Source organism: Sporosarcina sp. Y1004, from assembly GCF_057669665.1.
This window is the reverse complement of the sequence record NZ_JBYHFQ010000012.1, coordinates 57,672-104,163: the sequence shown is the minus strand read 5'-3', so window position 1 is coordinate 104,163 and position 46,492 is coordinate 57,672. Positions and strand designations below refer to the sequence as shown.

Annotated in this window: 46 protein-coding genes and 2 pseudogenes (1 of these 48 running past the window's edge); 5 read left to right on the top strand and 43 right to left on the bottom strand. The window is 36.5% G+C overall.

Annotation, left to right across the window (positions count from 1 at the left end):
- The first annotated feature begins 297 nt into the window (after window positions 1-297).
- Both arcC and AC25Y6_RS10355 read left to right on the top strand, forming a co-directional pair.
- On the top strand, window positions 298-1,248 hold the full coding sequence (arcC, locus tag AC25Y6_RS10360; RefSeq protein ID WP_488142970.1) for a carbamate kinase: 951 nt from the start codon (window positions 298-300) through the stop codon (window positions 1,246-1,248).
- A 64-nt stretch (window positions 1,249-1,312) separates the two neighbouring features.
- On the top strand, window positions 1,313-2,548 hold the full coding sequence (locus tag AC25Y6_RS10355) for an allantoate amidohydrolase (RefSeq protein WP_488142969.1): 1,236 nt from the start codon (window positions 1,313-1,315) through the stop codon (window positions 2,546-2,548).
- 190 nt (window positions 2,549-2,738) lie between these two features.
- Here AC25Y6_RS10355 and AC25Y6_RS10350 read toward each other — a convergent pair whose 3' ends face one another.
- The 7 genes from AC25Y6_RS10350 to AC25Y6_RS10320 form a co-directional block, all read right to left on the bottom strand.
- Entirely contained in the window at window positions 2,739-6,221 is a 3,483-nt protein-coding gene (locus AC25Y6_RS10350) for a right-handed parallel beta-helix repeat-containing protein (RefSeq protein ID WP_488142968.1), read from the bottom strand.
- Window positions 6,222-7,313: 1,092 nt separating this feature from the next.
- Complete coding sequence (locus AC25Y6_RS10345) at window positions 7,314-7,643, bottom strand: YolD-like family protein (protein WP_488142967.1); 330 nt, start codon at window positions 7,641-7,643, stop codon at window positions 7,314-7,316.
- Window positions 7,644-7,656: 13 nt separating this feature from the next.
- Window positions 7,657-8,913, bottom strand: coding sequence for a Y-family DNA polymerase (locus AC25Y6_RS10340; RefSeq protein WP_488142975.1), 1,257 nt, complete (start codon window positions 8,911-8,913; stop codon window positions 7,657-7,659).
- Window positions 8,913-9,098: a LexA family protein gene (locus AC25Y6_RS10335; RefSeq protein WP_488142966.1), complete on the bottom strand. Its 186-nt coding sequence runs from the start codon at window positions 9,096-9,098 to the stop codon at window positions 8,913-8,915. Before AC25Y6_RS10335 ends, AC25Y6_RS10340 begins: the two co-directional genes overlap by 1 nt.
- Entirely contained in the window at window positions 9,098-9,319 is a 222-nt protein-coding gene (locus AC25Y6_RS10330; protein ID WP_488142965.1) for a transcriptional regulator, read from the bottom strand. Before AC25Y6_RS10330 ends, AC25Y6_RS10335 begins: the two co-directional genes overlap by 1 nt.
- A 332-nt stretch (window positions 9,320-9,651) precedes the next feature.
- Window positions 9,652-10,914: a PIN-like domain-containing protein gene (locus tag AC25Y6_RS10325; protein WP_488142974.1), complete on the bottom strand. Its 1,263-nt coding sequence runs from the start codon at window positions 10,912-10,914 to the stop codon at window positions 9,652-9,654.
- Window positions 10,860-11,069, bottom strand: a complete 210-nt coding sequence (locus AC25Y6_RS10320) for a hypothetical protein (RefSeq protein WP_488142964.1) — start codon at window positions 11,067-11,069, stop codon at window positions 10,860-10,862. The genes AC25Y6_RS10325 and AC25Y6_RS10320 overlap by 55 nt, the downstream gene beginning before the upstream one ends.
- Before the next feature lie 404 nt (window positions 11,070-11,473).
- On the opposite strand from AC25Y6_RS10320, the gene AC25Y6_RS10315 reads away from it, so the two are divergent.
- Both AC25Y6_RS10315 and AC25Y6_RS10310 read left to right on the top strand, forming a co-directional pair.
- Window positions 11,474-11,698 (top strand): hypothetical protein, encoded by a 225-nt coding sequence (locus tag AC25Y6_RS10315; RefSeq protein WP_488142963.1) that lies wholly within the window; start codon window positions 11,474-11,476, stop codon window positions 11,696-11,698.
- Window positions 11,688-12,305, top strand: coding sequence for a hypothetical protein (locus AC25Y6_RS10310; protein WP_488142962.1), 618 nt, complete (start codon window positions 11,688-11,690; stop codon window positions 12,303-12,305). Before AC25Y6_RS10315 ends, AC25Y6_RS10310 begins: the two co-directional genes overlap by 11 nt.
- A 463-nt stretch (window positions 12,306-12,768) precedes the next feature.
- Here AC25Y6_RS10310 and AC25Y6_RS10305 read toward each other — a convergent pair whose 3' ends face one another.
- The 36 genes and pseudogenes from AC25Y6_RS10305 to AC25Y6_RS10130 all read right to left on the bottom strand — a co-directional run bounded on the left by AC25Y6_RS10305 (window position 12,769) and on the right by AC25Y6_RS10130 (window position 45,831).
- On the bottom strand, window positions 12,769-14,496 hold the full coding sequence (locus AC25Y6_RS10305) for a phospho-sugar mutase (RefSeq protein WP_488142973.1): 1,728 nt from the start codon (window positions 14,494-14,496) through the stop codon (window positions 12,769-12,771).
- A 166-nt stretch (window positions 14,497-14,662) separates the two neighbouring features.
- Window positions 14,663-15,658 carry a UDP-glucose 4-epimerase GalE gene (gene galE / locus AC25Y6_RS10300; protein WP_488142961.1) on the bottom strand — a complete coding sequence of 332 codons (996 nt, stop codon included), beginning with the start codon at window positions 15,656-15,658 and terminating at the stop codon, window positions 14,663-14,665.
- A gap of 39 nt (window positions 15,659-15,697) precedes the next feature.
- On the bottom strand, window positions 15,698-16,714 hold the full coding sequence (gene rfbB / locus AC25Y6_RS10295) for a dTDP-glucose 4,6-dehydratase (RefSeq protein WP_488142960.1): 1,017 nt from the start codon (window positions 16,712-16,714) through the stop codon (window positions 15,698-15,700).
- Window positions 16,711-17,607: a glucose-1-phosphate thymidylyltransferase RfbA gene (rfbA, locus tag AC25Y6_RS10290; RefSeq protein ID WP_488142959.1), complete on the bottom strand. Its 897-nt coding sequence runs from the start codon at window positions 17,605-17,607 to the stop codon at window positions 16,711-16,713. The genes rfbB and rfbA overlap by 4 nt, the downstream gene beginning before the upstream one ends.
- Before the next feature lie 109 nt (window positions 17,608-17,716).
- Window positions 17,717-19,009, bottom strand: coding sequence for an oligosaccharide flippase family protein (locus tag AC25Y6_RS10285; protein WP_488142958.1), 1,293 nt, complete (start codon window positions 19,007-19,009; stop codon window positions 17,717-17,719).
- Between the two features lie 44 nt (window positions 19,010-19,053).
- On the bottom strand, window positions 19,054-20,196 hold the full coding sequence (rffA, locus tag AC25Y6_RS10280) for a dTDP-4-amino-4,6-dideoxygalactose transaminase (RefSeq protein WP_488142957.1): 1,143 nt from the start codon (window positions 20,194-20,196) through the stop codon (window positions 19,054-19,056).
- The gene (locus AC25Y6_RS10275) at window positions 20,183-21,082 is read right to left on the bottom strand and encodes a formyltransferase family protein (RefSeq protein WP_488142956.1); all 900 of its coding nucleotides are present in this window, start codon (window positions 21,080-21,082) and stop codon (window positions 20,183-20,185) included. Before AC25Y6_RS10275 ends, rffA begins: the two co-directional genes overlap by 14 nt.
- 545 nt (window positions 21,083-21,627) lie before the next feature.
- The gene (locus tag AC25Y6_RS10270; RefSeq protein WP_488142955.1) at window positions 21,628-21,750 is read right to left on the bottom strand and encodes a hypothetical protein; all 123 of its coding nucleotides are present in this window, start codon (window positions 21,748-21,750) and stop codon (window positions 21,628-21,630) included.
- Between the two features lie 368 nt (window positions 21,751-22,118).
- Complete coding sequence (locus AC25Y6_RS10265) at window positions 22,119-23,438, bottom strand: glycosyltransferase family protein (protein ID WP_488142954.1); 1,320 nt, start codon at window positions 23,436-23,438, stop codon at window positions 22,119-22,121.
- A 357-nt stretch (window positions 23,439-23,795) separates the two neighbouring features.
- Complete coding sequence (locus AC25Y6_RS10260) at window positions 23,796-23,966, bottom strand: integrase core domain-containing protein (RefSeq protein ID WP_488142972.1); 171 nt, start codon at window positions 23,964-23,966, stop codon at window positions 23,796-23,798.
- 153 nt (window positions 23,967-24,119) lie between these two features.
- Window positions 24,120-24,392, bottom strand: coding sequence for a hypothetical protein (locus AC25Y6_RS10255; RefSeq protein WP_488142953.1), 273 nt, complete (start codon window positions 24,390-24,392; stop codon window positions 24,120-24,122).
- 203 nt (window positions 24,393-24,595) lie between these two features.
- The gene (locus AC25Y6_RS10250; protein WP_488142952.1) at window positions 24,596-24,823 is read right to left on the bottom strand and encodes a transposase; all 228 of its coding nucleotides are present in this window, start codon (window positions 24,821-24,823) and stop codon (window positions 24,596-24,598) included.
- A gap of 107 nt (window positions 24,824-24,930) precedes the next feature.
- Window positions 24,931-25,065, bottom strand: a pseudogene (locus AC25Y6_RS10245) (hypothetical protein); the annotation flags it as partial.
- A 124-nt stretch (window positions 25,066-25,189) separates the two neighbouring features.
- Window positions 25,190-26,131 carry a glycosyltransferase family 2 protein gene (locus tag AC25Y6_RS10240; protein WP_488142951.1) on the bottom strand — a complete coding sequence of 314 codons (942 nt, stop codon included), beginning with the start codon at window positions 26,129-26,131 and terminating at the stop codon, window positions 25,190-25,192.
- A 354-nt stretch (window positions 26,132-26,485) separates the two neighbouring features.
- Window positions 26,486-26,650 (bottom strand): hypothetical protein, encoded by a 165-nt coding sequence (locus AC25Y6_RS10235; RefSeq protein ID WP_488142950.1) that lies wholly within the window; start codon window positions 26,648-26,650, stop codon window positions 26,486-26,488.
- A gap of 169 nt (window positions 26,651-26,819) precedes the next feature.
- Window positions 26,820-27,110 carry a hypothetical protein gene (locus AC25Y6_RS10230; RefSeq protein ID WP_488142949.1) on the bottom strand — a complete coding sequence of 97 codons (291 nt, stop codon included), beginning with the start codon at window positions 27,108-27,110 and terminating at the stop codon, window positions 26,820-26,822.
- Between the two features lie 37 nt (window positions 27,111-27,147).
- Window positions 27,148-28,251, bottom strand: a complete 1,104-nt coding sequence (locus AC25Y6_RS10225) for a glycosyltransferase family 4 protein (protein ID WP_488142948.1) — start codon at window positions 28,249-28,251, stop codon at window positions 27,148-27,150.
- A gap of 4 nt (window positions 28,252-28,255) precedes the next feature.
- A complete protein-coding gene (gene wecB / locus AC25Y6_RS10220) occupies window positions 28,256-29,383 on the bottom strand; it encodes a non-hydrolyzing UDP-N-acetylglucosamine 2-epimerase (RefSeq protein ID WP_488142947.1) in 1,128 nt (375 codons plus the stop codon).
- A complete protein-coding gene (locus AC25Y6_RS10215) occupies window positions 29,384-30,496 on the bottom strand; it encodes a capsular polysaccharide biosynthesis protein CapF (protein WP_488142946.1) in 1,113 nt (370 codons plus the stop codon).
- Window positions 30,496-31,515: a polysaccharide biosynthesis protein gene (locus AC25Y6_RS10210; protein WP_488142945.1), complete on the bottom strand. Its 1,020-nt coding sequence runs from the start codon at window positions 31,513-31,515 to the stop codon at window positions 30,496-30,498. Before AC25Y6_RS10210 ends, AC25Y6_RS10215 begins: the two co-directional genes overlap by 1 nt.
- Before the next feature lie 18 nt (window positions 31,516-31,533).
- The gene (locus tag AC25Y6_RS10205; RefSeq protein ID WP_488142944.1) at window positions 31,534-32,769 is read right to left on the bottom strand and encodes an O-antigen ligase family protein; all 1,236 of its coding nucleotides are present in this window, start codon (window positions 32,767-32,769) and stop codon (window positions 31,534-31,536) included.
- 7 nt (window positions 32,770-32,776) lie between these two features.
- Window positions 32,777-32,959, bottom strand: a pseudogene (locus tag AC25Y6_RS10200) (polysaccharide biosynthesis protein); the annotation flags it as partial.
- Window positions 32,960-32,978: 19 nt separating this feature from the next.
- Window positions 32,979-34,190 (bottom strand): glycosyltransferase family 4 protein, encoded by a 1,212-nt coding sequence (locus AC25Y6_RS10195; protein WP_488142943.1) that lies wholly within the window; start codon window positions 34,188-34,190, stop codon window positions 32,979-32,981.
- Window positions 34,191-34,192: 2 nt separating this feature from the next.
- On the bottom strand, window positions 34,193-35,251 hold the full coding sequence (locus tag AC25Y6_RS10190; RefSeq protein WP_488142942.1) for a lipid II:glycine glycyltransferase FemX: 1,059 nt from the start codon (window positions 35,249-35,251) through the stop codon (window positions 34,193-34,195).
- A 38-nt stretch (window positions 35,252-35,289) separates the two neighbouring features.
- The gene (locus AC25Y6_RS10185; RefSeq protein WP_488142941.1) at window positions 35,290-36,348 is read right to left on the bottom strand and encodes a DegT/DnrJ/EryC1/StrS family aminotransferase; all 1,059 of its coding nucleotides are present in this window, start codon (window positions 36,346-36,348) and stop codon (window positions 35,290-35,292) included.
- A gap of 1 nt (window position 36,349) precedes the next feature.
- A complete protein-coding gene (locus AC25Y6_RS10180) occupies window positions 36,350-36,868 on the bottom strand; it encodes a GNAT family N-acetyltransferase (protein ID WP_488142940.1) in 519 nt (172 codons plus the stop codon).
- Window positions 36,852-37,523 (bottom strand): sugar transferase, encoded by a 672-nt coding sequence (locus AC25Y6_RS10175; RefSeq protein ID WP_488142939.1) that lies wholly within the window; start codon window positions 37,521-37,523, stop codon window positions 36,852-36,854. Before AC25Y6_RS10175 ends, AC25Y6_RS10180 begins: the two co-directional genes overlap by 17 nt.
- 6 nt (window positions 37,524-37,529) lie before the next feature.
- Window positions 37,530-38,639: a DegT/DnrJ/EryC1/StrS family aminotransferase gene (locus tag AC25Y6_RS10170; RefSeq protein WP_488142938.1), complete on the bottom strand. Its 1,110-nt coding sequence runs from the start codon at window positions 38,637-38,639 to the stop codon at window positions 37,530-37,532.
- Window positions 38,640-38,840: 201 nt separating this feature from the next.
- Complete coding sequence (gene galU / locus AC25Y6_RS10165) at window positions 38,841-39,719, bottom strand: UTP--glucose-1-phosphate uridylyltransferase GalU (protein ID WP_488142937.1); 879 nt, start codon at window positions 39,717-39,719, stop codon at window positions 38,841-38,843.
- 103 nt (window positions 39,720-39,822) lie between these two features.
- Window positions 39,823-39,942 (bottom strand): hypothetical protein, encoded by a 120-nt coding sequence (locus tag AC25Y6_RS10160; protein WP_488142936.1) that lies wholly within the window; start codon window positions 39,940-39,942, stop codon window positions 39,823-39,825.
- 3 nt (window positions 39,943-39,945) lie between these two features.
- Window positions 39,946-40,197, bottom strand: a complete 252-nt coding sequence (locus AC25Y6_RS10155) for a hypothetical protein (RefSeq protein ID WP_488142935.1) — start codon at window positions 40,195-40,197, stop codon at window positions 39,946-39,948.
- Window positions 40,194-41,561 (bottom strand): glucose-6-phosphate isomerase, encoded by a 1,368-nt coding sequence (locus AC25Y6_RS10150; RefSeq protein WP_488142934.1) that lies wholly within the window; start codon window positions 41,559-41,561, stop codon window positions 40,194-40,196. The genes AC25Y6_RS10155 and AC25Y6_RS10150 overlap by 4 nt, the downstream gene beginning before the upstream one ends.
- A gap of 60 nt (window positions 41,562-41,621) precedes the next feature.
- Window positions 41,622-43,451 carry a polysaccharide biosynthesis protein gene (locus AC25Y6_RS10145; protein ID WP_488142933.1) on the bottom strand — a complete coding sequence of 610 codons (1,830 nt, stop codon included), beginning with the start codon at window positions 43,449-43,451 and terminating at the stop codon, window positions 41,622-41,624.
- Window positions 43,452-43,560: 109 nt separating this feature from the next.
- On the bottom strand, window positions 43,561-44,328 hold the full coding sequence (locus AC25Y6_RS10140; RefSeq protein ID WP_488142932.1) for a tyrosine-protein phosphatase: 768 nt from the start codon (window positions 44,326-44,328) through the stop codon (window positions 43,561-43,563).
- A gap of 63 nt (window positions 44,329-44,391) precedes the next feature.
- Window positions 44,392-45,102, bottom strand: a complete 711-nt coding sequence (locus AC25Y6_RS10135) for a CpsD/CapB family tyrosine-protein kinase (protein ID WP_488142931.1) — start codon at window positions 45,100-45,102, stop codon at window positions 44,392-44,394.
- Window positions 45,103-45,831: a YveK family protein gene (locus AC25Y6_RS10130; RefSeq protein ID WP_488142930.1), complete on the bottom strand. Its 729-nt coding sequence runs from the start codon at window positions 45,829-45,831 to the stop codon at window positions 45,103-45,105. It lies immediately after the preceding gene.
- A 151-nt stretch (window positions 45,832-45,982) separates the two neighbouring features.
- Between AC25Y6_RS10130 and AC25Y6_RS10125 the strand changes: the two genes are divergently transcribed.
- Window positions 45,983-46,492: the 5' portion of an SGNH/GDSL hydrolase family protein gene (locus AC25Y6_RS10125; RefSeq protein ID WP_488142929.1), read on the top strand. 303 nt of this gene lie beyond the right edge of the window; only the first 510 of its 813 coding nucleotides appear in the window; the start codon lies at window positions 45,983-45,985; the stop codon falls past the right edge of the window.

The following is a 46,492-nucleotide window of genomic DNA, read 5'->3' as shown; positions in this document are numbered from 1 at the left end:
TAAGAGGGACTTTTTCAAAGTGTCCATCTTACAGGGTACAGTTTAGTTCGGCCAGAGAACTCTTTTCATTCAACTCTGTAATTGTTTGAATAGTGTCTGAATAGCGTGGTGCACAGGCATCGATTTGATATATGAGCGGTGGCAGCGATTTTGGGTTTTTGTATGTAATTATTGAAATCCCGTATATAATCATGACTATGAAGGATCCATTTCCTATGAGCTTAAATTTGAGCTACTGGGCAGACGGGCACACAAACGCAGCTAGAACAATACATACGTATTATAGGGGGAACACGGGTGAGTGGAGTAATAATTGTTGCCATCGGCGGAAACGCGTTGGTTAAAGGGAATGGCTTTGATTCAATTCAGGATCAATATGAAGTAGTGCAAAAAACGGTTATTAATATTGCCGATATGGTGGAAGAAGGCTATAAAGTTGTCGTTACACACGGAAATGGCCCACAGGTAGGTTTCGGTCTTCGAAGGTCTGAAATTGCACTCGAACAAGAAGGAATGCCTTTAATCCCGCTCGTTAATTGTGTAGCGGATACACAAGGCGGGATTGGCTATCAAATTCAACAGGCATTAACAAATGAATTTGCAAGAAGGGGTATTGATAAAAAAGTTGCTACTCTTCTAACTCGGGTTGAAGTAAGTTCAGATGATCCTAACTTTAAAAATCCAACAAAACCTGTGGGATCATTTTATACCTTTGAACAATCTGAGCTTATGAAGGCAACACATCCGGAATGGAAATTTATTGAGGACTCCGGAAGAGGATACCGGCGTGTGGTACCATCCCCTAAACCAATTAATATACTTGAAAAGGATGCCATTAAGTCCCTCATTGACTCAAATTTTGTTGTTATTGCAGTGGGTGGTGGTGGAATCCCTGTTGTACAGCGGGAAGATCATACATACGAAGGCATAGATGCAGTTATCGATAAAGACTTTGCGACAAGTCTGTTAGCGGAACAAATTAACGCAGATACGTTAATTATTACAACGGGTGTATCAAGGGTCTGTATTAACTTTGGTAAACCCAACCAAAGAGAACTGGAGATCATTACAATTTCACAGACAAAACAATATGTACTTGAAAACCATTTTCCTGAAGGGAGTATGCTGCCTAAAATTGAAGCAAGCTTAAGCTTTTTGGAGGAGAGCGGGATGAGAGTTATCATTACGAATACCGAAAGTTTAAAAGACGCAATCAATGAAAAAGCAGGGACACATATCATTAAATGAGTGCTTTAAATCGTATACTCTTTCTTCAAGCTAAGACGAAAATAGATAATCGGAGGTTACGGGCATGGATAGAAGAAAAAGATTTGAAGCATTATTTGCAAATATAAATCAATACAATGCAGGTGATAAGGGAATTACAAGAATTGCTTACTCCAACGAGGAGCAAACATGTACCCATGCTTTTATGCGGATGTGCAAGGCTGAAAATCTTGATATACGCATGGATTCTTGTGGAAATGTTATTGCCAGACGGGAAGGAAAGATTGAAGGGCTCCCTCCTGTTGCCATGGGCTCTCATTTAGACACCGTTTACCAGGGCGGGAAATACGATGGTGTGCTGGGCGTCACAGCTGCATTAGAAGTGATCAAACGCCTAAATGAAAAAAAGATTGAAACGAACCATCCGATTGAAGTGATTTCATTTGCGTGCGAAGAATCATCCCGTTTTGGCGTATCAACAGTTGGAAGCAAAGCGATGACAGGGCAATTTGAAAAAGATAAATATCGACATTTGAAAGACAAAGATGGCATTACATTAGAAAATGCACTATCTTATTGTGCTCTTGATATCAATGGTATCGATCAGGCAAGTCGAGTGAATGAGGAATTTAAAGCTTTTTTTGAATTGCATATCGAGCAAGGTCCAGTATTAGTCAATAATCATAAAAAAATCGGTATTGTTACAGGAATTGCTGCTCCGGTTAGGCTAATTGTTAGAATAACAGGTAAAGCATCGCATTCAGGTACGACTCCGATGAATATGAGAAAAGATGCGCTTCTTGGGGCAGCAGAAATTGCCTTGGAACTTGAAAAAGTCGCGAAGGCTGAGGAAGACTTTGGTACTGTCGCTACATTAGGCGTTATGGAGGTGTTCAATGGGGCTATGAACGTCGTGCCAGGAGATGTGGAATTGAAAATTGATATGAGATCCACTTCGTTAACATCAAGGCAACGCGTGCAAGATCATTTAGTGCAAACGATAGCTTCCATTAAAGAGATTAGAAAACTCGAGATAGAAAGTATTGAAATTAGTTCTGAGGAGCCTGTACTTCTATCCCCGGAAATTAACAATGCGTTAGAAATGGTTTGTAAGGACAAGAATATTCCCTATCAACTCATGCAGAGTGGGGCTGGCCATGATGCCATGAACATGACCCGGTTATGTCCTGTAGGGCTTCTTTTTGTTCCATCCGTAGACGGAATCAGTCACCATCCAAATGAATACACAGCGATTGAAGATATCTTAATCGGAATTGACGTATTGGAAGAGGCAGTTCTTCGTTTTGCAGTAGTCGAGTAACCGACCTAGTACCTGCAACAAAAACAACAAACAATTCAACCAATTGTATAAAAACCCAATAAAGATTAGATAGTTAGGTGCCTATCTAATCCCCTGTTCATAAATATGTAATCGTAGTGAATTATCAAAATAGTTTCTTGCACAGGTACCTGAAATTTTGCAGTACCTGTGTATTAAAACAACAAATCATTCAACTCTCCAACAAAACTAAATCATCCTTCGTAATTTCTTTTTCGAGCGCAAGCCTATTTTGTTTATTGCTCGCCACAGCCATTCGATAATCGACTTTACGCGTCATTTCTCTCGCTATTTTTTTTGCAAGACCGGCATTTCCGAAATGACTATCTCTACGCGCATAAATCTCTTCATAGTGACGAACTAATGCACTCTTTGCTTCATCTGTTATGCCGTACCCTTTACTATAGAGGTCGGTAATCTCCATTAATTCCTTTGGTGTATAATCTTCAAAATGGAACGTTAGTCCGAAACGTCGACGGAGTCCGGGGTTGCTGTCTAAGAAACGATTCATTTCTTTTTCGTACCCTGCGGCAATTAATAGGAACTCGCCTTGTCGATCGGACATTTTTTTCAGCAATACTTCCACTACTTTTTTCCCGAAGTCATTCTCTCCACCACTCGCAAGTGTGTACGCTTCATCAATAAATAACGCACTACCCATCGCTCGTTCAATCAGCCCGGCTGTCAGCTTCTCCGTTTCACCAATATGACTACCGACTAAATCGCTGCGATCTACTTCAATCAGATCGCCTCGTTCTAATAATCCAAGCGCTTGATAAATACCAGCGAGCACACGACCGACCTCGGTTTTACCTGTCCCTGGTTTACCAATCAACAGCGTGTGGTTCATCAATTTCTCCGTAGAATGATTTTCTCGTTTGTAGTATCTCATTAATTCAATCATTTTATCTATTTCAGCCTTCACAGAACCAAGGCCGATAAACTGATGGAGTTCTGCACGTTTATGGGCGAGTAGTACTTCATCGATTGGAACTTCGTACGTCTTCACTCCACGCTCTTGTACCGCTTGTACAACGTCTTGTTCTTCAAACATCGTCAATACCTTTTCCGTCCACTCTTCACGTAAAAGTTTCGCAATTCTCATCGACTGAGCAAGCCCGATTTGATCGTATAGTATACGTGCCATTCGAGCGTTACTAAATGTTTCATCGCGCATACGATAACGTTCCACGAACTCCTCATAAACTGCTTGTTTGGCAGCAGGAGTAAGCACATAGCTTCCTTCACACTGGCTTAAGAAGATTTGAAGCAACTCATCTGGTGTATAGTCTTGAAAGTGAATCTTTTCAGTAAAACGATCTTTCAATCCCGGATTAGACGCTAGGAAACGGTTCATTTCTTCGGTATAGCCTGCCGCGATGACAATGAATTCACCGCGAGAATTTTCCATTGCAGGAAGCAACGTTTCAATTACTTTTTTTCCGAAATCATTACTAGAATTGCCCCCTGCTGCAAGCGTATACGCTTCGTCTATAAAGAGGACGCCACCCATAGCTTCCTTAATAATTACTTTCGTTCGTTCTTCTGATTCACCAACATGCGTTCCAACGAGATCTTCTCGCTTCACTTCAGTTACGTGGCCTGTCTTTAATAAACCTAGTTCCTTAAAAATCTTTCCTATAAGCCGAGCGACTGTCGTTTTACCAGTACCCGGATTACCTTGAAAGACCATATGAGGCGCTACCATCGGATTAACTTTCATTCCACGCTCTAATTTGAATTGATTAATGTCGCTTACGTTTTTAAACTCCTGGATTTTGTTTTTCACATCTTCCAGTCCAATAAACCCATTCAAACCATTCATGAAAACATCCATCTGATCAGTAGGTGATGAATCTACAGTAGAGGAATGTCCAGCACTGCCGCCTAATTTACTAGTGATTGGTGGAACCTGCAAGTCCGTATCGGTGAGCACAGGAACACTGTCATCCCAACGAACTAAATCTCCTGCTTGGTTGTTCTCAAAAGAACAGTCGTTAAGAACCGGAACCGAACGCTCGAGTCTCAGTCCAGCCTTCTTTCCATTCATCACTTGCACCCCAGTGAATACAGCATCCGAACAATCTTGCAAGATGATTTGATCATCACGATGACCATGTACTCGAGTTACCGTCACTTCAGTACGCTCCACCTGACTCAAGACGATTCCTGACGATTTACCGTCATAGATTTCACACTCCGTTATAAAGACTTCTGCAGATTCCGTTGCTCTTATTTGTGGCCTTTTATGATTGAACAAAATTGACCGTTCTAATGAAATAACTACTTCAGGACCTGCAAGTATGCCGTTCTTATCGCCACTCGATATTCTACAATCGGTAATTTCTGCTTTAGCCGCAGCACTGAGTAAAACGTTGGATCCCTTATGACCGAAGATGATGCAATTGGCTGCCGTCAACTCGGATTCTTTCACAAATATCCCTGCACTATCCCCACTCTTTACTTCGGTCGCCGACAGAATTACTTCCGATTGTTCAGAAGCAAAAATCTGTACACCACTATGATGGCTAATAAGAGAATCCGAAATAGTCACTTTGCTACTTGTCACGTAAACTCCTTTATTGTTTCCACTCTCAATTTCACAACCCAGAATCGTGAACACGCTTTGAGTAAACGCAGAGAGTTGCGTCATCTGATTGTACTTCACTTCAGATTCGATGAGTGTACACGTGGAATTTCCGGACACAATTCCTCTAGACTCACCCGAAAGGATCTGTGTTTTTGTAATCGAGAGTTTGCTTTGTTCGTTACAGGAAATTTGGTCTCCTTTTTGGTTTTTAAACTGTGAGTCGGATAGCTCAACTGATGAACCACTGACGTTCATTCCTTCAGCCTCACCATTTTCAAACGTACTTGCCTCGACTTCGATATGGGATTCATTCGTAAATGCTACATGCTCCAAACTTTGGTTTTTAAAGACACAATTTTTCAGGACACCCTTAGATTGATCACAATAGATTCCTTGGACATGTCCAAAATAAAAATTCGTACTTTCTACGTCCATAGAACTGTCTTGTTCCAAACGAAGTTGAACCCCGCGATTTCCGATGAATGAACTTTTGGTGATTGTTGCTCGACTCGTTTCATACAAGCAAAGGCCTTCTTCTTGCCCACTTAAAATTCCGGAATTCGTTAACGCGACTTCTCCTCCCGCGCGCACACTAATTTGTGCAGACTTGATCGTGTCTTCTACTATGCATTCGAACAAAGCCAAACGCCCTAATACCTCAATCCCTTGTATGTTTTTTTGAAAGATCGAATGCTCTGCGGATACTTTTGCAGCTGCATCAACTCGCATTGCAACACCTTGAATCTCATAGAAAAGACAGTGGTGAAGCGTTACATCTCCTGATTCGATATGTAAACCATAGTCCACTGGACCAGTGCCTCCTCCAATACTGATCGATTCGATACGCACTTCTTCCGTTGTCGCGATACGAACACTTCCTGTTAGACGAACTGAGCTTGCTTCACCTTCTGAACTTCGAAGAACGAGCAGCTTATCGATTGTTACATGTTCATAATAAACACCTTCATCAACTTCCACTGTATCTCCTTGTAGAGCTGCCTCTACTGCAACCTGAATGGTTTTGTAGTTGGATCCTTCACGCTGAGACACTTGAATAATTGCCACGTATCTTCCCACTTTCTATTAGTAAATTCAATTGATTTCTATACTTTATATTTTTCTAAACACAATTATACGAATGAGTTCTATCATCAGTTAAGTATACTAGTAAGCCTAGGGACAGAGTAAAGAACTGCTTGTGAACAAGAGTAGATAGCAAAATTTTAAGGTACCCTTCAAATCACTATGTTCTTGTACTTATAATTTCATATACAGGTACTTAAAATAGACATTCTTTAAATACTTCAAAACCATCACTTTGAGACTCCAAAGTGATGGTTTTGACTACTCAAACCGCTTGTTTTGAGCTCCATTTCCACTAATTGACGATTGGATTCGGCATTCCCAATATTCTACGATGAAAGCACCCGGGAATAAAAGAATCGTGCACGGTCGAAAGCACCGCAGACGTGAATAATTTTGAAGAGGTTTTGAACCAGTACGAACCGATGATATCAGCATCCATCCGCACTCTCAACATTTACCGTGACCAGGAAAGTTTTAGACAAACAGGAGGAGCTGCATTATGGCAAGCGTGGACTCGTTTTGACATAGAGAAAGGAAATTTCACACCATTCGCCTACAGAATGTTACTCCTATAGCAAAGCAAAAAATCTTTGAAACCATAGAAAGAATTGATATCGGCGTTTCTCCTATTGATATATGCTGGGACGAATTATTGAAGGGTTTAATTAGCCTTTTTAATATAGAATGGATATCTGTATCAAGTGGAGGAGAAATTGCTAGTTACGAAGTACAAAAACAACTTGAAAGGAAGTTATATGAAACACCAGTATTCCTAAGAGATTAATAATTGGTGAAGGTTCTCATCATGACAATATAGCAAGCAAAACTGGAAGATCCGCTTTTCAGAATAATTGTGTGGGTGCAAAAACCAACAACGAACAATTCACCCAATTGTTAAAAACGCAAAGAAGATTAGATATTGAAGTAAATACCTAATCCACGTCTTATAAATATGTAATTGTAGTGAATTTCCAGAGTAGTTTCTTGCACAGGTACCTGAAATTTTGAGCGGTCGGCCGCAGGCTTCGGGCGGTCCTTAACGATATATGAGCGGTCATGGTTCGTTGTTTTTCATTCCATACATTGTGCGCTAACTATGTCTGAAAATGAAATCCTCTCAGTTCCAAAGGGGTTATCGAGCACAATACAGCTAGACTGCACATCAATTACTTCTACTATCGCTCCGCGCGTCATAATCTTTCCGTCCTTCCAAGTCTTAATCAACGTTTGGCATTTGCGCTTATACGCTACTTCAATTTCTTCCTGGATAGATTGTAAATCCCAATCACTGAGCTCCGGGCATTCAACGTAATGCTCCTGATCCATCCAATTTCTCAATTCCACAATATGCTCCGGCAACATCAATGCCGTCCATTTAATATTTCCGCGATCTCGAATCATGCTATACCTCCCACTACTTATGTCCGCCAACCAATTTAGAGCGTCCGATTGCGGTCCCGTCATCCGTTAGAGAAACAGCCCTCAATATAGCTGTGGATCCATACTTAGTCCGAATGCTATCCATAACTGCGCCTAACTCACGGTTTCTCAATTTATCCCCATCGAATAAACTCAACTGCATGGATGTTTCATTCTCTAAATTGGTAATTGAGATACTAATTTTCCGTACGGGACGATCATCATGAAATTTGTCGAAAAGAGCTACACAAGTCCGGTAGATCTTCATCGTATCGTTTGTAGCTTCCTCGATTGATAACGACCGACTAAATCCACCACCCAAAGCATGCTTGCTATATCCTATCCCCAGATGAACGGTCCTCCCCTCTTTCCCAGCTCCCCTTGCGCGACGAGAAACATCCTCACACATTTCTAATATGACGACAAGAACCGATTCACGGGTTACATAATCCCTGTAAAGCGTTTGACCCTTACCATAACTCTTCATTTGACCTTCCAGTAGAGGTGCGCCCAACTCAGACAGGTCAATTCCCCAGGCGTGATGATAGTATTGATTTCCCATTACACCAAACTTTTTCTCGAGTCGTTCAAGCGGTGTGTGCGCAAGATCGCCAACTGAGAAGATACCCATATTATTCATGGTTTTCTCCGTCTGTCGACCAATTCCCCACATTTCACTCAACGGTGCAACTGGCCATAGCTTCGACGGTACATCCTCAAATTCCCACTTCGCAAAACTAGTTTTCTTCGCCTCAAGATCAAGCGCAAGCTTCGCCATCAACATATTCGGACCCATTCCAACTGTGGACGGTAAATTTAACGTTTCAAGTATTTCTGCTTGTATTTCTTTAATCGTTTCTACCGGATCGCCCCATAGCTTCTCAGTGCCCGAAAGATCTACAAAAGATTCGTCCACACTGTAAACATGGATTGCTTCTGCCGGCACGTATTTGTGGAGGATACGAGTAATAGACATAGACATTTCTAGAAAAAAAGCCATCTTCGGTTCGAACAAACGAATATCGGGGTGATCCGGAATTTCAAAAAGCCTCGTTCCCGTTTTCACTCTAAATCGCTTCTTCATTGGGGGTGATGCAGCCAGCACAACACTCCCCTTTTGTTTAAAATTACCGACCACCGCGATAGGAACAGTACGAACATCCAAATTGTGTATCGATGCCATGCAGCTAGCGTAGAAACTCATCATGTCGATACAGGCGATTTGTTTGTTTGGAAACTCGCCGTAGTCCATCATACGACTATTCGCTGTGTGCGTGCTGTATTAACAAGGTCAATATAACCATTACCCCTCATTTTGTCTAAATGACCATGAACGGTAGAAGGAGAATTCAATCCAACAGCTGTTGTGATTTCACTTATTGTGGATTGATTCTGTTTTTTCAATAAATCATAAGTTTCTAGTTGTCGACTACTCATTAAATAACCGCCCTTTCTTTTCGAATGACTGGAACAAGCGCCAAAACGTTATCAATTGTAAAAGTTCTTCTGGATCCGCGAAGATGACAATAGGCTCGGAATGATACCTCACCCACCTGTAGCACCTTGATTCTACGTTTGCTTATTACACCGTCTTTTGATATGTACATCATATCTAAGACACAATTCCGCTCCATCGACTTAATCAATTCATCACGCACATCTGTTCCCTCCTCTTTTAATCAGTATATGGAATGTACGTTCGTATTGCAACGACAAATAAACACTTAACAAGAGTTACCAGAAGTGGGCTCTTTGCTAAGTGTCCGACTTAAAATCGGTATCTGTGCTACAAACAACAACGAACAAATTACACAATTGTATAAAAAACAATAGCTATTAGATAATCAGATACCTATTAATCTCCTGTTCATAAATATGTAATTGTAGTGGATTGTCAGAATACAATCTTGCACAGGTACCTGGAATTGTGTGGTGCACAGGCATGGATTTTAAGGCTATTGGGTATCTAAAATTATCACTGGGCTGAAATTTAATCACCGCAGCCCACGCAAAAGGCACCGCCAAGCGTGCCTGGTTCAAATAACTTTCCACAATTAGGGCATGTTTCATAGTGAACACTACATTTTTCACATATAAGGTCTCCATTATTGGAGTTATATGGAGTGTTCGGATTTCCGCAATCGATGCAACTCTCCCGCTCAAATGTTTTAAACTCGACTACACCGAAGCCTCCAACGGTGATATCCAAAGTATTAGTTTTAATAAAGTCCTCGTCTTTTTCAAAATCCACTTCAAATTCAAAACTGATTGAACCTGTTATTATTAATGAAGCATTAAAGCTAGTTGAATAATTTTTAGAAAATGACTCAGTAACGCTAACATAGGCATTAGTTTCAAAAGAACCTTCAATGATAACTTGGTTCTCCTTAATATCAACTGCATCAATATCGATTACAGGTGAGGATAAATCAGTAACTTCTACATCGCTTAATGGATTATCTACGTAGTCCTGAAGATCGCCGCTATGAATGAGATAATTAGATAGATGTCCTTTACTATTTATTGTTTCGTCCCATCCGGCGTTTTCAATTAACTCCTCACAAACAGACGAAGCGTTCATTTCTAAATGGGTTGTGTGGTCAACCATATTATTCACAATAGAGACATCATGGATGAAATTTGTAAGGTTCATAAATACAAGGGATTTATCGCTAAATTCACTGAACTCAATTAATAACTCTTCCCTCGGCCCAGTGGGGACACCTTTTTTATCCAAAATCCACCAATCTTCTTTTTCATCAAGCGTAATAAAAATAATTGCCTTTTGACATGACTTTGCTTTGTTTAATACTTGTTTCCATAGAATAAGATCTCCAAACTTTTCACTTTTAGTAATGTCTTTTTTGTCTTTTTCTATATCCATGTATCCTGGCGGAATTCGATATTTATATCTCTGCTCACCCTCAGCATAAATATTAAGTAAATCAGTTATGTTGAAATTTTCTCCAACATACCCTCCCTGAATAAGCTCTGTTATAAACAACTGAACTTTATCTTCATTGAGCATTCGTTCGTTTTTCGCTACTTCTTCCTTAATGTCTTCTTTATACGTATTGGAATCCGTGTTTATCATTTCAATTGCATCATTTATTTTTGCACCTAGTTCTTTTACTTGAGGAAATCTAAATTTGTTAAACTTAATAAACTGCTTGTTTATATCATTTTTCGCTATAAGCATTATTCGCTCAACTTCTTTAGTAACTTCTTTATATTTACTATGTTCCCTCGTAATAACGTGCTGCCGGTTTTTGTTGTATTCATGACAATCAATGGATCAGATTCATATAGTTCCTGAAACTCTTCAAATGTGTATGCGTATTTCGAACTCATTTTTTTCACCTCATCATTATTATAAATCTTACCGATGTTAGATACTTTTGCAATCATTAAGTAAAAATCTACTTAGCGTTTATAAGAGGCAGTTGCTACTAATGCCATATTACCGCAAAACTCAGTAATCCAATAGTAATGAATTGTTGAATAATTGCGATTAAAGCACCTAACAAAATGCTGCTAAGGCAATTTAAATAATTGTGTGTGTGCCTGTGCAACAAAAAACAACCAACAATTCATCCAATTGTATAAAAAACCAATAGGGATTAGAAAGTCAGGTACATATCTAATCTCCTGTTAATAAATATATAATTGTAGTTAATAGTCAGAACAGTTTCGTGCAGATACCTGAAATAAATTATTTCATACATCAGGTACCTAAAGTTAATACGACAGAAAAACTATAAAGTCTAAAAACTTAAGTACAAGCATAAAGATGTATTTAAGGGAGGAATTGTATGGTTATCAATGAAGCGGTAAAAAGTTTATCGGAGACACTTAAACTGGTTCGAAATGAGGTTAATAATCTGCAAGATTTAATTGATGAGTGCTTTGTGGAGCACGAGATGAGTCCTAAATTAATAGAGGAGCTTGAAGAACTAAGAACATCGTTTCCATCCTACCCAGCATTTTCTGAAGTGATTGAGTTATATGAAGCGGAGGTTGCTGAGAGTGTCCAATAAAAAAAGATATGAAAAAGATAGCGGTGAAATAATACGAAAAAGATTAATGGTCGACTTATCCACTTTGCTGAGCAGTAAAGTTTCAGAAAAGGTAAGAAGAAATGCAATAAACTACGCTATTTATAATTGGACAGAAGCCAAAGGGAAATATAATGGCAATGAATACTGGTCAGTAGAAGCATACGATAATTGGGCTTATTCAAAAAAACGTGCTTACAAATTAATACATGAACATATTGTCCCTAGAAAAGTCATTAGAGGAAAAATTGATGAGCTTGATAAGCTAGATTCTTTATCCTTATATCTTCTATTTGAAAAATATGTAATTGCAGCAGTGATCACCAAGAGTGAAGATGATTTATTCAGGAAGGAGTATGATGGTCAAAAGTTGCTGTCCGAAATGCCAATGGAATTTGGCACATTTGTCGATGAAAAGAAAGACTGGTTTGACAATCCTTGGGCTCGTTATCTTGCTGTAAACAAATATAATGAAGAATATGAGATAAATATTTTGAAGGTTACTAAGTGGAATGGTCCTATAGGGGCTGATGAAATAAGTTTGTTTTTAGGTTCAGGTAAGGAAGTTGCCGACGCATTAATAAATTAAATAATTAATATAGATATAGCCAATGAAATACCTGTAAATCTCTCATGAAAAGTACATTTAATTCTATTTAGAAATATGTTCTATTTCTGATAATTCTAGTTAATCTTGAAACAACAAAAAATTAGTTTCGGGGAAAGTAGAAATGGTATTGTCTCTCCCAGTCGTTGTGTAACCATGTCTCACGCTACGCAGGAATCAATTATATAAATGTATGGAGTAGTAAAAAACATGTCACGGATGGTAAATTTCACTGGCTGTAATCATATCTGAAATCAGTTTTTATACAGGCACCCAAAGTTCTATCAATAAAGGCACGTGAAGCCTTAGGCTTCACAAATAAGTGATTGAGTATTCCGTTTATTGAATTCAGTCAAATAATCGCCTCAGTTGTATAAGCTACAGCTGAGGCATAATAGTTAAATAATATTAATTGATAAGACCACACAACGAAAGTTATTCTCGCTTAAAATTGCAGACTATCCACACGATCCAATATGTCTTCCACCAAAACTTCTATCGCTGCCACAGCCGCTTCAGCCGTATCCTTCCTTACCCCAAAGTAAAACTTACACTTCGGCTCAGTCCCAGAAGGTCTAACACATACCCAAGAACCATCCTCAAGTAAGAACTTTAAAACATCCGCTTTTGGCAAAGTCAATTTCTCAATCGTTCCATCCCCAAGACGCCTTGTCCCCGCTTTATAATCCTCAATAGCACTAACAGCAACACCAGCAATGGATAGCGGCGGATTCTGACGAAGCTCTTCCATAATCACCGCAATCTTCTCTTGTCCATCTTTCCCTGTAAGCGTTAACGACTCCAGCGCTTCCCTGTAATGACCAAACTCTTCATATAAGTCTATCAGGCCATCATACAGCGATTTACCAATAGACTTATAATACGCAGCCATTTCCGCAGTCAACAACGCAGCCTGGACTGCATCCTTATCCCGTGCGAATGTGCCAATCAAAAAGCCATAGCTTTCCTCGTATCCAAATAAAAATTGATGTTCACCGCTCTTTTCAAATTCCTCAATCTTCTCAGAGATAAACTTGAAGCCAGTCAATGTATCAATTGTAGGAATCTCGAATTTTGCCGCAACGGCACGACCGAATTCCGAAGTTACAATCGTCTTCATAACGACACCGTTTTCCGGTAGCGTAGCTTTTCGTTTTTTCTGCATAAGTAGGTAATTTAATAAAAGTGCGCCAAGCTGGTTTCCGGTGAGCAATTCGTATTCTCCATCTCGGTTTTTGACTGCCACACCAAGACGGTCTGCGTCCGGATCTGTCGCTAGTAATAAGTCCGCGCCTCGTTCTTGTCCAAGCTTAATCGCTAATTCAAATGCATCACGCTCTTCTGGGTTTGGATAAACCACCGTTGGGAATCTAGAGTCCTGTATAGCTTGTTCTGATACAACTTGTACGTTGTTAAACCCAAAGTTATGCAACCCTTCAACAACAGGTACAAGCCCTGATCCATGGAGTGGTGTAAAGACGATGGACATGTCCTTCCCATGCGCTTCAATGATCTCTGTATCTTCCCTCAATGTAAGAAGGCATTCTTGATAAGCATCATCAATCTCTTCCAATATGTAAGTCAACATTCCATTTTGAAGTAGTTCTTCCTCGTTAGCGGTTTGAATAGCAAACAAGTCTTCGATTTCTACCATATGCTGAACAATTCCGTCTGCGGCATCCGGCGGTAGTTGTCCTCCGTCTTCCCCGTACACTTTAAAACCGTTATATTGTGCAGGGTTATGACTTGCTGTAATGACAACGCCAGCAAATGCATTCAAATGCCTCATTGCGAATGATAATTCAGGTGTTGGCCGACTTTCTTTGAACAAGAAAACGCGAATGCCGTGCTTCCCTATTGTTTTTGCGGTTTCTAAAGCGAAGTCAACCGAATAGTGCCGCGTGTCATAGGCAATCACAACACCACGACGCATAGCATCTTCTCCAGACACAATGATTTGCTGAGCTAGTCCTTCCGCGACGCGACGGATTGTATACACGTTCATCCGGTTAGTTCCTGCTCCTAGCAACCCACGCATTCCACCTGTCCCGAACGAAAGATATTGATAAAACCTGTCTTCTATTTCTTCGTTCGTACGCAAAATTAATTCTAATTCATGCTGTAACTCATTTGGCATTGAACTCTCTCGCATCCATTTCTCAAAAACATGCATATATGTTCCCAAGATTACAACCTCCTATTCATTCAATAAAGTTTTCCCGACAATTCAAACGTCTTATACTTATATGCCTCGATTCCTAGAGAGCCGAATGGATTCACAGCTAGACTACAAGACACAAAAATAAAAACCAAGAGGAAAAAAGAAGGAAAATGGACCATTACTCCCCATTCCCCTTCTCAAACCGCCAAGAATCCCGACACATCGAAACAAGATCACGTTTTGCTGTCCAACCGAGTTCTAATTCAGCCTTCGCAGCATCAGCATAACACGAAGCAATATCCCCTGGTCTGCGATCCACTATTTCATAAAGAACTTCCATTCCATTAGCCTCTTCAAATGCTTTCACTAGCTCTAATACACTTGTACCACGACCTGTGCCCAAATTATAAACATTGACACCTTCCGTCAGACGCTCGATTGCTGCTACATGCCCAGCAGCTAAATCCACGACATGAATATAATCACGGACACCTGTGCCATCAACTGTCGGATAATCATTACCAAACACACGCAGCTGCTTTAGTTTCCCTTTTGCCACTTGCGTTACATAAGGCATTAAATTATTTGGAATACCATCCGGTGCCTCGCCAATTAAGCCACTTTCATGCGCGCCCACTGGATTAAAATAACGTAGAAGAGTCACTGCAAAACCAGGATTAACGTTTGCCATATCCGTTAAAATACGCTCACTCATCGCCTTCGTTTCACCATAAGGATTCGTCGTTGGCAATAAGTTCATCGTTTCCACAAACGGCACCTGATTATCCCCATAAACCGTAGCAGAAGAACTAAATACAAATCGTCCGACATTAAACTTCAAACAAGCCTCAGCCAGCACCATCGTACTCACCAAATTATTCATATAATACATTAACGGTTTCCCTACAGATTCACCTACAGCTTTTAAACCAGCAAAGTGAATCACACCATCAATCTTATGATTTTGAAAAATACCATCTACTTTGTCTTCATCCGTTATATCGATCTCATAAAAGATAACTTCCTTACCTGCAAGTTGTTGTATTTTATCAATAGAATCACGCTTACTATTACAAAGATTATCAGCGATAATTACTGAATGACCTGCTTCAAGTAAAGCCACACATGTATGCGAGCCGATATATCCGGCACCACCTGTTACCAATATATTCATATAGGTTTAATCCACCTCTGTTTAATTTGGAATACAAAACTATTCGTTCAAAATATACTGCTTCTCAAAATAACTTTGATATTCACCACTAATAATGTGCTCCCACCATTCTTTGTTATCAAGATACCATTGAATCGTTTGGGCAATACCAGTTTCAAATGTATAAGTCGGTTTCCAACCTAAATGTTCTAGTTTTGTTGGGTCAATCGCGTAACGTTTATCATGACCTAATCGATCTGTGACAAACTCTATTAGCTCTTCTGATTTCCCTAAAGTACTAATAATTGTTTTTACAACTTCTAGATTGGTACGTTCATTATGCCCACCTACATTATATACTTCACCATTAATACCTTCATGCAACACCAAATCAATAGCAGTGCAGTGATCAAATACATGTAACCAATCACGAATATTTTTACCATCACCATATACTGGCACCCTCTGGTCATTTAACACTCGAGAAATCGTTAAAGGAATCAACTTTTCTGGGAAATGATAAGGACCATAATTATTAGAACACCGGGTTATATTAACAGGTAAACCATATGTCTCATGATACGCACGAACTAATAAATCAGATGATGCTTTACTAGCACTGTATGGGCTATTCGGCTGTATAGGAGTTTCTTCCGTGAAGAATATTGTAGGGTCAAAATCAAGTTCCCCATACACTTCATCTGTTGACACATGTACAAATTTTGAAACTCCTATTTGTTTTGATGCATCAAGCAATACCTGTGTTCCTACTACATTCGTCTGAACAAATATTCCAGGGTCTGTAATAGAGCGATCCACATGACTCTCCGCGGCAAAATGAACAACATAATCAAATTTTTCTTCCTCAAACAAAGGCATAATTACTTCACGGTCTGCAATATCTGCTTTAATAAATTGATAATTTTCTACTTTTTCAATATCTCGATGTTTAGTTAAATCTCCTGCATAAGTTAGAAAATCTAAGTTATAAATAATATAATGAGGATATTTATTTACCATGTGTTGAACAAAGTTCCCACCGATAAATCCAGCTCCTCCGGTCACTAAAATTTTCACGAATTAACATTCACCTCACCTTTTTCTGAAGATTCAGCGACTTCTTTTAAGTACTGTCCATATTCAGTTTTCAATAAAGGTTCAGCTAAAACTTTTAATTGTTCTTGATTAATATACCCTTTATGGAAAGCGATTTCTTCAATACATGCGATATATAATCCTTGACGCTTTTGTACAGCTTCAACAAAATTAGATGCTTCAAGGAGCGATTCATGAGTACCTGTATCTAACCATGCTAACCCACGCCCTGCAAGCTGAACATTTAATGTACCTCTTTCAAGATAATGATTAATAACTGAAGTGATTTCTTTCTCTCCTCTAGCAGAGGGTTTCACTTGTTTTGCTACGTTTACTACATTGTTATCAAAGAAATATAAACCAGGAACTGCATAAGAAGACTTTGGCTTCTCTGGCTTTTCTTCTATTGACATTGCTTTAAAATCCCCATCAACTTCAACTACTCCGTATGCTCTTGGATCTTTCACAAAACAACCAAAGATTGTAGCGCCTTCTTCTAATTTAGCAGCATCCATAAGACGATTTCCAAAATTTGAACCATAAAAAATATTATCGCCTAATACCAAAGCTACAGAAGAATCGCCTATAAACTCTTCTCCAAGGATAAACGCTTCTGCTAGCCCATTTGGGTTCTCCTGCACAACATATTCAAAAGACATACCGATATCAATACCATCACCAAGTAATTCTTCAAAAACAACAACATCTCTAGGTGTTGAAATTATCAAAATTTCTTTTATTCCTGCTAACATTAAAACCGATAATGGATAGTAAATCATAGGTTTATCATAAACAGGAAGAATTTGCTTTGATACAGCTTTAGTCAATGGATAAAGACGAGTACCTGAACCTCCAGCTAGTATAATTCCTTTCATCTCTTAACCTCCAAGTAAATATTATAAATATATACAATATGAATGACTCAAACTAAATGCTTTTTTGATAAATCAAGCAGCATCTATTAAAAATAATCGAATTTTTTCATTAATAACGCTTTGAACTAAACTTTTTTTCCGATAATACATTTTGAACAACAATAAATAAGATTAAGTAACTCAAGGTACTAACTATAGCATATAACATTACTGTTTGAAGCGCTGTGAAATTCAACAAATATGCAATAATAAAAGCGATAATAATTACTGCTAATCGAATAGTGTTCATCACTAAACCTATATTTTGCTTCTCTACAATTTCTAAAATACGACCAGCAGGAAAAATAATAAAATGTGCATATGCAACAACTGCTAATATACGAGCATAAGCACCTGCATCGTACCAGTTTGAGCCAAAAATGAAGTTAAAAATCCAAGGACCAAACAATAAAAACATTAATAATGGCGCAAGCCCAATTAGAGCTAGTTTACTAGATAACTTTAATAATAAAGCTTTTATCTTACTCGGATTATCTTTACCAATATTTGCTGCTTCAGAGTAGAAAACTTGAGATACAGAGTTTGCTATTAACCCGATTGGCAAATTGACTATCGAATTTGCTAAACCAAATAATCCAGCTGAAGTAGTTCCAAATAAAGTCGTTAAAATAATAACAGGTGCCTGACTTCCAGCTGTATAGACATAATTACTTGGAGCAGAATATAATGGGAACTTAATATAACGAGTCAATTGTTTTTTTATTTCTTTCCATTTTATCGCTTTTACAAACTCTCTCCTATTTATTATCAAAGGTAATGAAAGGCTATATAACCCTCCACTTTGCCCAATGATTTGACCTAAAATTAATCCTGAAGGACCTAAACCGCTTAAACCTAAACCGATTTTACTTAAGTTAGAAAAAATACTTTGAGTAATAATTGTTTTTGTGATCGTCTTAAAGTCCCTTACACGTAATGACCAATGTAAAATGATATTGTAACTACCCACAAATAAAACACCAAGTGGGATCAAGTACATGTAATCAACTAAAGCTTCACTACTTAATAAGCTAATCACCGTGTCTCCCAAAAAAACAAGTATAAATGATAAAGCTAAAGTAAAGGTTATGAGTATGAAAAATGCTCCTGTAATTAAACTGTAGGCAGCTTGATTATCTTTCGCAATAGGAATTGCATTTTGATAATCTAGTGAAGCCCCAACGCTCAAAAGTGTTAATAATGATACATAGACAGTTAGAATTCCATACTCTTCTGGAGGGTAAATTCTTGTAATAATTGGAGTCATTGCAATAGAAAATATTTGTGCAAAAGCGCTACCGCTAGCAACCATCACAATATTATTCACAAATTTATTTTCTAGAAGCCCATTTAATCTCTTCACTACTCTGCTCCTAATCTTGTAAAACCTTTTATCGTTTTTTCATCTCAGCGCAATTTAGATTCATAAAACTGTTTAATATGTACTGTCACTTCTTGCACATATTCTGGTTTAATACCATAATACATTGGTAATCTTAACAATCTTTCACTGCCACTAGTTGTGTATATGTCCTCACCAATTAGTTCCCCATACTTTAACCCAGCTTCAGCCGTATGTAGAGGGATATAGTGAAATGCCGTTTGAATCTTTTGTTCTTTTAAATATTCAATAAGTATTGATCTCTCTTCAATATCACGGCATTTTATATAAAACATATGCGCATTGTGCTCACAATTTTCTGGAACAACTGGTAGTTCAATATAGCCTTTTTCTCCTAGCTCTTTTAAAGATTTATTATACAATCTCCAACTATTAAGACGGTCATCGTTAATCTTATGAGCTTCTTCTAACTGTGCAAATAAATACGCTGCATTTAGTTCACTTGGCAGATATGAGCTACCTATATCCACCCAAGTATACTTATCAACTTGTTCACGAATAAATCTACTCCGATTTGTTCCTTTTTCACGAATAACCTCAGCTCTCTCCATGAACTTTTCATTTTGGATAAGTAGTGCCCCACCTTCACCCATCGAATAGTTTTTTGTCTCGTGAAAACTGAAGCAACCTAAATCGCCAATTGTTCCTAATGCTTTACCTTTATATGTAGACATTACACCTTGTGCTGCATCTTCAATGACAAATAGATTATGCCGCTTAGCAATATCCATAATTGTATCCATTTCGCATGCAATACCAGCATAATGAACAGGTATAATCGCTTTTGTTTTCTCTGTAATAACAGCTTCGATTAAGTTTTCATCGATGTTCATCGTATCTGGACGAACGTCAACAAAGACAATTCTTGCACCTCGAAGAACGAAAGCATTTACCGTTGAAACAAATGTATATGATGGTGCAATTACCTCGTCACCTGGTTGAATATCAATTAAAATAGCAGCCATTTCTAAAGCATGTGTGCATGATGTAGTCAAAAGAGCCTTCGGTGTATGAAAAGTTGATTCTAACCATTCATGAGATCGTTTAGTAAAAGGTCCATCGCCACTTATTTTCTGATTTTCTGCAATCGCTTCTGTAATATACTGAGTTTCTTTTCCTAAAAAAGGTGGTTTGTTAAATGAAATCATCACTATTTCCTCCTCCTTCAAATCTGCTTCTAAATTTTTTTATTGGTAATACACTATTATTATTAACATCAATGGCTTTAGTAATTTTTAAAAGCCCTTTACCACAAACAACAACTGGCAATCCATTTTGTATGAAAATTATCTTCCCTATATCTCTATTCTCAATTGCTTTATCGCCGCACTCTTCTGCGTCTATAATTGTAATTAACTCACCGTTTAAATATGTCTTTGATCCTTTAAATGGAAATGTTAATGCATCAATCATCCTTTTAATGACTATCGCATTTTCAGACCAATTAATCATATAATCTTTATCATCTCTCCAAAGACTATATGTTGCATCATTGTCATTTTGAGGTATACTTGATAACTTTTCTCCATTAATTAATTGGTTGAAAATTGATAATACAATTTCCGAATATAGTTGAGACACTTTTATAATGGCATCATAAATCTTTATTGGATATTCAATGGTTGTTTTCATTTGTTGAATAATTTCGCCTTCATCATACTCATCTGAAGCAAACAAAGCTGTCACCCCTATTTCTTTTTCCCCATTGATTAACATATTCACAAGTGGTGAAAAACCTCTATATTTAGGAAGTAAAGAATCATGCATGACAATTAAGTTGGAAGTATCTTTAATCAGCCATCTCCAGCCAATAGCGATTTTATAACGTTCAAATTTTGGTAACGTAGTTTTAGAGTTAAATACATTAATTTTATAACACTCACAAAGTTCCCTAATTTCTTCGTAATAATCTTTTTCGACATTTTTATCTTTAGAAATAACCACGTATTCAATACTCGATGATCCATGGACGTTCAATAAATCTCTTAATACTGTGTAACCCTTCTGATTCATGAGGTATAATACTAGTTTCATAATGATTTTAAGTCTCCTTTGAGTATTTTGTACACTCACAAACCCTCTTTTCTTTTAAAAAGTATTAACTAATAGTGGCATTCTCATACAATTACGGATTCAAATCTGAATTTCATTAAACTTCTTTTCCAGGAATAATTTCAAGTATATATATACTTATTAACAGCTCTGAAATATAATTATTCAACTAATAAGAATTCTGCTTTATAGAGGTTTAATCTTTTTTATAAGCACCATACATAAAACGCAATACGATATTTCTTCTGAAAATAGGGTCATCATCTCCGTAGAAAGTGAAGTTCTTTGCAGTATCTAGAATAGCTTAAACCTTTGTTTTCAAAATTGTAGGATTACTCAATAAATTCCATACAATATCCAGAATATTTTTTAACAAATTCAGAATTTTAAAAATTCACTTAAAACATCTGATAATTCTTGTCTATTCTGATTATTTCATTTGCAATTCTATAATAGTACCCATCTCTTGCATCACCCTCTGATGTATCAAAAAGCCAGTTACAATTCTTCACCAGGAAAAGGTGAGTTTACCTTTCATCCTTAACTTCTTTTGTCTCTTCCTCTTTCATCAGGTTTAACGTCACTTTTTCATGTAAAGTCCAATTTCTTGTTTTCCGAGCCCAACGATTTGGATGCTTTTCTCTTGCCAATTCGTTTATTGCTTTTCTTTTTTCTAATACACGTACGAAGGCTAATGTGGAACACCTGTCAAGCCATCGCTAATTGCGCACCGTCTTGATTGGATCTTGAATTAATTCTACAGCTAGTGCGCGATTTGAAGGGTCACTGATTTTTCTTCATAAAAAACCTAACAAAAGATTGCTCTGAATCCAAATGATAAAATGGTAGCAAAAATACCTGTAATTATAACAAATACAGTTATTTTTCCATATTCATCTGAGATAAGAACTCTTATCAAAATTGGAATACTTATAGATCTTAACGCCATCGATACTATACTACCATAAGAAAAAGAAAAGAATTTTATTAAGTTATCATTCATGTATTTTATAATTTTTTATTTTTTCTTCACTACTTTTTTCACAGTCCTGTAAACACTTCTAAGAATATGAAATGACATTCGTTGCATATTTTTTTTTCTGTAAATAGGATATGTAATATCAGTAAACTCAGATTTTTCTATGGCGTTCAAAAAAGCTTTCGTTTGTTTATTTTCCTCATAGTGCTTTAAAACATAATCATAGCTTAACGAAGAGTACTTATTCAACATTTCCGGATAAATAAGAACCTCATGTAAAATTTCCTCTAAACGCTTTCTACCTTCTATATTATTACCTGTTAATTGAAAGTAATAACCATCCCCTGCATCTCCATCTTTAGTATTAAACAACCAATCTGCTTTTAAATATTCGAGATGATCCTTATCTACAGAATCTATCACAATCGCAGGTAATTTTACTTGAGCCATTTTTTTCACTGACAATCCCATACCAATACCTACATCATAATTTCTCATGACTTCAGAAAGTTGATCACTCTCAATAAAACCAAGATACTTCACCTTTACACTTCGTTCGTTAATACGCTCATAAACTTCATCTGGATAGTTTCCGCATCCATATCCTATTATGGAGTATTCAAGTTGATAATCTGGAAATTCAGCAGATAGTCTTTCTAAAGTTTCATGAATTTCTATAATAGCTTCATTTTTCCAATAATCAAACCTTCCACACCATAATACTTTTAAGTTTTTTTTGGAAATATCATATTTATATTGAGTTTCAAACTCAATATTTTTTATTGGCAAAGTTGCAATTCTAGTTAATAATAGGTCTATTTTATAATACCAATTATTATATAGAACTGGTGTTGCAGATCCATAATAATGAGCATTTTTTTTGTCTAGGTAAGTTAACAAGTTTTTCTGATAGATATATTTCTGGTTATTTTTTCTTTTTTGACTCATTGTACTTTTTATAAATAAAGTGTTTTTCCAATCTTCAGGGTGTCCCCATAAGTGAATTAATTTTACATTTTTTTGTTTATAAAATAAAAACATCGCCAATTGTAAATTATCAAAATAAGGAGCAACTACACTGTAATCTTCATTTTCTTTTACTACTCCACTTTTATTGAAATCTTCTTTCACAGTAAGTATATCCATCTTGCTTGAATTCTCTAAAATATCAGGCATGTTTAAATTTATAAATTTGACATTCAAGTTTGATTGAAATTTTTTTTTATAATGAGGATTTTGGTCTTGCCTAGAAATGATTATTACATTATTATTTTTTCCCGTTAAATACATAGTCATTTCTATAATCAAGTTCTCAATTCCTCCCATGTTAGAAGAGGTTTCTACAAAAATATAATTCATAATTATTTTCACCCTGCCTTTAAATTTTCCCTATTTAATTCATAGCACTAGCATTACATACGTTCAATTGAACTTTTAATCACTTTTTCGCTGTTCATATCGGTGTTTGTCAATATAGTTGTCGCATTTAGCTAGTTTAATTTTCTCCATATCTCATTTCAGACAACTAATAAATCCCAAAGTTCAATCAAGGCTACCGCGCTGCGCTTGCTGGCCTGGTGATAAGAATGGGATGCGAAATCCATGCTTATCTCTAGGAAAAGGGGGGATTTAGCTTTCAGTCTCTGTTTCTTCCTCTTTCATCGGGTTTAACGCCACTTGTTCATGTGGAGTCCAATTTCTCGTTTTCCGTGCCCATCACTCTGGATGCTTTTCCCTTGCCAATTCGTACACTTCTTTTCGTTTTTCTAAGACAGCCAGATGTGCTCCGGTGTGACATTGTACAGGCGTCACGTAATTGAGTCCGCTATGCAAATGCATCTCATTGTACCAATGGAAAAATGTTTGGGCCCATTGCCTCGCTTCTATTTAGTGATCCGAAGCCTTTGTTCGGGAAATCGGGTCGATATTTGAGCGTTTGAAACATTACTTCTGAATACGGATTATCGTTACTCACACGTGGTCTTGAAAAGGAACTTTGAATGCCCAATTTCTCCAGTAAAACCAAGAATGCCGCGGCATTCATCGGGCTACCGTTATTGGAATGTAACACAAGTCTTTCACGGGTCCACCTAACCAAGTAATATCCCATGTCCACACTTGATTTGGCGCTATTGCTAGATGACTTTCTGGAATTCTACGCTCCGTTTTTTTACTACGACCACGGTGAATTTGCATCTTTTCTTCCCGTAAAATATCGTGAAAGGTAGATTCTGACGCAATATAGGTGCCTTGATCGGCGAGCTTTGGAACGATTTGCGCTGGCGGTAAATCCGCATATTCTGTTTGTTTCACAATCGTGATAATTTCGGCTTTTTATTCTTGTGACAATTTATTTTTCGGGTGTCGGTCGTTTCCGTAAGCGGTCGCTGATCAACCTTACGCCACCATACGTGTGCACACTAATGTTTAACTCCTGGCAAGCCATCGCTAATCGCGCACCGTTTTGATTGGCTTCTTGAATCATTCTACTGCGAGTGCGCGATTTGATGGGTCAATCATTCGTCCTCGTCGTCCCCACATATCGCTTGGGCCTTTTTTCGCAAAAGGAGTAATGCCACGACTTCCGCTAGTGCTTTCTCTTTTTTGAGGAGATCTTTCTCCAAAGCTTTTGCACGTTTCTTTTCTTCTATCAACTGCACATTCAATTGCTTCGCTTGATCGAAAGCTTGTCCATTTGCTTGAAGACAAACACCCTTCCAAGCTTCAATCTGTTCTCGATACAAGCCCTTTTACGACAATAGTCTGCGAGTTCCACCTCATTCATCGCAAATGTCTTCATCACGATTAAAAACTTATCCTGGCTATTCCAATTGTCACTTATTTGTCCATTTCACGGTGTTGCCATCCCGGCTGCGCCTGCACCCTTGCGCCATTTGTACAGCGTCACTTCTGTAATACCTTCTTCTTTTGAAATTTTCGCTACGTGTTCATTATTCGGTGGCATCACGCGCTTGATCGCTTCCGCTTTTCGTTCTGGTTAGTAGCGTGTATTATTTTTCCCTGTCATATCTATAACCTACGTTTTGTTTACTTAATCATACCATGTTAGCCTATTACGACTTCTATCCTAACAGAAGGGATAACAACCTCTAAAATTTATTTTTAAGTTTGTATATAAAGGAATCAATTTTTTTTAAAGCATGGTATTTACTCACAAAAGTAGAACTAGTGATACATAAAATAGCATTAAATTTATTGCTCTTCTTGAACATTTCTATTCCATTTCTGAACTGTATTTCTGCCCTTGCAAAATCATCTTTTACTTTCTTATTTACATTAATCTGTATCTTCTCAGTTAAATTGTAGACTAAATCAGTATTTTCTAAATAACCCTTTTTATATAATTTCAATATCCCTCTTGCATTTAAAAACTGTTCAAGTGCATTACTACGAGACACACTATTCTTCCTTACTCTATACATCAAAAGATTTTGATTAATTTTTCCTATTTTATAGCTTTGTAACAAGCATCTAAGTGAAAAGTCATAGTCCTCACAATATAAAACATCTCTATAACCATTTAGTTTGTCATATACTTCTTTCTTAAGGAACCAAGTTGGGTGATTTGAAATATTCGCCATTTTCAACATTTTCTTTACTTGAAAATGAGTTAGTTCAGTCCGATTTGTTTCCTGAAATTCGTTATCATTCTCATCTATGAGAATCATACTAGAAAATACAAAATCTAAATTATATTCTTCAAGATATTTTTTCTGAATAATTAATCTATCTAAACTAGAAATATCATCTGCATCCATTCTCGCAATATATTTCCCTTTACAATGTTTTAGTGCAATATTCAGGCTTTTTACTAACCCTAAGTTCTTTTCGTTTATAATTACTTTAATTCTTTTATCACGTTTACTATATTCACTTAATAAATTTATTAATTCTAAATTACTAGGGTTATCTAATATTACAATAAACTCAATATTCCTATATGTTTGATTAAGGATTGAATTAATGCTTTTTTCGATCCAGACTAATTTTTCATTATAGGTACTCATAATTACTGATATTAAAGTACTCACAAACTTCACCTCCTACAAAAATTACTTTTTCTCATAATAAGTATTTTTATCTTCAAATTATTACCAAACAACAAAAAAGAAAGAATACGTTTGGCCTCTATTCATTATTCGGTGTCATCATGCGTGTGATCGCTTCCGCTTTTTGTTCTGGTGTGTAGCGTGTATCATTTCGTCCTATCCTATCGATTAACCTCCGTGTTGTTTACTTAATGATCACGTTAGCCTCGTACGACTTCTATTCTAACAGAGGTGACTCATGACTCCATTAATGATATAAACTCATCTCTACATCTAATATAATCAAAAGAACTAGCCCTCTTATATGTCATTTTAGAGTAATGTATTAAAGTACTTTCATCCTTTAAATAATTCTAACATTGCTAAAGCAAGCTTTTTATCTTGATGAGTATAATTTAAAGGTTCCCAGTTTTCTTCAATTTCTAATGCAGGAACCAATATCCCAAAATTTGCATATGTTATATCTGAAATATCTATTAAATCTGGTTCTTTTAGGTTCAAGTGAAAGTTTTTCTATTGCTTCAATATCTGGGTTATAAATGGTCTTTATGTTTTCTTCTTTACCACTATATTTATTATCTAATAACTCTCAACTGGTACAATTGAAGTAGCTTTCTGTTCATAACATAATCAGTAATCCTGCTAAGAATTGATATATTTTTTTCTTTTTCTAAAAAAACTTCACAGACACGATTACCTTACACTTTGTATTACTAGAAAAAATGTTAGGACTATCTAAGAAGCTTACTACAGCATACAAATTTTCTTTTTTCTTTATTTTTTTCAGATATATTACCCTTCTATATAACATTGTTAATTTAGAAACTATACTTCCTCTGTTAGCACCTATACTCATATCTATAAGCTTACCACTATAATCATACTTATTATTTTGGCCATCAAAAAGAATTACAGATATATTATACTCATTAATATATCTGAAAGCCTTGATACAACCCATTCTGCGCCTCCTACGTTTAAACTTGAAATTAGAAGTCCTATATTTTTTTTCGCTCATTAACCTCCGAATTATAATGTCTATTATGTGAATATATTTTATCATAAATTTCAAATAAATCGTTTATAACTGTATTAATGGTATAACTATTTTGTATTTTTTTTATATTCCATCTAGAAATTCTTTTTCTCACCTCTGGATTGTTAAGGGTATTAATAGCCATTTCAATAGCTATAATATCACCTATAGGTACAATTACCCCTCCGCTTTCTTCAATCATATCTTGGTTAGCTCCTACCGGCGTCGTAATTATTGGAACACCTCGAGCCATTGCTTCTGCAAGTGCTATTGAAAACCCTTCACTACGAGTGGGAAATAAAAATATATCAGCAGTATCTAATAATTCTATTACCGCCTCAGGAGACACTCCCCCAACCATTTCAACATTTTCTGATAAATCTATGTTGCTATAAGTACTCTTTAGAGGCCCAGTAATAATAAACTTTATTTCGTTAAACTTTTTTGCAACTTCGAGAATATCATTTATTCCTTTTTGTGGTTGGACATGCCCTACGAATAACACCCTTTTAACAGTTGCAGTTATATACTTTTCACCCTCTAAAATCCATTTATCAGAAATGAAATTAGGTAATTTTTTTGCCTTTATACCATATTTAGTGTAAACATATTGCTGAGAACTTTGATTAAGAACGATTACTTGATTAGAGTCATTTACTAATTTTTTTAAAAAAAAGCCAGTTACTTTGTTTCTTATTTGATCTTCTATGTTGCAATGTAAATGAAGTAAGATGGGTACTCCTTTTCTTTTAGATATAAACGATACTAAATAATCACGTATTATGCCTAATTGACCACATGCACTATTTAAATGAATTATATCTGGTTTGTTATTTTTTAATTCTTTATGTAAACTCATTAGTATAGTTTTTGTTCTGAAAATCTCATCAATTATATTTCTTTTGCTATTATCTTTTAGTCGCTCTCCTGTTAAAGCTGTATTAACTATATTTAAAGATATATCCGCGCTCTCACAAAATTCAAGATAATTTTTTGTCCAAGTTGCAATTCCACCAGTAGGAGGAGGAAGTGGTGAAATTAATAAAACTTTTTTTTTATTTTTCATTAGATTACTTAATCCCCCAAACAACCCTATTCACATAATCTGTATATGACAAAATTAGTCTCAGAACCTTATCTGATACATTAGGCATACAATAGTCTTCAACAAGCCCTAAAGTATCTTTATCTTGTGTTTCTAATATCACTAAACCTTGTAAAACTCTTTCTTTCTTAAGTCCTACCATCATTACCGATGCTTCTTCCATCGCCTCAGGTCTTTCATGAGCTTGTCTAATATTTAATGCACTAAATCCAAGAATAGAAGACTCTTCACTAATCGTTCCACTATCACTAAGCACAGCTTTAGCTTTAATTTGAAGTTTTACATAATCATTAAAACCTAGAGGTTTAATGATTTTCACCAATGGATTAAACTCCACCCCTTTAGCATTAATCATATTTTGCGTTCTAGGATGAGTACTGACAATCACAGGCATATTATACTTTTCTGCAACAGCATTTAAAGTAATAACTAAATCTAAGAAATTTGTTTCTGAATTAATATTCTCTTCTCTGTGTGCAGATACTACAAAATATCTACCTTCTTCAAGTTCTAATCTTTCTAACACATCTGATTTCTCAATATCATCTTTTCTTGAGTTAAGAACTTCGAACATCGGGCTACCTGTTTTTATAATTCTATCCGCTGGTAATCCTTCTCTTAACAAATACTCTCTTGCAATATCGCTGTAAGTTAGATTAACGTCAGCCGTATGGTCGACTATTTTACGATTTGTTTCTTCAGGTACTCTTTGGTCAAAGCATCTATTTCCAGCTTCCATATGGAATATTGGAATATGTCTTCTCTTAGCTGCAATAGCACATAAACAGCTATTCGTATCACCTAATACTAAGAATGCCTCAGGTTGAACTTCTTCTAATATAGGATCAATCTTAATAAGAATATTCCCTACTGTCTCAATGGCTGTCCCAGTAGCTGCATTCAAAAAGTAATCTGGTTTCTTTAAATTAAAATCTTTAAAGAACACTTCATTTAACTCATAATCATAGTTCTGACCTGTATGAACTAATATATGTTCTATTGCATTTGATTCTTCTAATTTGTTGATGACAGCTGATAATCTAATAATTTCTGGACGTGTACCAACTACTGTCATAACTTTTAATTTCTTCATTTATTCTACCTCCAAGTAATATGTGTCTGGTTTCTCTGGATCAAAACATTCATTTACCCACATTACTGTTACAAGGTCATTTTCTCCAATATTTACAATGGAGTGTGTATATCCAGTAGGTATATCCACAACCTCTAACTTTTCTCCACTTACTTTATATTCAATAATTTCTTCAGAATCTAATTTTCTAAATCGAATTGCCCCTTTACCACTAACTACTAAGAATTTCTCGTTTTTTGTATGGTGCCAATGATTCCCTTTTGTGATGCCTGGTTTCGATACATTTACAGAAACTTGTCCTCTTTCAGGTGTTCTAATAAACTCTGTAAATGATCCTCTTTGATCAATATTCATCTTCAAGTCATAGGAGAATTGATCTTCCGGTAAAAAACTTAAATATGTACTATAAATTTTTTTAGTTAAGGCATCTTTCATATTAGCAACACTTAAATTTGTTCTACTTTCTTTAAAACTTTTTATAAGGTTTGCTAATTCTCCAAGTTTAATAGTATGTGCTACTGGAACGACACAATAATTATCTTGGAAAGTTGGATTACCTTTTAAAGCTTTTGTAAATTCTTCTAATATATCATCTATATAACATAAATTAAGTTCTGCATCTGGATTGTTTATTTGAATGTCAAAGCCTCTAGCTATATTATGACAATAAGTAGCTACCACGGTATTATAGTTAGGTTTACTCCACTTACCAAATACATTAGACAATCTATAAACATATACTTTTGCATTCGTTTCTTTTTGATAATCAAATAATAAATCCTCACCCGCCTTTTTACTTCTACCATAAGGATTATCCTTCTCTGCTTGAGTAGATGATGTAATAAGTACAGGAGCTTTATTTCCATTAACCTTTAACAGTTCTAGTAGTGTAGATGTAAATTCAAAATTACCTTCCATAAATTCATTTTCATCTTCTGGTCGGTTTATACCTGCTAAATGAAAGACAAACTCGCATTCCTTTGTATACTCTTCCAAATCTTCCAATGAATTTTTTCTTGTATATAAAAATAAGTCCTCATAGCCTTTATTTTTCAACTCAGCAACTAAGTTTTTTCCAACAAATCCAGATGCACCTGTTACAAGAATTTTCACTAGTTACTCCATCCCTTCAATTCATCTTGAATGTAAGGTAAATTTAATAGTTTATCTTTTATCTGTTCAACTGTAAGACGGTACGTATTATGAGAATTATATTCTTCATCTGATGAAAGTTTTTTATCGCCATCTTCAAAATATTTTTCATAATTTAAATCACGATTATCTGCTGGAACTCTATAAAAACCTTCTAAATCATCAGCCACAACATTTTCTTCTCTCGTTAATAACGTTTCGAAAAGTTTTTCACCATGTCTTGTTCCGATAATCTTTATTTCATTATCAGCATTAAATAATTCTTTCACTGCTTGTGCTAAGTCTGCTATTGTGGACGCCGGTGATTTTTGCACCATAATATCGCCAGCATTCGCATTTTGAAATGCAAATATTACAAGTTCAACTGCTTCTTCTAAACTCATTAAAAAACGAGTCATGTCTGGATCAGTTACCGTAAGCGGTTTTCCCGCTTTCAATTGTTCCACAAAAAGCGGTATAACTGAACCGCGAGAAGCCATAACATTACCGTATCTTGTACCACATATTAATGTTTTTTCAGGTGAAACAGTTTTTGCTTTTGCAACAAAAACTTTTTCCATCATTGCTTTAGAAATACCCATTGCATTTATTGGGTATGCGGCTTTATCAGTAGAGAGACAAATTACCTTTTTCACTCCATATTCAATCGATGCATTTAATACATTTTCTGTCCCAATTACATTTGTTTTAACTGCTTCCATAGGGAAAAATTCACATGATGGTACTTGCTTTAACGCAGCTGCATGAAATACGTAGTCTACTTCATTCATAGCGTATCTAACACTCGCTAAATCCCTAACATCACCAATATAAAATTTTAGTTTATCGTTATTATAAATTTTACGCATGTCGTCCTGTTTCTTTTCATCTCGAGAAAAAATACGTATTTCTTTAATGTCTGTGTGTAAAAACCGCTCCATTACTGCATTTCCGAAAGAACCAGTTCCCCCAGAAATTAATAATATTTTTTGTTTAAACATATATTCCCCTCATTTCTATCAATTTTTTGAAGCTTGCTTCTTTAGATGTAAAAACAACGTAGTCCAATAAAAGAAATAAATAATACTTGGATTCGTTACTCTTAAAGGTACATTCACATTTAAGTCAATAATAAAATGAATTAATATCAAAAAAAACCAGTATTGATATAGTTTTGCATTTTCACCTTCTAATTTTTTTATATTTTTTAATACAATTATTAAAAACGAAAACAATATAAGTAAAAAGAAAAGAAAAATGAAAATTCCGTAATTATCTAAGATTTCCAAATATTGATTATGATAACTATGGAACCCTTTTAAAGTGCCTTCTTCTATTGTTGTGGATTTTGTGAAACTCCCCCTAATTATATGTAAGGGATCTTTTGAAACAGACACTAAATAATCTGACCAAACATGCTCTCTACCACTAACAATGGATGTCCCAGACATGGTAAATCTTCCTAATATAAATTCTTTTGGCAAGACAACAAGCATTGTAACAAAAGCAGTAAACAAACCTAAAATTTTGTATAAACGATATCTTCTAGAAAAAAATAAATAATAAAAAATAAAACCTAAAACATATGTTATAATTGCCCCTTTAACCTGTATAGCAAATAAATATAGCGTAATTAAAGTATATACTGGTATAAAAAGGAACTTTTTTTTCTCCCAAAATGGCAAAGCAAATAGAAATACGATAGCCACTATAAAAGGATAGTAAATCCAAATATGATATATACCACCAAAGGGAGTAGATGCATATATGTTCCTACTAAATGTTTGTACAAAGCCTACTTTACTTATAGAAAAAAATATATTTAGCAAGATAGCTATTAGAAACACTACAGAAATACCAAAAAAGATTTCCTCTATTTTCATTTTTCTATACTTCACAAAATAGATTGATATGAAAATTCCTAAAAGACCTGTAGCAAACTGAGCGTTCAAAATAACACTCGTAAATTTACCGTAAAATAAAATACCTACAAAAGTATGAATAAAAATTACATAAAATAAAATAATTACTGAAAATAATAACATAGTGCTGCTTTTAAATTGCAATTTATTTTCTTTAATAATATTTGTTAAAATTATAATAAAAGAAATAGCACCTAGAACTGTAGTTAAAGGTAATACTAAACCTTGTTGAAGAAAAAAATCCTCTACCGAATACTGATAAATACCTGAGGTTGTAAAGTAAATCGGAAAAAAACAAAATAGAAGAATAAAATTATATTTACTTTTAGTCAAATTCCACGATGTCCCTTCTACCAAAGCCTAGCTTCTTATGAATATATATCTTTCGCATATCATGTTGTTTTTTTTGTTGACTTAAGAAAATCAGGATTTCTTTTATGTATTTATCAAGAAATCTCTGTATTACAGCATTCCCAAAAGAATCTGTACCACCTGTAATGAGTAAAGTTTTATCTCTGAACATTAGCTAAACCTCATTCCTTCTATTTAAAATGGCCCATGATTATTTCATATGAGTGCTTCACTGTATAGTTTTCTTCTAAATATCTTCTAGCGTTTACACCCATTTTTTTCCTTGATTTTACATCACATAACTGCTGTACTTTTTTATTGAATTGCTCAACGTCATTGCTCTCACACCAATATCCAAATTCACCTGTTTCAATAATTTGTCCGAGATCAGTGTTTACATCTGTTGCTGCTAACACAGGCATTGAAGCTTGCATATACGAAAGTAGTCTTGATGGGAAATTTGGTATTGTAAATCGCTTATCAAGAAATATTAATCCTACATCACATGAATTAGCTAAGACATCATAATCTTCTTTTGGTAATTGCTCAAACAACTGAGCATTATTTGGTTGTTCGTTTATGAAAAACGCTTTAAGCTTATTAAATTCAGTCCCTGAGCCCGCTATAACAAAATAAGCTTGTTCGTTAGCTTTATTAGCCTTTAAGCACTCAATTAAGAAGTCAATACCTTGTGGTTTACCGAGATTGCCCCCATATATAAATATTGTTTTACCAAATGGTATGTTGTATTTCTTTTTAATCTCGTTTATTAATTTTTCTTCTGTTTTTATATCTAATGGCTCTATACTATTAGGGCATACTTCAATAATATTTGGAGGGATTTCATGATTGTGTTCTAATAAAAAATCTACATTAGCTTGTGACATGCACCCGATATGTTCAGATAGTTTATATAACTTCTTTTCCTTTAACCTAAAATAATCATAGAGAACTCGTTTCATCCCGTTTTTATTTAATATACCTAAATCCACTGCATTTTGTGGAAAAATATCTTTTAACAAGAGATATGTTCTAGCTTTATCACGTTTTTTAAGGTACTCAATTGTACTTGCTAATGTAATGGGGGGGGTTGAATAAAGAATTAGATCAAATTGTATATTATTTAAGTGCTTTTTTATTGCATACTTATAATTAGTTTCAAGCAAAATAGTTGAAATACCTTTTTCAATAATACTTGTCTTTTGTATATTACCTACTTTAACCTTTAATATTTTACAAATATCTTCTTCTATAATATAAGTTTGTTTATTATTTCTCCGCTCACTTGGACTCACGATATTTACATTATGACCATTTTTTATAAACTCGCGTAGTAAGTCAGTATAGATTGTACTTTCATATATGGAATTAATATTGCTTAATGTCAAAAAAATAATATTCATATTTAGCTCCTATACTCCGGAAAAAAGTTTATATTACTTTCATACAACGATTCACTTTGTCTTACTAATAACAATTCCTTATACTTTTCTTCAGAGAATATTTTTTTCCCTATCGAAAAAGTAGTATCTGAGTTTCTATTAAATGCCTTTTTAAATTTATACAAACTATCCTCTTTACTCCCAAGTCCTCCGCCTAAATGAAAGGTTTTATATCCATTTTCACAGCCCCAGCACGCGGCCTCAAATAACAATAAGTTTGTCGGAGCAAGATACTGATATTCTTTATCCGATGCTGATAAATGATAATGTATTTGTTGATTAGAAAAAATAATCATTGACATAGCAATAATTTTCTCCTCATACATAGCATAAAAAATCAAAGAATTATATTTCAAATCATTTAAAACACTATTATAAAATTCTTTTTCAAAATAATAATATTCATTTGCATTATCCTTATCCATAGTTTCTTTGTATAAGTTAGTAAATTCATCTAGTAATTTATGATCTCTGCCCCAAAAAATTTTAACACCTGATTTTATTGCTTTTCGTATAACATTTCTATTTTTCCCAATTAATTCATTCCAAATTTGATTCCTTGAAATTAAGTCCATTGTAATTGTTATTCCCAGTTTTGTAATATCATAAATACACCCTGCATTTTCACTGTTATTAAGGACCGGATGGAAACGTACGAATTCACTAATAATGCCCTCTTGTTTACAAATAGAGCTATATTCTAATTCTAAAGTCTTTAAGCTAGTATCTGTAGCTTTTCCTTCTATTAAAAAACCTCCATAACCATATGGTGTGGTTATATCATAAAACGTATTTACAGGTATCTTTCCTGAAAAATTTTTATCTATTGAAATATCTCTTTTCATAACAACATTCATAGCTTTAATATGTTGATCTTCATAATAGAAAAGTGTAGGTTCCCCATCCCCATGAATTTTGAATGCTTTCGTATAATCAGAAAGATAATATACATCATAATCATTGAAGCTCTTTACAATATTATCCCATTTTTCCGATTCCTCAATCGTGATTACTGATAACATATATTCACTTCCTTAAATTTAGCTAACGCAATCTTGTTCTATATACTTTTCAAAACAGAAATTATTCTTTCCATATCATTACTTCCATATCTTTGATCACACGGTATTGAAAGAATAGTATTATAAATCCCTATTGTATTGTCCAAATTTCGATCTTTAATTTGATTAGGGATAGGCCAATGTATTGGACAATAAATTTTTTCTTCAGTCAGTCTTTTCCGTATTTCATCTCTTCTTTTATTAATCAACAAAGGATAAAACATCGGACATGTATGTTTTTTTAATTTATCAAAAGATGCCTTTAAATAATTAACGTGCTTTAACCCTTCTGATAGCACTTTAAAGTTTTTTCTCCGTTTACTAACCAACTCTTCTACATTCAATAAGTTAATTAATTCAATTGAGAATTCATCCATAGAGTAAGTAGTTACGTCTCTATCTAAAAGTGTTTCTGCCTCCGCAAATTGATTTAAGAACAAACTCTTGATACTCTCATCATTAGTATTTATATACTTTCCTTTATTAATTAACGCCATGGTTCTTAATTCCGAAAAAACTTCGTTAGTAAATTCAGGTCCTTTAATACTTCTCTTCGGTGAAGCTAAAAAACCACCACTAGGTACGCCAAACCACTTTCGTATACTCCCTATATAATAATCATTTTCTTCAGATCTATTGAATTCTGAAAATAAAGTATGAGTAATATCTTCAATGATTATTATAGAACTATTTTTAAGACTCTTAAGAACATCCATTAAATTTGAATTTGTCGGAAATCCGAAATACCCCATATGAATAAATATACCAATATTTTTATATGATTGAATACTTTCAATGTCCGCCGAAAAGTTATCATCTATTTTATAAAAATAGCAAGTATAACCATTCTCAATAAATGGTAGAATTACTGACTCACATATATATGCTGGCATAAGCACTGATTTATATTGAGGGTTCACTTGTTGCAATAACAGATTAATTGCACCCCTACCCGATGAGGTTAAAATACTATTTCCAAATTTTTTTAACCATTTCGGTGCTTTATTCCGTGATACAATAGGTAGGTTATTCAACCAAAACTCACTACCGATCTCCATATTACCCCTCATTTAAAACTGATAAAATTATGACATCGTGGTATTCACCTTGTTTAAAGATTCTACCTCTTAAATTACCTTCCATAATAAATCCGCATTTCTCAAAAAGTTTTTGTGATGGTATATTGTAAGAATTAACATGAGCAAAAATACATTTAAGCCTTAATTCATTGAAAGCATAATTTACCAATGTACTAATTGTATCAGCTCCGTACCCCTTCCCCCTACCATTGTTCAGTAACTTTATATGGATCTCTGCGTTGCCATTTTTATAATCAATGTCTGAGAGTATTACTGTACCAATTGTTTCGTTATCTACCTTGTCATTAATCATACATCTTAAAATTTGTGTATTTGGTTTTTGAGCCTTAATCCAATCTTCCTGATTCAGACTAGAAATAGGAAATGACCAGCCTCCAAGTGAATGCTCCGTTTCACTATCGTTGATAATATTCAGAAGTACTTCTTTATCAGTTATTTCTACTGCCCGTAAGTATATTTTTTCACCGATTATATTCATTTCGAAGTACCCCCTGGTTCATGTTTTTTTGTCTATATTTATCAAAATCAGGTGGTGAGTCCACACCACGCTCACCTATATCGGACCTTTTAACGGCCTTTTTAATTGTTCCTAATATGATTTTCATATCGCCTATAAAACAAATATCATTAACATACTTTATATCGTAGGAAAAGCGCTGTTCCCATGTGGAATTATTCCTACCATTTATTTGCGCCAATCCTGATAGTCCTGGTCTAACAGAATGTCTAATTTTTTCTTGTTTCGTATAGTAAGGTAAGTACTGAACAGCTAAAGGTCTAGGTCCAATAATCGACATATCACCTTTTAAAATATTAAAAAGTCCTGGAAGTTCATCAAGAGATGTCGAACGAAGCAATCTCCCAAAATTGGTCAAACGAACCCCATCGGGAAGCAAATCTCCGCTCTCATCTTTTTCATCTGTCATCGATCTAAACTTATACATCATAAAAATTTCCTCATTCAACCCTGGCCTGTTTTGTTTAAATAACGCGGGGCTTCCAAGTTTAGTTCGCACTAGTAAACCAACAATTAAAAGTACTGGGCTTAGAACTATAATTGCTACTAACGATAATATAAAATCCATAGGTCTTTTAATAACGCTTCTGTAAATACCACCTTTAGATCTTTTCATTTATTCTCACCACAACCCCTTAACAATCTCCACAACTCTTTCTAAATCCTCATCAGTCATCTTCGTATCACTCGGCAAACAAACACCATTTTCAAACAACTTCTCTGAAACATCCGTTCCAACAAAATCATACTCCTCAAAGAATGGCTGCAAATGCATTGGCTTCCAAACTGGCCTTGACTCAATATTTGCTTTTTCAAGAGCATCCATAACATCCAATGGCCTCACTTTCCCACTTAAAGTCAATGCACTTAACCAATAATTCGGTTCGTCCCATTCATTGCTAGGCATGAACTCAACACCATCAAGTCCACCAAGTTCCCTCTTATAAAACTCAAATATATAATTCTTCTTCTCAACTCTCTGATCTAACACCTTAAGTTGCCCTCTGCCGATTCCAGCAACAACATTGCTTATTCGGTAATTGAAACCTAATTCGCTATGTTGATAATGTCTTGCTTGATCTCTTGATTGAGTAGCCCAGAATCTCGCTTTAGCAATTCGCTCTTCATTATCAGAAACGAGCATCCCTCCACCAGAGGTTGTGATGATTTTGTTTCCGTTAAAAGAGAAAATACCATAATCTCCAAAAGTCCCTGTATGTTTTCCTTTATAATATGTACCTAAACTTTCAGCAGCATCTTCAATTACCGCGACATTATGCTTCTTACAGATCTCCATGATTTTATCCATGTCTGCCGACAAACCATACAGGTGTACTACGATTACAGCCTTTACGTTCGGATACTTCATAACAGCTTCTTCCAATGCTTTAGGACACATATTCCAAGTCTCATAATCACTGTCTATAAAAACCGGATTCGCATTTTGATAAATAATCGGATTGGCTGTTGCTGAGAACGTAAGCGTCGGACAAAAAACAATATCCCCTTCACCTACTCCAACAGCTTTAAGAGCCAAATGAATGGCAGCTGTTCCAGAGGATAGTGCTGCCGCTGCTTTAGAACCAACCTTAGCTGCCAATTCATTTTCAAATTGATTTACATTTTCACCAAGCGGAGCAATCCAGTTTGTATCAAAAGCTTCCTGAACATACTGCTGTTCATAGCCTTCATCACTCATATGTGGTGATGAAAGGAATATTCGTTCTCCCATTATCTAAGACTTCCTTCCTCTGTTATGTTGCTTCTTTAGATAGTTAGGACTTAATTGGAATTTCACATTTCCCTACCTTCCAACCAACTACTAAGCGACTAAATACAAAATAATTAAGCATCCAACCTTAAGTCACACTATACACAACATAAATCCCTCGCCCATTAAACAAAAACGAACAAGGGAACAAACCTCCAATACCTACCTAACTACTCTCTTCTCCATCAATTCCTCAAGATAAACCATCAATCCATCTCTAATCTCAGGATTCTGCAAAGCAAACTCAATCGTAGTTGTAATAAACCCTAACTTCTCACCAACATCATACCGCTTACCCTCGAAATCATAAGCAAACACTCGTTGAATCTGATTCAACTGTTGAATCGCATCCGTCAACTGAATTTCCCCACCTGCTCCAGTTTCCAGCTTTTCTAAACACATGAAGATCTCAGGAGTGAGCACATACCTGCCCATAATTGCAAGATTCGACGGAGCTGTTCCCATCGTAGGTTTCTCTACAAAGTTTTCAACCGCATACCTACGCCCAGTTTGCATGGAAGGTTCAACAATGCCGTAGCGATGTGTTTCATTATCTGGTACAGTTTGTACTCCAATTATTGAAGCATGCGTTTCCTCGTATTGATCCATAAGTTGTTTTAAACTAGGAACTTTACTCTGAACAATATCATCGCCTAATAAGACTGCAAACGGCTCATCACCAATAAATTTGCGTGCACACCAAACGGCATGTCCAAGTCCTTTTGGTTCTTTTTGTCTAATATAATGAATATCTACATTTGATGATTGTCTAACTTTCTCTAGTACATCAAATTTCTCCTTTTGTATAAGGTTCTCTTCTAATTCAAAGTTATTATCAAAATGGTCTTCAATCGATCGTTTCCCTTTTCCTGTTACAATAATAATGTCTTCAATGCCTGATGCAATTGCCTCTTCAACTATATATTGAATGGTCGGCTTGTCAACAATCGGCAACATTTCCTTCGGCATCGCCTTCGTCGCCGGCAAAAACCGTGTGCCTAAACCTGCTGCTGGTATAATCGCCTTACGTACCTTTTTCATTGCAAGACCTCCCTTTACATCTCTAGCACTCTTTCCATAACCGCATTCTCTAAAGCCACTAACTTCTCTCCATCGAATCACCCTTTACCGCAAAATACACCTTTCACTTCGGCTCTGTACCCGAAGGACGTATACAAAACCATGATCCATCAGCCAGTTTATATTTAAGTACATTCGATTGAGGTAAATCAATAACCGTTTTTAATCCAGTAGCTATATCCATTGCTTAACTCGTTACGTAGTCTTCGATGATCGTTACTGCTACACCATTCACCACAGTAAGTGGTTGAGTTCGGAAACCTTCCAGAATTCCTTCGATTTGTTCTGCTCCATCTTTTCCTGTTAACGTGACAGAACGCGTAGACTCTTGGTAATAACCAAATCGTTCATATAAGTCCATCAAGCCTTCGAATACTGTCTTACCTTGCGATTTTATAGTGAGCTGCCACATTTCACGGTAATACGCGAATGGTGTCAATGTCTGGCACCCGGTATACCTTCTAGACTTTCAACCTCTTCTCTATTCCGTTCATACCCCGGCTTCTCCAACAACTCAAACATATTACTCTTATACAATTCCACACCCGGCTGATCGAACGGATTCACACCGAATAAATAAGCACTCATCGCACAGGCTTTCTCGAAGAAATACACTAAGTAGCCAAATGTATATGCGTCCATCTTAGGTATCTCAAACACTAATCCTGGTACGCCGCCTTCTATATGCGCATTCAATGCACCTTCAAATGCTTTGCTGTTCACGTAGTCGACCGTTTTTCCAGCCAGATAATTCAATCCATCTATATTCTCTTCATCACTCTCAATCATCAGGTCACGGATAGGTTCTTTTACTTTAATAATCGTTTCGAACAAATTGCGTTGACCTTCTTGGATGTACTGACCGAATGAATGCAAGTCTGTCGAGAAGTTGGCGGAAGCGGGGAAAATCCCTCTTCGATCTTTCCCTTCACTTTCTCCAAATAGTTGTTTCCACCATTCTGCAAGATAATGCAAGCCCGGTTCATACGATACGAACATTTCTATGGCCATTCCTTTTTGAAACAGGATGTTGCGAATCACCGCATATTGATAGGCTGCATTCTCTTCCAACAACGGGTTTGTTAACTCATTTTGTGCATGCAAGGCACCCGCCATAACGCTGCGTATGTCTATTCCGCTTGCTGCAATCGGCAATAGTCCAACAGCAGTCAATACAGAATAACGGCCTCCGATGTCATCGGGGATAACGAACGTTTCATGCCCCTCTTTATCGGCCTGCTTTTTTAAAGCACCCTTTTGCTTATCTGTTGTCGCATAGATTCGTTTTCTTGCTTCTTCTTTTCCATATTTCTCTTCAAGCAGTTTTCGGAAAATCCGGAAAGCGATTGCTGGTTCTGTTGTCGTTCCCGATTTTGAAATGATATTTATGGAAAAGTCCTTATTTGCTAATAGCTCAATAACATGCGTTATGTAAGTAGAGCTAAGGTTATGACCCACGAAAATGACTTGTGGATATCCTCTTTTGTCTCTTGGCAGCATATTGTTGAAACTGTGATTCAGCATTTCAATGGCCGCCCGAGCACCTAAGTAGGATCCGCCGATTCCAATCACAAGAAGAACGTCACTCGTTTCTTTTATATGGAGGGCACTTTGTTGAATACGTTCAAATTCTTCATTATCATAGTTTTCAGGAAGGTCTACCCATCCTAAATACTCTCTATGAACACTAGATTCGCTGTGCATTTCTTGATGGATTGATTTCACCGTCTGTTCTAAGAAGGAAAGTTGATAACTCCCGAAAAAAGAACTTGCTTTCGAATAATCAAACGTGATATGCGCCAATGCTTCACCTCCATATAGTGATTTACTGGGGTGTCAGTATCTGGCACCCCGCCGTCTATTTTAAGCAGTCGTAAATTCCTTCGAAACTACCGGAACCTTACGATTAGCTAACCCAACAAGCGTTTCTTTCAGCTCTGGGTTACCCATGTCAAGGAGTTTACTAATCACAAACTCCATTTCAAGCGCACTAACCGGCTCCGCCTTCCCAACAAATATCTTCGGAAAGACATGCTCACTCTGCCGTTCATTGTCATTCAACAGCTCTTCAAATAACTTCTCCCCAGGTCGAATCCCTGAGTATTCAATCCTAATCTCATCTTCACTATAACCAGACAACTTAATGAGGTTCTTCGCGAGATCCACAATCTTCACAGGCTCACCCATATCTAACACAAAGACTTCTCCACCTGCAGCCAAAGTACCTGCCTGAATCACAAGGCGTGATGCTTCCGGAATTGTCATGAAGTACCGTGTCATCGCAGGATCCGTAACCGTCACTGGACCCCCTCTGGCAATCTGCTTCTTAAACAGAGGAACCACACTGCCACGGGACCCAAGCACATTGCCAAATCGTACCGCGGCGAATTTTGTCGTGCTTTCTTTCGCAAGGTTCTGGACAATCATTTCAGCAAAGCGCTTTGTTGCACCCATGATGTTGGGGGGATTGACTGCTTTATCCGTCGAAACCATAACGAAGTGTGGAACACCAAATGTGTCTGCAGCCTCTGCGACATTCTTCGTACCGAAGATGTTATTCTTCACAGCTTCCATCGGGTTTGCTTCCATTAAAGGCACATGCTTATGCGCAGCTGCGTGGTACATGACGTCTGGCTTATATTCGCTCACGATATCGAAAATGCGCATTCGATCTTGCACGTCAGCGATTATCGGAATGATTTCGATATCTGTTGAAACCTTACGACGCAGTTCCATGTCTATATTGTAAATCGAACTTTCACCGTGTCCTAAAAGGATTAAACGCCTAGGTCTGAACGCACTCACTTGTCGGCAAATTTCAGAACCGATTGAACCCCCCGCACCGGTGACTAGAATTGTCTTACCGGTTAACTTGTCCGCGATGGCTTTCAAATCGAGTTGGACTTCGTCTCGGCCGAGCAGATCTTCAATCTTCACATCTTGCATATCGGTGACGGATACTTTCCCAGTCATTAAGTCTTCAATGCGTGGTATGGTTTGTGTCTTGACACCCGTATCGATGCAAACTTTCATCAAATCAGCCATTTGCTGCTTGGTCATGGAAGGAATCGCAATGACGATTTTCTCTATATCATGTGTTTCGACAAGGTTCGGAATTTGTTTCGTGCCCCCCGCTACTTTCACATTGTAAATCTCTAGGCCGTGTTTCGCGCGGTCATCGTCTACAAAAAGGACGGGTTTCATGCCCGAATCAGGATTTCGATACAATTGACGTACAATCATGCTGCCGGCTTGTCCCGCACCAATGATCAGTGTACTTTTTGCATTAATGTCATCACGGCGAATGAACGAGTCCCTAAAAACGCGCCACGACAACCGCGATGCACCGATTAGCAGGATGTGCAGCATCCATGTAAGGGCCAATGCTCTCATATAGACATCTTGCATCACGGCAATTTGCACAAACGCAACGACGACTATCGTTAACGTCACCGCTTTGAAAATGGACTTCAATTCCCCTATAGACGCATACGACCACGCCTTGCGGTAGAGTCCGTAATACCACGCGAATGTGTGATGCGCAATTTGAATTGTAATGACACTGATTAACAGCATTTTGTTCGTGAAGATGCTTATGTTTGGATGCAATATATAATAACAAATATAGATGGATGACATGACGATTAAGGAGTCAACAATGACTAGCAGACTCATTCTTTTGTTCATGGACATTGCAGGGATTTCTCCTTTCGCAGTAGTTATTTATCTGTTAGAGACTTTATGGCTAATTACTATGTATTTAGTATTTTACCAATTCCAACTCTGGTCTAATGGTATCATTTTATCCATTTAATTGCCACCACTGTTTCAATTTAACTGTACCTGGTTCCAGCAAAATGAAATCCTCATTCGTCAAAATCCGCGCGTTATTTTCAAGTAAGATATCTACGATGTCATTGTTTTTATGCTTATCAAGATAATCGAGCCCTTTATTGAAAAGAAATGGACGAGTTATTGCATTGTGGACATCTGATCCATATGCATGAACCAGATTCGCTTCAACAAGTTGCAATGATAGCCTTTGTACAGACTTGCCGAAGTGACCCGCAAGACTACCCGCTGTCACTTGCGATAATGCACCGTGGTTAACGAGTCTTTCAAGCCGGCTTGGCTTTTCAGCGATTGCTCGGTTCCTTTCGGGGTGTGCAATGATTGGTACTTTGTTTAAGTTTAAAATACCTTGTATGATATGTACCGTATATGCGGGAATCCCTGATGAAGGGAGTTCGAGTAATACATACTTCGAATTACCGAGCGTAAGGGCTTCACCGCTTTGCAACTTTTCGATGGTCGACTCTTGGATTCTTATTTCTTGTCCAGCATGCAATCGAATGGCTAAGTCCCGCTTTTTTATTTCTGTTTTTAATAAGTTGATTTTTTCTAGAACACTCTGTTTCGGCACATCAAAGTGTGGATTATAGACATGTGGTGTTGCAATAATATCGGTAATTCCTTCGGCAATGGCCATCTCAATGAGCTCCATAGATTCCGCCATTTTTTCCGGGCCATCGTCGACACCCGGAAGGATGTGCGTGTGTATATCGATCATCATGTTTCCTCGCTAACTATTAGGTATGTTAAAACAAAAATGTGAATAGGTAGTAAAACCCATTCACTCCGCAGTTCCATAATATTGATAGTAATAATTATCTTTATCGAGCTTAAAATTATTTAGGACCGTCCCGATAATGTTTGCTTGTGACGAAACGAGTCCATCTTTTGCTTTGACGATGCCTTCTTTTTCAGTTTCACCAGCACTCAGGACAAGGATTGTCCCTTCACATTTATTCGACAAAATTTGTGCGTCTGTTACGGATAGGACAGGTGGTGCATCAAAAATAACAATATCGAAGTATTCTTTCATTTCCTCCATCACTTTGTCCATCATTTTTGAGCCAATCAATTCGGCAGGGTTCGGTGGAATCGGTCCACAAGTGACGACGTGCAAATTGTCGATATCACTTACTTTAACAACGTCCGAAACCGTTGCTTGACGGGTGAGAACACTTGAAAGACCGAGTGTGTTTGTCATGTGGAATGTATAGTGTACAGTGGGTTTTCGCATATCCGCGTCGACAAGTAAGACACGCTTCCCTTCTTGTGCAAAAACAACAGCTGTATTCGCAGCTACCGTCGATTTCCCTTCGCCAGGAGAAGCCGAAGTGAAGAGCAGTGTCTTCAATTCCTGATCTGGCATCGAGAAGTTAATGTTTGTTCGGAGTGTACGGAATTGTTCCGAAACAATCGATTTCGGATTGGCGTTCGTCACAAGTTTACGCGCCGCGCTTTGGACAATTCGATTCTTTTTTCTTTTTTTCGCCATTTACACTCTACTCCTTCTTTTCGTGACTTGTACTTTAGCGTTCTGAATTTCTTTATCTGGAATCGGGCTTACTAACCCTAATATCGGCAATCCAAGTAGTTCTTCAATATCTTGTTCGGTTTTCATTGTTGTATCCAAGTATTCGAGTAAGAAGGCGAGTCCTACACCCAGCATGAGACCGATGATTGCCGCGATTGCCATATTGAGCATCGGATCCGGTTTAATCGGTGACGGATTTTCTGCTAGTTCCGCTTTCGCGAGAATGTTGACGTTGTCGACATTCATAAGTTTTATAATTTCCTCTTGAAAAACAGAAGCGATTGTATTCGCAATTTTCACCGCTTGACCTGGATTCGGATCTTGCACAGCTACGGTTACAACTTGCGAGTCTTCCACGCTGTTAACCGTGATTGCATTGTTAAGCGCACTCGTTGTCGTATCCAAGTCCAGTTCTTCAATGACTTTTGAAAGGATTGCAGGACTTTTAATGATGACATTGTATGTATTAATCAGTTGCAAGTTCGTTTCAATGTCCTGTGCATTAAATTGCGTCGTTTCTTGTTTTGCCTGGTTAATGAGAATTTGTGTCGACGACTGATAGATCGGTGTCAAAACCATAAAACTGATAACGCCACTGATTGTAATCGCAATGACAGTTATGAATGCAATAAGAAAAAGCCTTTTCCGAAGTGTTTTGAACAAATCCTGTAAACTGATTGTTTCTTCCATTATGTATAAGTTCTCCTTTGCCGCTTAGCTAATTTTTGATAATCTTTGTCATTATATCATAATTAATTTCCAATAGACATATGCAATCTTGTCGATCTGTGGGATAATCAAAGAACTTACATACTATTTGTTCTGTTGAAAGGAGTTTCCGATGAATAAGAATGTTTTTTTGGCTTATATAGTTATTTTCCTCTGTATTCTATTATTAGTGGGCAGTTATACACAGTGGAAGAATAAGCTCTCTTCATTTACCCAGCAGTCACCAACAACTGTTGCTTCACCGAAACCTGTTCAAAAAAGTGAAGGCGTGGCTGAATCTGTAAAACCTAAAGAGAATATCGAACAATTGCTATCCCTGACAACTAGTCAAGACAAACAAGTGCAGGAGGTATTCCGTAATCGACTTGAAGCCGGTGAAAAGGTTGATATCCTCATTACTGGATCGAATTTGATGGATTATGGAGAGCCCGGCTATGCGGAACGGTTAAAAACGGCACTTGTCGGTGCATATGGGGATCATATTACTGTTACGGCAATTGGATTCGACGCAACGTCCCAACAATTCATAGACGAGCTGATGGAGGAAAAAATAGATTTGAGTAAGGGCTATGACGTCATTTTGTTTGAACCCTTTACACTCCATGATAATGGGATTGTCACA

Coding starts and splice junctions, on each gene's coding strand:
- rffA (WP_488142957.1), bottom strand. CDS start 20,196: ATGATTTCATTTAACAAACCACCTTTTTTAGGAAAAGAAACTCAGTAT.
- AC25Y6_RS10145 (WP_488142933.1), bottom strand. CDS start 43,451: ATGTCCATGAACAAAAGAATGAGTCTGCTAGTCATTGTTGACTCCTTA.
- wecB (WP_488142947.1), bottom strand. CDS start 29,383: ATGAAGAAATTAAAAGTTATGACAGTAGTTGGTACACGTCCAGAAATT.
- AC25Y6_RS10170 (WP_488142938.1), bottom strand. CDS start 38,639: ATGGGAGAACGAATATTCCTTTCATCACCACATATGAGTGATGAAGGC.
- AC25Y6_RS10305 (WP_488142973.1), bottom strand. CDS start 14,496: ATGCATGTTTTTGAGAAATGGATGCGAGAGAGTTCAATGCCAAATGAG.
- AC25Y6_RS10320 (WP_488142964.1), bottom strand. CDS start 11,069: ATGATTGCAAAAGTATCTAACATCGGTAAGATTTATAATAATGATGAG.
- AC25Y6_RS10190 (WP_488142942.1), bottom strand. CDS start 35,251: ATGTTATCAGTAATCACGATTGAGGAATCGGAAAAATGGGATAATATT.
- rfbA (WP_488142959.1), bottom strand. CDS start 17,607: ATGAAAGGAATTATACTAGCTGGAGGTTCAGGTACTCGTCTTTATCCA.
- AC25Y6_RS10340 (WP_488142975.1), bottom strand. CDS start 8,913: ATGGACTACGGCGAGTTTCCAAACAAACAAATCGCCTGTATCGACATG.
- AC25Y6_RS10140 (WP_488142932.1), bottom strand. CDS start 44,328: ATGATCGATATACACACGCACATCCTTCCGGGTGTCGACGATGGCCCG.
- AC25Y6_RS10230 (WP_488142949.1), bottom strand. CDS start 27,110: ATGGGTTGTATCAAGGCTTTCAGATATATTAATGAGTATAATATATCT.
- AC25Y6_RS10195 (WP_488142943.1), bottom strand. CDS start 34,190: ATGAATATTATTTTTTTGACATTAAGCAATATTAATTCCATATATGAA.
- AC25Y6_RS10335 (WP_488142966.1), bottom strand. CDS start 9,098: ATGAGTAGTCGACAACTAGAAACTTATGATTTATTGAAAAAACAGAAT.
- AC25Y6_RS10265 (WP_488142954.1), bottom strand. CDS start 23,438: ATGAATTATATTTTTGTAGAAACCTCTTCTAACATGGGAGGAATTGAG.
- AC25Y6_RS10355 (WP_488142969.1), top strand. CDS start 1,313: ATGGATAGAAGAAAAAGATTTGAAGCATTATTTGCAAATATAAATCAA.
- AC25Y6_RS10210 (WP_488142945.1), bottom strand. CDS start 31,515: ATGTTTAAACAAAAAATATTATTAATTTCTGGGGGAACTGGTTCTTTC.
- AC25Y6_RS10225 (WP_488142948.1), bottom strand. CDS start 28,251: ATGAAAAATAAAAAAAAAGTTTTATTAATTTCACCACTTCCTCCTCCT.
- AC25Y6_RS10135 (WP_488142931.1), bottom strand. CDS start 45,102: ATGGCGAAAAAAAGAAAAAAGAATCGAATTGTCCAAAGCGCGGCGCGT.
- galU (WP_488142937.1), bottom strand. CDS start 39,719: ATGAAAAAGGTACGTAAGGCGATTATACCAGCAGCAGGTTTAGGCACA.
- AC25Y6_RS10345 (WP_488142967.1), bottom strand. CDS start 7,643: ATGATTCGAGATCGCGGAAATATTAAATGGACGGCATTGATGTTGCCG.
- AC25Y6_RS10275 (WP_488142956.1), bottom strand. CDS start 21,082: ATGAAACTAGTATTATACCTCATGAATCAGAAGGGTTACACAGTATTA.
- galE (WP_488142961.1), bottom strand. CDS start 15,658: ATGAATATATTGGTAACAGGTGGTGCCGGATATATCGGCTCGCATACA.
- AC25Y6_RS10130 (WP_488142930.1), bottom strand. CDS start 45,831: ATGGAAGAAACAATCAGTTTACAGGATTTGTTCAAAACACTTCGGAAA.
- AC25Y6_RS10175 (WP_488142939.1), bottom strand. CDS start 37,523: ATGAAAAGATCTAAAGGTGGTATTTACAGAAGCGTTATTAAAAGACCT.
- AC25Y6_RS10185 (WP_488142941.1), bottom strand. CDS start 36,348: ATGGAGATCGGTAGTGAGTTTTGGTTGAATAACCTACCTATTGTATCA.
- AC25Y6_RS10180 (WP_488142940.1), bottom strand. CDS start 36,868: ATGAATATAATCGGTGAAAAAATATACTTACGGGCAGTAGAAATAACT.
- AC25Y6_RS10315 (WP_488142963.1), top strand. CDS start 11,474: ATGGTTATCAATGAAGCGGTAAAAAGTTTATCGGAGACACTTAAACTG.
- AC25Y6_RS10160 (WP_488142936.1), bottom strand. CDS start 39,942: ATGGATATAGCTACTGGATTAAAAACGGTTATTGATTTACCTCAATCG.